At 62.2% G+C, this 44,431-nt stretch carries 44 protein-coding genes (1 of these 44 running past the window's edge); 18 read left to right on the top strand and 26 right to left on the bottom strand.

All coding sequences use genetic code 11. The features are described 5' to 3' along the window. Positions 1 to 742: 742 nt before the first annotated feature. The 3 genes from ACODR6_RS25410 to ACODR6_RS25400 all read right to left on the bottom strand — a co-directional run bounded on the left by ACODR6_RS25410 (position 743) and on the right by ACODR6_RS25400 (position 7,107). Entirely contained in the window at positions 743 to 2,518 is a 1,776-nt protein-coding gene (locus tag ACODR6_RS25410) for an ABC transporter ATP-binding protein (protein ID WP_489025085.1), read from the bottom strand. Positions 2,519 to 2,902: 384 nt separating this feature from the next. Further along, positions 2,903 to 4,927 (bottom strand): methyl-accepting chemotaxis protein, encoded by a 2,025-nt coding sequence (locus ACODR6_RS25405; RefSeq protein ID WP_489025083.1) that lies wholly within the window; start codon positions 4,925 to 4,927, stop codon positions 2,903 to 2,905. Positions 4,928 to 5,202: 275 nt separating this feature from the next. Then, positions 5,203 to 7,107: a glycosyltransferase family 2 protein gene (locus ACODR6_RS25400; RefSeq protein WP_489025081.1), complete on the bottom strand. Its 1,905-nt coding sequence runs from the start codon at positions 7,105 to 7,107 to the stop codon at positions 5,203 to 5,205. 61 nt (positions 7,108 to 7,168) lie between these two features. Between ACODR6_RS25400 and ACODR6_RS25395 the strand changes: the two genes are divergently transcribed. Continuing rightward, positions 7,169 to 8,041 (top strand): transporter substrate-binding domain-containing protein, encoded by an 873-nt coding sequence (locus ACODR6_RS25395; RefSeq protein WP_199626768.1) that lies wholly within the window; start codon positions 7,169 to 7,171, stop codon positions 8,039 to 8,041. Here the strand turns inward: ACODR6_RS25395 and ACODR6_RS25390 are convergent. From ACODR6_RS25390 to ACODR6_RS25370, 5 genes are all read right to left on the bottom strand, one after another. Beyond that, positions 8,038 to 8,451, bottom strand: a complete 414-nt coding sequence (locus tag ACODR6_RS25390) for a tellurite resistance TerB family protein (RefSeq protein WP_112714368.1) — start codon at positions 8,449 to 8,451, stop codon at positions 8,038 to 8,040. The two genes, ACODR6_RS25395 and ACODR6_RS25390, sit on opposite strands and share 4 nt — an antisense overlap. 62 nt (positions 8,452 to 8,513) lie before the next feature. After that, positions 8,514 to 9,248, bottom strand: a complete 735-nt coding sequence (locus ACODR6_RS25385; protein WP_489025079.1) for a thermonuclease family protein — start codon at positions 9,246 to 9,248, stop codon at positions 8,514 to 8,516. A gap of 11 nt (positions 9,249 to 9,259) precedes the next feature. Continuing rightward, entirely contained in the window at positions 9,260 to 9,925 is a 666-nt protein-coding gene (locus tag ACODR6_RS25380) for a S24 family peptidase (protein ID WP_112713502.1), read from the bottom strand. Positions 9,926 to 10,029: 104 nt separating this feature from the next. Then, a complete protein-coding gene (locus ACODR6_RS25375) occupies positions 10,030 to 10,677 on the bottom strand; it encodes a response regulator (RefSeq protein ID WP_203429637.1) in 648 nt (215 codons plus the stop codon). A gap of 90 nt (positions 10,678 to 10,767) precedes the next feature. Then, positions 10,768 to 11,166, bottom strand: coding sequence for a hypothetical protein (locus ACODR6_RS25370; protein ID WP_449098416.1), 399 nt, complete (start codon positions 11,164 to 11,166; stop codon positions 10,768 to 10,770). Between the two features lie 116 nt (positions 11,167 to 11,282). On the opposite strand from ACODR6_RS25370, the gene ACODR6_RS25365 reads away from it, so the two are divergent. Together ACODR6_RS25365 and ACODR6_RS25360 are read left to right on the top strand one after the other, a co-directional pair. Then, positions 11,283 to 11,633, top strand: a complete 351-nt coding sequence (locus ACODR6_RS25365; protein ID WP_489025076.1) for a DUF952 domain-containing protein — start codon at positions 11,283 to 11,285, stop codon at positions 11,631 to 11,633. Then, positions 11,633 to 12,721, top strand: a complete 1,089-nt coding sequence (locus ACODR6_RS25360; protein ID WP_489025074.1) for a quinone-dependent dihydroorotate dehydrogenase — start codon at positions 11,633 to 11,635, stop codon at positions 12,719 to 12,721. The genes ACODR6_RS25365 and ACODR6_RS25360 overlap by 1 nt, the downstream gene beginning before the upstream one ends. Here ACODR6_RS25360 and ACODR6_RS25355 read toward each other — a convergent pair. The 3 genes from ACODR6_RS25355 to ACODR6_RS25345 are packed head-to-tail and all read right to left on the bottom strand — an operon-like array spanning position 12,697 to position 14,840. After that, on the bottom strand, positions 12,697 to 14,043 hold the full coding sequence (locus ACODR6_RS25355; protein WP_489025072.1) for an MATE family efflux transporter: 1,347 nt from the start codon (positions 14,041 to 14,043) through the stop codon (positions 12,697 to 12,699). The genes ACODR6_RS25360 and ACODR6_RS25355 overlap by 25 nt on opposite strands. Before the next feature lie 30 nt (positions 14,044 to 14,073). Then, entirely contained in the window at positions 14,074 to 14,571 is a 498-nt protein-coding gene (locus tag ACODR6_RS25350; RefSeq protein WP_130279118.1) for a CAP domain-containing protein, read from the bottom strand. Between the two features lie 2 nt (positions 14,572 to 14,573). Further along, positions 14,574 to 14,840 (bottom strand): DUF6460 domain-containing protein, encoded by a 267-nt coding sequence (locus tag ACODR6_RS25345; RefSeq protein ID WP_025555281.1) that lies wholly within the window; start codon positions 14,838 to 14,840, stop codon positions 14,574 to 14,576. Between the two features lie 142 nt (positions 14,841 to 14,982). Here ACODR6_RS25345 and ACODR6_RS25340 point away from each other — a divergent pair, with 142 nt between their 5' ends. From ACODR6_RS25340 to ACODR6_RS25330, 3 genes are all read left to right on the top strand, one after another. Further along, positions 14,983 to 15,915, top strand: coding sequence for a class I SAM-dependent DNA methyltransferase (locus ACODR6_RS25340; protein WP_489025070.1), 933 nt, complete (start codon positions 14,983 to 14,985; stop codon positions 15,913 to 15,915). A gap of 205 nt (positions 15,916 to 16,120) precedes the next feature. Then, the gene (locus ACODR6_RS25335; protein ID WP_413710935.1) at positions 16,121 to 16,756 is read left to right on the top strand and encodes a YitT family protein; all 636 of its coding nucleotides are present in this window, start codon (positions 16,121 to 16,123) and stop codon (positions 16,754 to 16,756) included. 82 nt (positions 16,757 to 16,838) lie between these two features. Further along, positions 16,839 to 16,994: a hypothetical protein gene (locus ACODR6_RS25330; protein ID WP_489025068.1), complete on the top strand. Its 156-nt coding sequence runs from the start codon at positions 16,839 to 16,841 to the stop codon at positions 16,992 to 16,994. A 43-nt stretch (positions 16,995 to 17,037) separates the two neighbouring features. Here the strand turns inward: ACODR6_RS25330 and ACODR6_RS25325 are convergent, their stop codons facing one another. From ACODR6_RS25325 to ACODR6_RS25315, 3 genes are all read right to left on the bottom strand, one after another. Further along, entirely contained in the window at positions 17,038 to 17,499 is a 462-nt protein-coding gene (locus tag ACODR6_RS25325) for a carboxymuconolactone decarboxylase family protein (protein WP_025555278.1), read from the bottom strand. Positions 17,500 to 17,524: 25 nt separating this feature from the next. Continuing rightward, on the bottom strand, positions 17,525 to 18,028 hold the full coding sequence (locus ACODR6_RS25320; protein ID WP_112714362.1) for an Rrf2 family transcriptional regulator: 504 nt from the start codon (positions 18,026 to 18,028) through the stop codon (positions 17,525 to 17,527). An 81-nt stretch (positions 18,029 to 18,109) separates the two neighbouring features. After that, positions 18,110 to 19,042: an alpha/beta hydrolase gene (locus ACODR6_RS25315; protein ID WP_489025066.1), complete on the bottom strand. Its 933-nt coding sequence runs from the start codon at positions 19,040 to 19,042 to the stop codon at positions 18,110 to 18,112. Positions 19,043 to 19,203: 161 nt separating this feature from the next. Between ACODR6_RS25315 and ACODR6_RS25310 the strand changes: the two genes are divergently transcribed. Genes ACODR6_RS25310 through pdeM form a run of 3 tightly spaced genes read left to right on the top strand, consistent with a single transcriptional unit; the run spans position 19,204 to position 23,142 of the window. Then, on the top strand, positions 19,204 to 19,839 hold the full coding sequence (locus ACODR6_RS25310; RefSeq protein WP_489025064.1) for a YitT family protein: 636 nt from the start codon (positions 19,204 to 19,206) through the stop codon (positions 19,837 to 19,839). Positions 19,840 to 19,883: 44 nt separating this feature from the next. After that, entirely contained in the window at positions 19,884 to 22,394 is a 2,511-nt protein-coding gene (locus ACODR6_RS25305; RefSeq protein WP_489025063.1) for a ligase-associated DNA damage response DEXH box helicase, read from the top strand. A 22-nt stretch (positions 22,395 to 22,416) separates the two neighbouring features. Further along, the gene (gene pdeM / locus ACODR6_RS25300) at positions 22,417 to 23,142 is read left to right on the top strand and encodes a ligase-associated DNA damage response endonuclease PdeM (protein ID WP_199626138.1); all 726 of its coding nucleotides are present in this window, start codon (positions 22,417 to 22,419) and stop codon (positions 23,140 to 23,142) included. 29 nt (positions 23,143 to 23,171) lie between these two features. Here pdeM and ACODR6_RS25295 read toward each other — a convergent pair whose 3' ends face one another. Beyond that, positions 23,172 to 23,753, bottom strand: coding sequence for a transglycosylase SLT domain-containing protein (locus ACODR6_RS25295; RefSeq protein WP_112713478.1), 582 nt, complete (start codon positions 23,751 to 23,753; stop codon positions 23,172 to 23,174). Between the two features lie 59 nt (positions 23,754 to 23,812). Next, a complete protein-coding gene (locus ACODR6_RS25290; protein ID WP_489025061.1) occupies positions 23,813 to 24,757 on the bottom strand; it encodes an alpha/beta hydrolase family protein in 945 nt (314 codons plus the stop codon). A gap of 87 nt (positions 24,758 to 24,844) precedes the next feature. Here ACODR6_RS25290 and ACODR6_RS25285 point away from each other — a divergent pair, with 87 nt between their 5' ends. Together ACODR6_RS25285 and ACODR6_RS25280 are read left to right on the top strand one after the other, a co-directional pair. Then, positions 24,845 to 25,423, top strand: a complete 579-nt coding sequence (locus ACODR6_RS25285; protein ID WP_489025060.1) for a TetR/AcrR family transcriptional regulator — start codon at positions 24,845 to 24,847, stop codon at positions 25,421 to 25,423. Positions 25,424 to 25,476: 53 nt separating this feature from the next. Then, positions 25,477 to 25,980: a winged helix-turn-helix transcriptional regulator gene (locus tag ACODR6_RS25280; protein WP_203429626.1), complete on the top strand. Its 504-nt coding sequence runs from the start codon at positions 25,477 to 25,479 to the stop codon at positions 25,978 to 25,980. On the opposite strand, the gene ACODR6_RS25275 is transcribed toward ACODR6_RS25280, so the two are convergent. The 6 genes from ACODR6_RS25275 to ACODR6_RS25250 all read right to left on the bottom strand — a co-directional run bounded on the left by ACODR6_RS25275 (position 25,981) and on the right by ACODR6_RS25250 (position 34,244). Beyond that, complete coding sequence (locus ACODR6_RS25275) at positions 25,981 to 26,787, bottom strand: TIGR02186 family protein (protein ID WP_203429625.1); 807 nt, start codon at positions 26,785 to 26,787, stop codon at positions 25,981 to 25,983. It abuts the gene before it with no gap. After that, on the bottom strand, positions 26,787 to 27,707 hold the full coding sequence (locus ACODR6_RS25270) for a sulfite exporter TauE/SafE family protein (RefSeq protein WP_203429624.1): 921 nt from the start codon (positions 27,705 to 27,707) through the stop codon (positions 26,787 to 26,789). The genes ACODR6_RS25275 and ACODR6_RS25270 overlap by 1 nt, the downstream gene beginning before the upstream one ends. A 240-nt stretch (positions 27,708 to 27,947) precedes the next feature. After that, on the bottom strand, positions 27,948 to 29,015 hold the full coding sequence (locus ACODR6_RS25265; RefSeq protein ID WP_489025057.1) for a D-alanine--D-alanine ligase family protein: 1,068 nt from the start codon (positions 29,013 to 29,015) through the stop codon (positions 27,948 to 27,950). Positions 29,016 to 29,051: 36 nt separating this feature from the next. Beyond that, complete coding sequence (locus ACODR6_RS25260; protein ID WP_489025089.1) at positions 29,052 to 29,666, bottom strand: cysteine peptidase family C39 domain-containing protein; 615 nt, start codon at positions 29,664 to 29,666, stop codon at positions 29,052 to 29,054. Between the two features lie 121 nt (positions 29,667 to 29,787). Next, complete coding sequence (locus ACODR6_RS25255; protein WP_489025056.1) at positions 29,788 to 33,528, bottom strand: peptidoglycan-binding protein; 3,741 nt, start codon at positions 33,526 to 33,528, stop codon at positions 29,788 to 29,790. A 257-nt stretch (positions 33,529 to 33,785) separates the two neighbouring features. Beyond that, the gene (locus ACODR6_RS25250) at positions 33,786 to 34,244 is read right to left on the bottom strand and encodes an Lrp/AsnC family transcriptional regulator (protein WP_025555263.1); all 459 of its coding nucleotides are present in this window, start codon (positions 34,242 to 34,244) and stop codon (positions 33,786 to 33,788) included. A gap of 126 nt (positions 34,245 to 34,370) precedes the next feature. On the opposite strand from ACODR6_RS25250, the gene ACODR6_RS25245 reads away from it, so the two are divergent. Next, on the top strand, positions 34,371 to 35,654 hold the full coding sequence (locus tag ACODR6_RS25245; RefSeq protein WP_489025054.1) for a cystathionine gamma-synthase family protein: 1,284 nt from the start codon (positions 34,371 to 34,373) through the stop codon (positions 35,652 to 35,654). Between the two features lie 12 nt (positions 35,655 to 35,666). Here ACODR6_RS25245 and ACODR6_RS25240 read toward each other — a convergent pair whose 3' ends face one another. Both ACODR6_RS25240 and ACODR6_RS25235 read right to left on the bottom strand, forming a co-directional pair. After that, positions 35,667 to 36,029: a hypothetical protein gene (locus ACODR6_RS25240; RefSeq protein ID WP_025555261.1), complete on the bottom strand. Its 363-nt coding sequence runs from the start codon at positions 36,027 to 36,029 to the stop codon at positions 35,667 to 35,669. Between the two features lie 83 nt (positions 36,030 to 36,112). Continuing rightward, positions 36,113 to 36,532 carry a nuclear transport factor 2 family protein gene (locus tag ACODR6_RS25235; protein WP_449098399.1) on the bottom strand — a complete coding sequence of 140 codons (420 nt, stop codon included), beginning with the start codon at positions 36,530 to 36,532 and terminating at the stop codon, positions 36,113 to 36,115. Positions 36,533 to 36,703: 171 nt separating this feature from the next. Between ACODR6_RS25235 and ACODR6_RS25230 the strand changes: the two genes are divergently transcribed. Continuing rightward, positions 36,704 to 37,717 carry a GGDEF domain-containing protein gene (locus tag ACODR6_RS25230; RefSeq protein ID WP_489025051.1) on the top strand — a complete coding sequence of 338 codons (1,014 nt, stop codon included), beginning with the start codon at positions 36,704 to 36,706 and terminating at the stop codon, positions 37,715 to 37,717. Here ACODR6_RS25230 and ACODR6_RS25225 read toward each other — a convergent pair. After that, positions 37,696 to 39,120, bottom strand: a complete 1,425-nt coding sequence (locus tag ACODR6_RS25225; protein WP_199626148.1) for an aminotransferase-like domain-containing protein — start codon at positions 39,118 to 39,120, stop codon at positions 37,696 to 37,698. The two genes, ACODR6_RS25230 and ACODR6_RS25225, sit on opposite strands and share 22 nt — an antisense overlap. 106 nt (positions 39,121 to 39,226) lie before the next feature. On the opposite strand from ACODR6_RS25225, the gene ACODR6_RS25220 reads away from it, so the two are divergent. Next, a complete protein-coding gene (locus ACODR6_RS25220; RefSeq protein WP_489025049.1) occupies positions 39,227 to 40,132 on the top strand; it encodes a DMT family transporter in 906 nt (301 codons plus the stop codon). Here ACODR6_RS25220 and ACODR6_RS25215 read toward each other — a convergent pair. Then, a complete protein-coding gene (locus ACODR6_RS25215; RefSeq protein ID WP_203429618.1) occupies positions 40,122 to 40,598 on the bottom strand; it encodes a VOC family protein in 477 nt (158 codons plus the stop codon). The two genes, ACODR6_RS25220 and ACODR6_RS25215, sit on opposite strands and share 11 nt — an antisense overlap. A gap of 189 nt (positions 40,599 to 40,787) precedes the next feature. On the opposite strand from ACODR6_RS25215, the gene ACODR6_RS25210 reads away from it, so the two are divergent. From ACODR6_RS25210 to ACODR6_RS25195, 4 genes are all read left to right on the top strand, one after another. Further along, positions 40,788 to 40,976 (top strand): hypothetical protein, encoded by a 189-nt coding sequence (locus tag ACODR6_RS25210; protein ID WP_489025047.1) that lies wholly within the window; start codon positions 40,788 to 40,790, stop codon positions 40,974 to 40,976. A gap of 60 nt (positions 40,977 to 41,036) precedes the next feature. Further along, positions 41,037 to 41,339: a hypothetical protein gene (locus ACODR6_RS25205; RefSeq protein WP_112713450.1), complete on the top strand. Its 303-nt coding sequence runs from the start codon at positions 41,037 to 41,039 to the stop codon at positions 41,337 to 41,339. A gap of 155 nt (positions 41,340 to 41,494) precedes the next feature. Continuing rightward, on the top strand, positions 41,495 to 43,291 hold the full coding sequence (locus ACODR6_RS25200; protein ID WP_489025045.1) for an acyl-CoA dehydrogenase C-terminal domain-containing protein: 1,797 nt from the start codon (positions 41,495 to 41,497) through the stop codon (positions 43,289 to 43,291). Positions 43,292 to 43,328: 37 nt separating this feature from the next. Then, on the top strand, positions 43,329 to 44,431 hold the 5' portion of the coding sequence (locus ACODR6_RS25195) for an acetyl-CoA C-acetyltransferase (RefSeq protein WP_489025043.1). Its footprint extends 106 nt past the window's final position; only the first 1,103 of its 1,209 coding nucleotides appear in the window; it begins with the start codon at positions 43,329 to 43,331; the stop codon falls past the right edge of the window.

The raw sequence follows: 44,431 nt of genomic DNA, 5'->3' as shown, positions 1-44,431 counted from the left end.
TCATCAGGGCTAAATCAATCTAGCCGACCTGTCCGGTGAAACGGGGAGCACTCCACCATCCTGCCTTAACAACACGCAGCGAGCTAGGCGGCGTCACGCGTGCGGTCCATGGCTACGAGGGGCAACCATCACTCGTGGCAGCGTTAAGATTCAGGCGCTCTGCTTCGCCCGGCCCGGAGAGACTCGGTCAATGGAGTGGTCTGAACTGGATCTAAAAACGCTATTTGGATCTTACCTGCGGCCAAAGCAAAAATGTGTCGCGAGCATCATGTTCCGCTAGCGCGCCAAGCACTCGAAATTATCGGATACATGAACGAGCTGTTTGGCGGCGGCACATACGTTTTTCCTCGATGATGTCCGGCAAAAAAGCTGCTGTCCGAAAACTCGATGAACTCGGCACTGCGTCGAATGGGAATCGGTGCCGATGAACATGCTGCACGTGGATTTCGATCTTCCGCGAGTGGTATCCTCCGAGGCTATAGAGGCCCAGCTTACCCACCTAGACGGGTCAACTGTTCGCAGAGCTATAGCCGTGCAACTTACTGGGACGAGCGAGTGGCGATGCTGGTGCTCGCCGGCGCATAAATGAAGATGACCTCGTTCAGCAGGCAACCATCCTCAAGCAAATTGTCGTTGTGCCTGAGGCGGCTGATCACACCGTAGAGAAAAGTTCAGCCGCCTGGTTGTCTCGCCTTGATCTATGACTAGTATTCGCGAGCTTCTTGGTGTTCGCACACTACAATTAGTGGGAAAAGCTATGAAGTTCGTGCAATCGAGAATATAAGCCGTTCTCGATTTCTAAGAGTGAGTTGTGATCACCCTCCTCTACTATCCGTCCTTCATTCATCACGATAATCTTGTCGGCATTCATGACGGTAGTAAGTCTGTGGGCAATGACGATCACAGTTCGTCCGCTCATGGCTGCGTCCAACGCCCTCTGAACGGTTGCTTCTGATTGCGTATCAAGCGCCGAAGTGGCTTCGTCTAAAAGCAAGATTGGAGCATTTCGGAGGATCGCTCTTGCGATTGATAGTCGTTGCCGCTGTCCACCTGAAAGGCTCATTCCATTTTCACCCAACGGTGTATTATACCCTAAGGGTAGTTCGGCAATGAAGTCGTGAGCGAAAGCAAGTTTAGCAGCTTCCACAATTTCGGCTTTCGTGGCATCGGGTCGGCCAAGCCGGATATTTTCTCCGATAGTGCCTTCGAAAAGTTGTGGTTGCTGCGACACATAGGCAAAGCTTCGGCGTAACGATTCCTTGGTAATATCAGTAATTTTTTGCTCGTCGATCAGTATATCTCCTTGATTTGCATCGAAGAGCCGAAGGAGCAAAGACGCAATTGTTGATTTTCCCGCTCCAGATGGCCCAACGAGTGCGGTTGTACGACCACCCTCTGCTACAAGCGAGATATTATGAAGCACCGGTGAACTTCCATACCCGAAATCGACGGAACGAAACTCCACCCTGCCATCGCGAATGGCCAAAGCGGTTGCTGTCGGTGCGTCAGGTTGATTGGGAACAGTGTCTAGAAGATCGTAAAGCATCTTAGCATTGTTGGCAGCTCGCTGCATCTGAACCTGTACCTTGGTGAGACGACGAGCAGGATCGTATGCCATCAGCAACGCGGTAATGAATGAGAAAAATGCACCCGGAGGAACATTCAGATAGATTGATCTGTAAGCTGCATATCCAATTACACTTGCAACCGCAGCGCCGGCGAAAGTTTCGACCATCGGTCCATTTCGCTCTGAAAGCCTCACGATCTGGTTTGAGCGCTGCTCGGATGCTACTATTATTTCATCCAGTTTATGGACTAGCTGAGGTTCCATCGTGAACGCTTTCACAATTGCGATGCCCTGCACTGTTTCCTGAAAGGATGCAAAAACCCTGCCTGAAAGCCTTATTCCCTCCGCGTTGGCAATTCTCAACTGACGCGAAATATGACGCAATCCTAAAAGTAATGGGGGTGCAAATATGAGAGCAATAATGCTTAGAAGGTAATCTTGATATATCATAACGCCGATCAGTGAGATCAACGATAAGGCATCTCGAACTAAAGAAGTGATTGTTAAGTTGAGAACGTCGCGTACTCCCGAAATATTTTGATTGATTTGAGCAACTATTTGTGATGAGCGCCTAATGTTGAAATAATCAACTGACAACTTCATTAGATGTTCTGAGACGCGGCTCTGATACGAGGCTATTATGTTATTGCTGATCTTGGATAGCGCAACGGCTTGGCCATAGCTTGCGAAACCTCGAAGTGAAAAGGCTACAAAAATCGATATGCATATTAAGAAGACACTCTTAGCGTCTCGGTCAGTAAACGCTTGATCGATGAATGATTTCATTATGTAAGCGACATAAGCTGTTGTCAGTGCAACGGTTGCGAGGCAAATGCCAGCTGAGATATAGCCTGCTATATGCTGCCGCACGTTTTCCGAAAAAACGCGCCTAAGGACTTGAAAGTTGTCTTCTCGACTCAATCCCATTGCCTTCGTCCGCTTTTTACTCACCTATAACCCTCTGACCAGTGCCAAGAAATCCCTTACGTATTTAACGCCTAAGCTTCGCGATGGCTAGCAAGCGCAGCCAATTCTCCCGCGAGGGCCGCAGAGGCTTTCACCCTTCAAGCCTTACCGACGTCTCGCAATTGTCGGGATATATAAAGCTCATTGCGCAAAGTTTGTCGCCAAAATCCGGTAGCTGAATGCCGCTGATTCAAGGCGCCGATGCCGGACAAGTTCCTCCGGTCGGACAAACCGCGGACACATAATTGCTGGAGCCCTAATTCTTAAACAAATTTTAAGGCGCTTTATTGATTTTTTCATGAGTTTGAAGAACATTCTTAAATGTCTCACCATGAGATAAGTCGTGAGTGCAACTCAGGGCTCAGCCGATCAGAACTCCGTCCAGTCCGCTTCCTTGCTCTCGCTGGCGGTGCTGCCGCCGCTGAAGGCGCTCATCAGCTTTTGGCCGAGCGCGCGGGCAGGCGAGGCGGCCGGTCTTGCGGTGGCAGAGTTGGCGACGCGGATTGAGGCCGGGCGGGGTTTGGCGGCAGGTGTCGCCGGCCGGATCGGCGCGGGGCGCGAGGCGATCGGACGGGTGGTTGCCGATGCCGGGGCTGCCGCGGCGAAGCCGCCGGTGCCGGTCAGGCGGAACTCGGAGAGCAGGTTGTTGAGCGAGGCCGCCTCGGTTGCCAGGCTGTGGCTGGCGGCCGTGCTTTCCTCCACCATGGCGGCATTCTGCTGCGTGCCCTGGTCCATCGTGTTGACGGCCGTATTGATCTCCTGCAGTCCGGTCGACTGTTCGCGGGCGGCTTCGGCGATCGCGTGGACGTGCTGGTTGATCTCCTGCACCTCGTGGACGATCGCATCGAGCGCCTTGCCGGTCTCGCCGACGAGCGCCACGCCCGTCTGCACGTGCGTGCCGGAATTGGTGATCAGCGACTTGATCTCCTTGGCGGCATTGGCCGAGCGCTGGGCGAGCTCACGCACTTCCTGGGCGACGACCGCAAAGCCCTTGCCGGCTTCACCGGCACGTGCGGCTTCGACGCCGGCGTTCAGGGCAAGAAGGTTGGTCTGGAAGGCAATGTCGTCGATGACGCCGATGATGTTGCCGATCTCGACTGACGACTGCTCGATCTGCTGCATTGCATTGACCGCCTTCTGGACGATCTCACCGGACTTTTCGGCCCCGCCCCGCATGCGGGTGACGAGCTGGCTCGCCTCCTGGGCGCGGCGGGCCGCGTCTCTGACCGTCGTGGTGATCTGCTCGAGGGCGGCAGCGGTCTCCTCGACGGAGGCCGCCTGCTGCTCGGTGCGGCGCGACAGCTCGTCGGCCGAAGAGCGGATCTCGTTGGCACCGGCGCCGATCGCGCGGGCATTGGCGCCAACGGCATTCATCGTCTGGTTCAGGCGGCCGACGGAATTGTTGAAGTCGGCGCGCAGACCTTCGAGGTGCTCAGGGAAGGCCTGATCGATCTGCGAGACGAGGTCGCCGGAGGCGAGGCGCTTCAGGCCGTTGGCCAGCTCGTCGACGGTGCGGGCAAGCTCGTTGGCTTCGCGGATCTTTTCCGCTTCGCGCTGGCGGCGTTCGCTGTCGCTGAGATTGCGTTCGCTCTCGGCGCGCGCCTCGATCTGGCGGCGTTCGACGGCGTTGTCGCGGAAGACGGCGACGGCAGCCGCCATCTGGCCGACTTCGTCGCTGCGGTCGAGACCGGGTACATCGGCATCGGTCTGGCCTTCGGCAAGGGAGGTCATCCGTTCGCGCAGCCGCATCATCGGCGCGGTGATGCCGATCTGCGCCATGTACACGCCGAGCGCGATGGCTGCGGCGATCGCAGCGGCGATGATCGCAAGGCAGATATTGATGCGCTGGTTGACGGTGACCGAGAGCGCGTCGCCGCCATCGTTCAGCATCGACATCATCGCATCGTTATTGGCCGTCATCTTCGGCGTCAGCGCGTTGAGCTTTGCGACCATCATGGCGGAGGCCAGCTGTGCGGCACCCATGTCACCGGCCTTGCCCGCCTCGACGACCTTTGCCGAAAGCGCTTCCATCTCGTCGATGCTTTTCAAGAGCTCACCGATCGCTTCCTTGCGAGCGGGAACGAGGTCCGCCGCCTGCTGCAGGCGATCACGCGCCTGCGGGATCTTGCTCGGGGTGGAGAGCGCCGATTTGAAGGCCGGAGTATCGGGCTTCATATTGGCAAGCGTCGAGGTCTGCAGCACGGAGGACACCAGCGAGGCGCTGGCGCGCGAGCCCTGCATGGCGGCGAGTGCTTCATGGTCGATGAAGGCGCTGTAATTGGCGTCCGCCCGACGGAATTCGGTGATGATGTAACCCACGCCGGCAATCGTGATCACCCCGAGAAGCGCGATGACGGAGAGGATTTTTGTCCGGATTTTCAGATGTTTGAGCATGGAAAAAGCCCGTTGCATTCGCTGCGGCTTGTTGCTGGCGCGCGGCGAGAGATTGAAATCAATGTTTGAAACTCAGCTGTAATCTGCTGCGTTCTTGCGGCATTCCGAAATACCCTGAAAAGGTCAGACGAGCGCGCATCATGCAGACGGTGTGGGGGCCGGTGTCGTCGCGGCTGATAAGAATCCAGATTGCTTAATGCGCCCCTAACGGCGCGCGGCAAACCACAGAAAAGAGATGCTTGCCGCTACGAAATCGAAAATCGCATGATTGCCATCTATGCCGGTTTGCGGCTCGGCGCGTGCGGCGTCTTTTCCCAGAAGAAGGGGTTGCTGCGAAGCTGCCAGACGGCGCGCCAGGCGGCCACGGACAGCATCATCCAATAAAGCGGCAAAGCCAGCCAGCGGAGGCGAAGCGCGCGCCTTTCCCACAGCGTCATGCGCTTGCGGCCGAGCAGGATGAAGAGGATATAGCTGGCGATCACGTTGCAGCTGTCGATGACAAGCAACACCACATGCGCGGGATCCGTGACCATATCCTGCTGGACGAGGTCGGTGATCGTACTGCCGATGAAGAGCAGCATCCAGGGGTGAGCGAGCGCAGATAGCAGCATTCCGGCGATCAAAAGCTGGAAGACGACGAAACCTGAGGCCCCCATTTCGCGCAGCAGCTGGGCCGGATCGCGCATCAGCACCAGCCAGGTTTGCAACCAGCCTTTAAACCAGCGGGTCCGCTGATGAATCCAGGTCTTGGCGGTGGATGGCGCATCCTCCAGCGTATGGCTGCTGAGAACGCCGCAACGATAACCGCGGCGATAGAGCCTCATGCCGAGATCTGCGTCCTCGGTGACATTGTGCGGATCCCAGCCCCCAGCCTCTTTCAGAACCGTGGTCTTGAAATGGTTCGAGGTGCCGCCGAGGGGCATCGGCAGCCGCAGCATGGCAAGCACCGGCAGCAACATGCGAAACAGTGCCGAATATTCGAGCGCGAAGGCGGCGGAGATCCAGGAGTCGCGCGCATTGGCGATCACGAGCGGTGCCTGCAGGCAGACGATATCATCGTCCGATTTGAGGAAGGTGGCGTACGCCTCGCGCAGCTGGTCGGGATGCGGCCTGTCCTCTGCGTCGTAGACAGCCAGGTATTTTCCGCGGGCGGACGTCAGAGCGTAGTTCAGTGCCTTCGGCTTGGTGCGCGGACGGGCGGGCGGCACCTCGACGATCTCGAAATGCGGGCCGAGATCCTGGGCCTTGAGAGCTGCGATCGTCTCGCGGTCGTCGGCCTCGCAGACGAGCTTGATATCGAGCTTCGATACCGGCCAATTCAGCCGCTTGAGACAGGCGGCCAGCTGCTCCGCGACCGCAGCCTCCCGGTAGAGGCCGACCATCACGGTGTAGACCGGCAGCGGTCCATTCTCCTCTGCGCGCAAGTTGACCTGCGGCGCCGGCTTTGCCAGCGCCAGAAATCGGATCGCCATGGCCGCGAGATAGAACAGCGACACGACGAGGTGGAGGAGAAGGAGGACATCAGCGCTCGCCAATATGCCGGCTGCAAGTGTGGTCACCGCGACGCCTGCTACAAATCCCTGTTTCCCGAGCAAAACGATGCGCGCACTCATGTCAGGCTCGCGATCGAACAGCGTGTTGACGCTCTGCGCGACGCGCCTTTGGGCGCCGCGCGCCCAGACCGCCCGGCGCACCTCTGAAGGCGTCGTCACCTGCATGTGTGGGCGAAGGTCCGGCCGCGCTGCGAGCCGTGCCTGCAATGCCGGGATCTGCCGCGCCTGCGGCACGATCACGTTCATGCTTTGCGGCATGTGATGGAGCTTGAGCATCTTGGGATCGAGCAGCTGGCTGTCCAGATTGTCGATATCGTAGATGAGATCGGGATCCAGCGTCTCGACGAAGTCCAGGCGGAGCATGCGCGCCAGTCCGGCATAGTAGTTTTCCGGCAGAAGCCAGCCGGATGCCAGCAGCTGTTCCTCGATCGAGGTGCCGTTGGCGCGTGCAAGCGCCACTGCCTCGGCGATCATCGGCTTGCCGATGCCGAGCTCCAGAAGAACGCGCGCTTCCGTGCGGAACAGGTCATCGTCCTCCGCCGCGGCGGAGATAGTCTGGGTATTGCTGCCATGGTTTTCCCGTGCGCCATTGATGGCACCGCCGGGCGCATATTCCACGATACGCATGACTCTGATACACCGTCACCGAAGCGGCGACGCCCTGCCCCTAACCCGAGGCTGGATAGTAATGACACAATCCTCAATTGCATCCCTAGCTTTTAAGGGATTCTTCACCTTTCTGCTGTCGCTGGTTGTGTTTTCGCCGTTGAGTGCCGGTGCACAGCAGCCGTCTGCCGCGTTGCCTCTGCTGTTCGACTCGCGCGAACGCCTTGCCAAGCCGGATCTCTCGGCTCTGGTGCGACTGCGCTTTCTGACCTCGGTCGATTTTCCACCGTTCAACTTTACCGATCAGAACGGCAAGCTTGCCGGCTTCAATGTCGATCTGGCCCGCGAGATCTGCAATGAGCTGGAGATTGCCGCCAAATGCGAGATCCAGGCGCTGCCTTTCGCCGATATGACGGAAGCGTTGGCGGCCTCGCAAGGGGACGCCGTCATTGCCGGGCTCGCTGTCTCGCCGGAGCTGCGCAGCCGGTTTACCTTCTCGCGGCCCTATCTGATGCTTCCCGCCCGTTTCGCCCGCAACGACAAGGCCGATATCAAGGGCAATAGCGCCGCGGCGCTCGCTGGAAAGCAGGTCGGCGTCGTCAAGGGAACGGTGCACGAAGCCATGCTCGCCGCCTACTTCCCAGCGATCAAGTCTGTCCCCTTTGATAACAAGGAAGCGCTGCTGACGGCTCTGAAGGATGGCAAGACCGATGCCGCCTTTGCCGATGCGCTGCAGCTATCCTTCTGGGTATCGTCCCAGGCCTCTGCGAAATGCTGCTCGCTCTTCGACGGACCATACCCGTCGGAACAGTTCCTGGGCGAGGGGATGACCATCATGCTGCGCCGGAACGATGCGATCCTCACGGCGGCGCTCGACCATGCGTTGGCAGCGTTGTCACGCAACGGCCGCCTGCAGGAGATCTACCTGCGCTATTTCCCGAACGGTTTGTATTAGCCCTTGCGGAAGCGGGCGATGGCGCTGCGCTCGATTGCGGCGCAGGTCAGCTTGTCGAGCCCGAGCCGGTCGCGGAGCAGGCTGAGCAGGCGCAGTTCTTCCGCCTTGACCGAAAGATCAGCCGAGGCCACTTCCACGGCGAGCGCATAAGCGGTGTCGTAAAGCTTCGCCGGAAGCGTATCCTTGACGGTCTCCAGCACCACATCGAGCCCTTCCGGCCCGGAGAGCAGCGAGGCGCAATCGCGGGCGATCGGGATCAGTTTCTCGTCGTCGAAATCGCGGAACACAGGCAGGAAGCCGATCAGCTGGCCGATACGCTCCATCTCGCGGTCGTTCATCGTGCTGTCGACGGCCGAGGCCATCACCATCACGTAGATCAGGGCATCGTGGGCGGAAAGCGGCTTGTTCATTTCGGTCATTCCCTCTGTTCTTCCGAAGTTTAGGAATTGCCCTCAGGCATTACAAGGGATTGTCAGATCGGATCGAGAGGATTGTCTGCAGGCGGATCGGGCGGCGGCGCCACGGGCGCGCCCTTGCGCGGGTCGTCGCCGAAGATACCTTTCTTCTCCGTCCTGGCCTTCTCGCCGGCTTCCGCAAGCGCCGATCCGGCAGCCGCCTCCGCCCAGCCGTTTTCGACCAGCCATGCGGAGAGATCCTGCGTGCCGATCTTGCAGCTCGCCGTTGCCGTGCCCGACCAGTTGGCGTCGTCGAGATCGCAGGTGACCGAGCGCAGCCGCAGGAACAGCCGGAAATTCGTCTTGGCCAGCATGCCGCATGGCCATTCGCTGCCATCCGCATCCTTGCAGGTCTTGTCGTTGGGTGTGGCGATGACGCCTGATAGCGCGAGCTTGCGGTCGCCGAAGGCAAGCACGCCCGCATTCTCGGCAACCGGCCGCGGCAGGACGGCATCTTTCTTCGGTTCCGGCTTCGGCTTTTCGGGCTCCGGCGGTGCAACACGCTCCAGCGGCTTGCCTTCCACCTGTGCCGGATAAAACTGGCTTGCATCGTCGACCGGCCGGGCGTTCATGCTGGCCTGCGGATCGGTGGTTGGCGGCGGAGGAGCGTCGGCGCTGCCTGCGTCAGGCGGGGCCGCTTCGCTGGCGACAGCCGATGCATCCGGCCCCGAAAACCGGTCGCGCCCGGCCATCAGCATGCCCATGACGATGGCGATACCCGCAACAGCTGTCAGAAGTGCCGCAGGCTTCATGGAAGATTTTCCTATTGGCTGGCCCAGATGATGCGGGCTATCCAGTCGACATCGGAAAGCTCGATCGTCCGGTTCGGATGCTCGGGATTGAGCGACATCAATTCGATGGAGCGCGGGCTCTGGCGCAACAGCACCTTCGCCATCACCTCGCCCTCGCGTGTCTTGACGACAACGCGGTCGTTGCGGCGCACCTGCGCGCCGGGCTCGACGATCAGCACGTCGCCGTCCCGGTAGAGCGGCATCATGCTGTCCCCCTGGACCTCGAGCGCATAGACGCCGGCCTTTTGCGAGGGGGCGGCGGGAAACTCGACGACATCCCAGCCCTGGCCAGCCGGAAAGCCGCCATCGTCGAAAAAGCCGCCGGCGCCCGCCTGCGCAAAGCCGAGAAGGGGAATGGAGCTGCCCTGCGCCGGGAACGATCCATCCGGAAGTCCGGAGAAGCTCGTCGCCGGGCGCATGAAGGTCAGGAACTGCTCCATTGTCGCGCCGGTCGCATCGAGCACCTTGGCGATCGATTCCGTCGATGGCCAGCGCAGCCTGCCGTCAGCCGAAAGACGTTTGGATTTGTTGAAGGAGGTGGGGTCGAGGCCGGCGCGCCGCGCAAGACCTGACGGCGTCAGGTCGTGCCGCTCGGCAAGCCTGTCGATCGCTCCCCAAATCTGCTCGTGTGACAGCATCGTGCGTGATCCTGCGCGCTGAGCGCTACTCTCCAGTCGGCGCAAAGATTAACGCCAAGCTCACGCATAGTAAAGAGGATAGAGGAATAAAATCCTGTTTTGGGTCAGGCGACCATCGCCATGTTGATCTTGCCGAGCTGGATTACCGCCTGTGTGCGGCTGTCGACATTGAGCTTCAACAGGATGGCCGAAACATGCGCCTTGATCGTCGCTTCGGAGACGCCGAGTTCATAGGCGATCTGCTTGTTGAGCAGCCCCTCGCCAAGCATGGTCAGAACGCGGCTCTGCTGCGGCGTCAGCGTGTGCAGGCGGTGGATAAGGTCGGCAACGTCGGGGTCCTGCTCCTGACCGTCCCGGTAGTTCTCGGGCGTTGCAATATCACCGGCCAGCACCGTCTGGATGCTGCGGCGAATGTCGTCGATCCCCGAGGATTTCGAGATGAAGCCCGAGGCGCCGAGTTCCAGCGCCCGGCGGATGGTCGTCGCGTCGTCGGTGGCGGAGATGATGACGATCGGCAGGCTGGCATATTCCGAGCGCAGCGACATCAGCCCGGAGAAACCGCTGACACCCGGCATGGCGAGGTCGAGCAGCATCAGATCGGCATCGGAATGATCGCTGGCGGCGGCCCGGGCCGCGCTGAAATCACCGGCTTCGATAATGCTCTGTTCGCCTTCCATCCCTGACACGGCCTGGCGAAGCGCATCCCGAAAAAGCGGGTGGTCATCGGCAATGATGATCGTCTGTTCCTGCATCGATCACTCCCTCCCAAGAGCTCGATCCTGTCCTTCCATATGCGGCGGCGCCCGCCACACATGTCTCCATCCTTCTATGACTATATCAAATCAGGTCTTCTGCGGAAGAGGCGCTGTCTTTTCATCCTCCTGGAATTGCTTCACCACGCCCATGAAGCTCTTCATCATCTTCTCCATGATGCTGATCGAGCGGTCGATTTCGGCATCCGAAGGCAGCGCCTTGTTGACGATGCTCTTGTTCTCGAGCGCGCTGACCCGGTCCGAGAGACGGTCGAGTTCGTCCTCGTAGGCGGCGCGCTCATCGGCGGCCATGCGGCAGACCAGCGATCCGTCTTTCTCCTCGCAGAGCGACATGGCGCCGGTCTGCTTGTCGAGGCGCACGAAATGATCGCCGCTGCGTTCGAGCTGGAAACGCGCCGTATCGGGTTCGGCGGCAAGCAGCGTGGCGGGGAAAAGCAGGGTGGCAAGTCCGATTGCGATCGTTTTCATCTGATCATCCTCCGGATTTTCGGTGCGGCTGTCGTTTTTCGCCTGCGGGCCGTGGACATCGCCGTCTCTTTGCGGCAAAGCGCTGGCAACCAGGATCAGCCATTCGTGAGGCCATCATGACCGTGACACCGGCGGTTTACAAGATCGTGACGGAAACCCTCTGGCAGCAGGCACGCCAGAACGGCGTCTTCCGCGGCGCCGGGATCGATCTCAACGACGGCTTCATCCATCTCTCGACCGCAGCCCAGGCGCGCCAGACGGCGGCGCTCTATTTCGCCGGTCAGGCGGGCCTGATGCTGATTGCGGCCGATACGGCAAAGCTCGGCGACAAGCTGATCTTCGAACCCTCGCGTGGTGGCGATCTCTTCCCGCATCTCTATGGCGAGCTGCCGCTTTCGGCCGTCATCTGGGAAAAGCCGCTGCTGCTCGACGAGGCAGGCAATCATATCTTTCCGGAGCTTATCTGATGATGGACCTTTTCAAGCAGGCAACGCGCAAAGGCCTCTTCCTCTTCGATCCGGAAACCGCGCATGGCATGTCGATCGCCGGTCTGAAATCCGGCCTGGCGCCGGCCTGCCGCATCCCTGCCGATCCGCGTCTGGCGCAGACCGTCGCCGGCCTCACCTTCGCCAATCCGCTCGGCATGGCTGCCGGCTACGACAAGAATGCCGAAGTGCCGGAAGCGCTGCTGCGGCTCGGCTTCGGTTTCACCGAAATCGGCACAGTCACCCCCAAGCCGCAATCCGGCAATCCGCGCCCGCGCATCTTCCGGCTCGTCGAGGACAACGCCGTCATCAACCGCCTGGGCTTCAACAACGAGGGCCATGAGGCCGCATTCCAGCGCCTCGCGCCGATCCGCGGCGATGGCATCATCGGCGTCAATATCGGTGCCAACAAGGACAGCGAGGACCGTATCGGCGATTACGTCACCGGCATCCGCCGCTTCTATTCCGTCGCCCGCTATTTCACCGCCAATATCTCCTCGCCGAACACGCCCGGCCTGCGCGATCTGCAGGCGCGCGAAAGCCTCGCCGCATTGCTCTCGGCAGTCCTCGCCGCTCGCGATGAAGAAGCCGCCAAGGCCGGGCGCAAGATCCCGGTCTTCCTGAAGATCGCGCCCGATCTGACGGAAGAGGGCATGGATGATATCGCTGCCGAAGTGCTGTCTCATGCGCTTGACGGCCTGATCGTCTCCAACACCACGCTGGCGCGCGATGGTCTTAAGGATCAGCGTCAGGCGAAGGAAGCGGGCGGCCTTTCCGGCGCGCCGCTCTTTGCCAAGTCGACGGCGGTTCTCGCCCGCATGCGCAAGCGCGTCGGTCCGGCATTGCCGATCATCGGCGTCGGCGGCGTGTCATCGGCCGAAACGGCGCTGGAGAAGATCAAGGCCGGCGCCGATCTCGTGCAGCTTTATTCCTGCATGGTCTATGAAGGACCGGGCCTGCCGGGCGATATCGTCCGCGGCCTGTCGAAGCTCCTCGACCGCGAGAAAGTCTCGTCGATCCGCGAACTCCGCGACACCAGGACGGATTACTGGGCGGCTGCGAAGGTCTGATCGGCCCGCGGCTTCACCAGCATCGCCAGGAAGATGCCGCGGAACAGCAGGAAGGCGTTCATCGCCAGCCACAGGCCGTGATTTCCAAAGAGCGGCACGAAGACCGCGAGCGCCGCCAGATATCCGGCAAAGGACATCAGCATCCGGTTGCGCATGTCTGACGACCACGTGGCGCCAATGAAGACGCCGTCCATCAGGAAGGCGAGCGCCCCGGTCAGGCCGGTGATCGCCGCCCAGGGCATGTAGGTATTGGCGGCGGCGCGAACGTCTTCCGAGGTCGTCAGCACTGAGATCAGCCAGGGACCTGCGGCAAAGAAGAAGGCCGAGACGGCGGCGGCAAGGCCGAAGGACCAGATCGCCGTCAGCTTCAGCCCGCGGTCGAAAGCCGGGCGGTGCGCAGCGCCGATCGCCCGCCCGGTGATCTGCTCGGCAGCATTGGCAAGGCCATCGAGATAGTAGCCGGACAGCAGGAAGAAGTTCATCAGCACCGCATTGGCGGCAAGCGTCACGGCGCCGAAACTGGTGCCGATCCGAGTCATGATCGCAAAGGAGCCGATCAGCACGAAGGTGCGGATCAGGATGTCGCGGTTGAGCGCAAAGAGCTCTGAGAGGCGGTGGCGCGAGAAGATCTCGGCGCGCTGTGGCCGGTCGCCTACCTTGAAGCTGCGCAGCACGATCGCGAGACCGGCCAGCGCACCGACGCTTTCGCCGACCATCGTGCCCCAGGCAACGCCGGCCACGCCCCAGTCGAGCTCCAGGCCAAGATAGATGGCGAGCACGATATTGATGCCATTGATCAGGATCTGCAGCGCCAGACCGATGGTGCCCTGGCCACGGCCCAGCACGAAGCCGAGAATGGCATAGTTGGCAAGGGCTGCGGGCGCTGCGAGAATGCGGATCGAGAAATAGGTGCTGGTCGCCTGCGCCACGCCCGCTTCCGGCCCCATCAGCTTCAGCCCGGCAATGAGAAGCAGCGGCGAAAGACAGAGCAGCGCAAGACCGCAGGCGATCGCCGAGATGAAGGCCCGCCAGAAAACGCCCTGCTGCTCGCGGAGATCGTGGCGCCCGAGCGCCTGCGCCGTCAGGCCGGTTGTCGAGGCGCGGAGAAAGTTGAAGCTGCCGAGGATCAGGTCGAACAGCATGGCGCCGATCGCCAGACCCGCCAGCGCATCCGGCTGGCCCATATGACCGACGACGCCGGTATCGACGAGGCCAAGCAGCGGCGTCGTCATGAAGCCGAGCGTCATCGGAATGGCGATCGACAGCACCAGCCGGTGGGTTACGTCAAATGCCAATAGATTGCGTTCGCTGGTAGCGCTCATGCCTGCCTCGGGTCAGGAGGCAGAATCGCCTCAGTTCGAGAGCACCATGGCCCAATAGGGCCAGTTGTTGGAAGATGGATTATGCGCGACGGCAACGCCGACGCCGCTGTAGCGGCCGAGCATGTTTTCCAGATGATGCGGCGAGTTGATCCAGGCCTGGACGATACCGTCGACCGACTTCTGGCCGACGCCGATATTCTCGGCTGCGGGCAGCTGCACGCCGCTCGCCTTCACGCGGGCGCCAAAGCTGTCTGTCATGCCCATCAGATGCGCCATCTTGCCGGCGCTTGCCATGCGCTTTGCCTGGAAGATCGCAGCCGCGCTCGCTGCCGGATCGATGCTGAGCGGCGGCAGGCCGTTCTTGGCACGCAGCTGGTTGACGAGGGGCAGGGCCGCCGCCGTCTCGTCCTGGCCGTCAGATGGGGTCGACGACATTTTCGGTGTGGTGGTGCAGCTTGCGACGCCCGCGACGAGCGCCAGACCGGAAAGACGCAGCAAGCCGCGCCGGGAAACGATTGTGAAGGTCATGTTCAGCGGCGGTAATTGAAGAGACGGATGATGACGAAGATCGGGATGACGATCGTGGCGCCCAGCAGCAGGTAATCGCCGACGCGGCCGAGAGCCGAGAAGCCGCGGTACCAGATTTCCCGGATGAAATCGCGAATGCCGTAGACGATCTCATAGGGCGTCCAGCCGAAGATCGTCATCACGAAACCGACGATCAGCGAAACCACCAAGAGCTTCACCAATGTGCGGCCGAGCGAGTCGCCGAGAAACTTGTTCACCTGATCGGACATTCACATCTCCTGTTTGCTCTGAGATACGGTCGCGAATCGCTGCCCGCAAGCCTTTTCCAGAGCCGACGGCTCCGCCTCTGAAATAGGACTTGAGTTTTTTTGTGGCCGCAGCCAAATGCGCGGGCATTCAACAGGTCCAACCATGCAGCAGAGCCAGCTCACTTCAGGCGACGTCATCGCCAACCGCCGCGCCGATTACGCTAAGATGCTCGATGAGTGCGGCGAGCCGGATGCGGCTGCCGAGCTGATGGAGCAGGCGTTGGAGCTCACACCCGGCTGGGCCGCCGGCTGGTACCGGCTGGCGACCTACCATGAGAAGGCCGGCCACCGCACTCAGGCTGCCGAAGCCTACCGGAAAACCCTGGCGCTCGACCCCGATGATATCTTCGGTGCAACGCTGAAGCTCGCGCTGCTCGGCGAAACCGAAACCCCGGACCAGCCGCCGAGCCGCTATGTCGAGCGGCTCTTCGATGATTATGCCGGCCGCTTCGAGACCTCGCTGGTCGAGAAGCTCGACTATTCCGTGCCGCAGAAGCTTGCCGCCCTCGTCACTTCCACCGGCAGGCACTATACGCTCGCCGTCGATCTCGGCTGCGGCACCGGCCTGCTCGGGCCTGAGATCAAGGCTCAGGTCGAAAGGCTGGAAGGCTATGACCTGTCGCAGAACATGCTGGCCAAGGCCGAGGAGAAGCACGTCTATGCGCTTCTGGCGCAGGCCGACCTGTCGCTGGAGCCGGAAGCCTCCGGCATCTTTTCGGGCGAACCCGAGAGCCGTGCCGATCTCGTCACTGCTGCCGATGTGCTCATGTATCTCGGCAATCTCGAAAGCGTCTTCCTGATCGCCGACCGACTTGCAGCCTCAGGCGCGGACTTTGCCTTCTCGGTCGAGGATGCCGGCGAGGGCGATGGCTTCCATCTGGCGCCGTCGCTGCGCTACGCCCACTCCGAAGCCTATGTGCGCATTCTCTGCGCCCGCTACGGCTTCGATGTCCTGAAAATCGAGAAAACCACCATTCGCAAAGATGGCGGCAAACCGGTTTCCGGCATTCTTTTCCTTACGCGGCGAAATGGCTGAGCGCATCTTTGTTGCGATTTTGAAATAGGTCAGCATTGCTTACATATTTCGCTTGCTCGCACCTGCGAAAAGCCTGATAATTCAGCCCATAGCCGACAAGCGCCGCGATCAGCAGAAACGCCTCGGCCCTCTCATCATTGAAAATCCGTCGCGCGGGATTGTCTCCGGCGCTCTTGAACTTGTCTGCCGTTTGGAGATTAGCGACATGACCCAGCTCATCAGTGCCCTCGGTTTCTGGAACACCACCGCCACCCGCCATACCCCGGTCGAGGACGTGCAGGGCATCTTCTCTGGTGCGCTCATTTCGGCTCTCGGCCTCTATGTGCTCGCCAGCGCCGGCCTGCTCACCGGCAGCACCGCCGGTATCGCCTTCCTGCTGCATTATGCCTTCGGCATCAATTTCGGCCTGGCCTTCTTCGTCCTGAACCTGCCGTTCTTCTATCTCTCCTGGAAGCGGCTCGGCGTCGCCTTCACGATCAAGACCTTCATCGCCATCGGCCTCACCTCGGCACTGACGAGCCTGCAGCCGAAGGTCATGGCGATTGCCACGATCCATCCGGCCTGGGCCGCTCTTCTCGGTGGTCTGCTGCTCGGCTTCGGTCTTCTGGCGCTCTATCGCCACCGCGCCAGCCTTGGCGGCGTCGGCATTCTCGGCATCTACATGCAGGAGCGCTTCGGCATTCGTGCCGGCCTCGTACAGCTCGCGGTCGATATGTGCGTGCTTGCCGCCGCCTTCTTCGTCACCACGCCGCCGGTTGTTTTTTACTCGGTGCTGGGCGCCGTCGTGCTCAATCTCTTTCTGACGATCAACCATCGCGCCGATCGCTACATCGCGCTGTGAGCGCGCGTGAACAAATCGTAACTTGCCTCATCGATGCTGCAGCGCGAAACTCATCTCGCGCCGGAAATGATGAGGTGACGATATGTCAGAACTGGAAAAGCTTGTCAGACGCCGCATGAAGGAAGAATACGCGAAGGGTGCCTCAGCCGAGGAAATCTCCCAGACCCTCCGCCAGCTCTTCAATGGCGTCGATCCTTCCGCCGAACGGCGGGTCCAGACCGCACCCAAGACGAATTGATGAATGAACCCCTCTCCCCGTTTGGAGAGAGGGGCTCGCAGGCTCAGGCGGCCTTTGCCGGCTGGTCGATCGGGTGCTGTGCCCGGAAGCTCACGGCAAGACGGTTCCAGACGTTGATCGTGCCGATGGCAACCGTGATCTTGGTCATCTCTTCTTCGTTGAAATGCGCCTTCAGCGTTTCGAAATCCGCATCCGGGGCACCCGTCGACGCGATGTTCGTGACCGCATCGACCCAGCCCAGCAGCGCCCGTTCCTTGGCGTCGTAAACCGGCGATTCACGCCAGACGCACATCAGGTTGATCCACTGTTCGGAGAGACCGTCGTGACGCGCTTCCTTCACATGCATGTCGACGCAATAGGCGCAGCCGTTGATCTGCGATGCCCGCAGCTTGATCAGGTGGATGAAGCGGCGCTCAAGGCCCGATGTCTGCACATACTGCTCGAGGGCAACGACGGCCTTGTAGGCATCCTGCGAGGCTTTGGCGAAATTGAAACGGGGTTGCATCGTCATTCTCCTTGGGGGTTGAGGCTCAGCGAGCCGCTGATTTGCGTTCGTGCAATTCCATGAAGGCGCAGCCGCGGGCGGCAATGCCTCCGTCGTCATCGGCGGAAAGGTCCGCCAGAATGTCTGCAATCTTCGTCTTGGCGAGCTCGGCCCTGTAGGCGCGCTCGGCCTTCAGCATCGCCGCCGTCACCTGGCACGGCTTGGTGAAATAGCGCTGCGGCAGCGGGTTCGGCCCGCGCTGGCGGATTTCGCTGCAGCGGAAGGCGGGTGCCGGGCCTTCGACGGCGAGCACGATGTCGAGCAGCGAAATCTCGCCCGGTTCCTTCGCCAGCCGGTACCCGCCCTTTGGCCCGGGCACGGTCTTGACCAGACCGGCGCCCGACAGCGCCTGCATATGCTTCAGCAGATAGCTGGTCGAGACACCGTGAAATTCCGCAAGGGCTGCCGCCGAAAGCACGCCATCGGCGGACAAGCCGGCGAGAACCGCCACGCAGTGAATAGCCTGCTCGACACCGTCGCTGAGTTTCATCGAAACCATCTCCTCAAATCGTGGATAAAAAATATCCATGATTAACGCAGGAGTCAAGCGGCTTTTGAAACGTACCGATTTTCAGCCGGGAGACAGTGGCTGCTTGTCGAGCCAGCTTGCGAAAAAGCCGGGCCATTGCATCGAGGCGGTGCCGGGCTTGCCCATACCGAACCCATGTCCGCCATCGGCCAGCCGGTGCAGCTCGACAGGTACATGCGCGTGATCGCAGGCCGCCTGCATGATCAGCGTGTTCTGCGGATCGGAAACCGGGTCGTCTTCCGCTTGGGCTAGAAACACCGGCGGGCAGCGGGCTTTGACATGGTCTTCGACTGACCATTCGGAACTGAGGGCAGGGCTCGGGTGGCTGCCGATCAGCACTTTGCGCGTCGACGTATGGTCATAGGGCGGCTTCAGGGTGATGACGGGATAGACGAGGGCCGCGAAGGCGGGCCGCGCCGGGAGCGCATCGGCATCGTCGATCGCCGGATAGGACGCGAAGGCCGACCGCGCCGCTGCCATACCGAGGAGATGCCCACCCGCCGAAAAGCCCAGGACGCCCAGCCGCTCGGGATCGATCTTGAACTTTCCGGCATTGGCCTGGATGAGTCGCAACGCCCGCTGCGCATCCTGCAATGGTGCAAGCGGACCGGCCGCCCAGCCCTCATCCGGCAGCCGGTAGGAGAGCACGAAGGCGGTGATGCCGCGCGCATTCAGCCAGCGGGCGGCTGGCAGCGCCTCGTTGCGCATCTCAATGCGCTTGTAGCCGCCACCGGCAGCAATCAGAACCGCCATGCCGTTCGGCGAGGTCGGCTGGTAGATGTCGATCTTGGGCACCGCGATATTGCTGATCGCGCCCTTGGCATTTTCCTCGACATCACCGGAGGGGCCGCCGCCTTCAGGGGGAGTGCCCGGCCAGAGCGCCAGGCTGGCGGCAGCAGCGGGCGCTGCATTCGAGGTCCGGGGAAAAAGGGCGAGGGCGCCCATCGTGGCGAGGATCGCGCGGCGTGTCGGCATCGATGTCTCTCATCTGCGTTGACCGTCAGGCGGCTCCCGGAATGCGGCGAAAATGCAGGCCGCTGGAATGGATAAAAGGCCGCATGTGATCCCACCCCCGAAATCATCTTGCCAAGCAGCGGCGCCAGGATAGAAAGAACGAAAACTCAGAGGGGAAAATAATGGCCGCTCGGACTGCTTTCGCAGGCGCCCTGAACTCTTCGGCGGATCGCCACTCGCTCTTCGATGATGCCCAGGGACTGGTCGCCGGCAGCATGCTGGCGGTGCTCGGCGTCTCGCTGCTCTCGGGCGCCGGCCTTCTGACGGGCGGCACGGCAGGCATGGCATTTCTGTTGCACTACGCCACCGGCTGGAGCTTCGGCCTCTGCTTCTTCGCGGTCAATCTGCCTTTCTACTATCTCGCCTTCCGCCGCCTTGGCCCGGCTTTCACCGTCAAGACTTTTGCCGCCATCGCGCTCACTTCCGCACTGTCGGAAATCGTGCCGCGCTTCATCAGCCTATCGCATGTCGATCCGATCGCCGGTGCGCTGTTTGGCGGGCTGGTCATCGGAGCGGGCATGCTGGCGCTGTTTCGCCATCGCGCCAGCCTTGGCGGTGTCGGCATTCTGGCGCTCTATATCCAGGAGCGCTTTGGCTGGCGGGCCGGTCTGGTGCAGCTCGGCTTCGATGGCGTCATTCTTGCGCTGTCGTTCTTTGTCGCGAGCCCCTTCATCATCGCCTGCTCGGTGCTTGGCGCCGTGGTCCTGAATCTCACGCTCGCCATCAATCACCGCAAGGACCGCTACATCGCCATGTGAGGCGATGCCCTTCTCTTTCGGTCTGATTTCACTACCTTTATGGCGTGGATCACGTCGACGCCGAAACCAGCATCGCCCTGCCTGCCCCCTTCATCCGCTGGTTTGCGGAAAAGGGCTGGCGGCCGCGCGCGCATCAGCTGGAATTGCTGGCCCGCGCCGAGGCCGGCGAAAGCACGCTGCTGATTGCGCCCACTGGTGCCGGCAAGACGCTCGCCGGCTTCCTGCCGGCACTCACCGATCTCACCCGCCGCGGCAAGATCCCGACGGGCTCGGCCTTCACCGGCATCCATACGCTCTACGTCTCACCGCTGAAGGCACTCGCCGTCGATATCGAGCGCAACCTGACCAAGCCCGTAGAAGAGATGGGCCTGCCTGTCACCATCGAGAACCGCACCGGCGACACGCCGAATGCCAAGCGCCAGCGCCAGAAGCTCAATCCGCCCGATATCCTGCTGACGACGCCCGAGCAGGTGGCGCTGCTACTTGCGAATGGCGAGGCCGAACGCTTCTTCAAGGACCTGAAATACGTGGTGCTCGATGAGCTTCACTCGCTCGTCACGTCCAAGCGCGGCCACATGCTGTCGCTCGGCATCGCCCGGCTACGCAGGCTGGCGCCAAACCTGCAGACGATCGGCCTGTCGGCGACCGTCGCCGAGCCGATGGACCTGCAGAAATGGCTGGTCGCGCAGGAAGAGGGACGGGAACATTATGCCGATCTGGTCACTGTCGATGGGGGTGCCAAGCCGGAGATCTCGATCCTGAGGACGGAAGAGCGAATTCCTTGGTCCGGCCATTCCGCCAAATATGCGATCCCCGATGTCTACAGGCAGCTCCTCGACCACCAGACGACGCTGCTCTTCGTCAACACCCGCTCGCAGGCCGAGATGCTCTTCCAGGAGCTCTGGACGATCAACGACGATAACCTGCCGATCGCGCTGCACCACGGTTCGCTCGACGTCAGCCAGCGGCGCAAGGTGGAAGCGGCGATGGCGGCCAACAAGCTGCGCGCCGTCGTCGCCACCTCGACGCTCGATCTCGGCATCGACTGGGGCGACGTCGATCTCGTCATCCATGTCGGTGCCCCCAAAGGCGCCTCGCGTTTGGCGCAGCGCATCGGCCGCGCAAATCACCGTATGGACGAACCCTCCAAGGCGATCCTCGTCCCGGCCAACCGCTTCGAGGTGATGGAGTGTCAGGCAGCACTCGACGCCAATTATATCGGCGCGCAGGATACGCCGCCGGTCGGGCAGGGCGCGCTGGATGTGCTCGCCCAGCATGTGCTCGGGATGGCTTGCGCAGCACCCTTCGACATGCTGCAGCTCTATGACGAGGTCGCCAGCGCCTCTCCCTATGCGTCTCTATCCTGGGAAACCTTCGAACGGATCGTCGATTTCGTCGCCACTGGCGGCTATGCGCTGCGCACCTATGAGCGTTACGCCCGCATTCGCAGAAACAAGGATGGTCTCTGGCGCGTGTCCAATCCGCAGGTCGCCCAGCAATACCGCCTCAATCTCGGCACCATCGTCGAGAGCCCGATGCTGAATCTCAAGATGGTCAAGCGCGGCGAGGGCGGGCGCATCGGCCGCGGCGGCGCGGTGCTCGGCAAGATGGAGGAGTATTTCTTCGAGCAGCTGTCGCCCGGCGATACCTTCATCTTCTCCGGCAAGGTGCTGCGTTTCGAGGGTATCCGCGAGAACGAGGCGCTGGCCTCGCAGGCCTTCTCGCTCGATCCCAAGATCCCCTCTTACGCCGGCGGCAAATTCCCGCTCTCGACCTATCTCGCCGATCAGGTCCGCTCGATGATCGCCGATCCCGATCGCTGGGACGATCTGCCGGATCAGGTGCGTGATTGGCTATCGATCCAGAAGGACAAGTCGATGCTGCCGAAGCGCGACGAACTGCTGATCGAGACCTTCCCGCGCGGCAGCCGCTGCTACATGGTCGCCTATCCCTTCGAGGGCCGGCTGGCACACCAGACACTCGGCATGCTCTTGACCCGGCGCTTGGAGCGCGCAGGCGCCAAACCGCTCGGCTTCGTCTGCACCGATTATTCGCTCGGCATCTGGGGCCTGGAGGATCTGGGCGAGATGATCCGTAGCGGCCGCCTCAGTCTCGCCGACCTTTTCGACGAGGACATGCTCGGCGACGATCTCGAAGCCTGGCTCGACGAATCCTTCCTTTTGAAGCGCACCTTCCGCAATTGCGCCGTGATTGCAGGCCTGATCGAGCGCCGTCATCCGGGCAAGGAAAAGACCGGAAGGCAGGTCACCGTCTCGGCCGATCTGATCTACGACGTGCTGCGCAGCCACGAGCCGGATCACATCCTGCTGCAGGCGACGCGGCAGGATGCGGGCACCGGGCTTTTGGATATTTCACGCCTTGGCGATATGCTGAGACGAATCAAGGGTCACATCACGCATCGTGCGCTGGACCATATTTCGCCGCTCGCCGTGCCTGTCATGCTCGAGATCGGCAAGGAGGCGGTGCCAGGCGAAGCCCATGACGCACTGCTGGCCGAAGCGGCAGACGACCTCATCGCCGAGGCGATGAGCTGAAGATTTAGGATAGAAGACCGCAATGAACCGCCTGGCGCTGGCGCGCGAACTCAACGGACTGGTCCCGATGCCCGGCGTGGAAACGTCGGTCAATGGCGTCGCCGCCGTTTGCGATCCGCTCGGCGCTCTCTACCTGCCCGACACAGGCGCGCTCGTCGTCTCCGATCTCCACCTGGAGAAAGGCGCCGCCTTCGCCCGCCGCGGCATGATGCTGCCGCCCTACGATACGCTGGCGACGCTCACGGTCCTCTCCGCCGTCATCACCCGCTACGACCCGAAGATCGTCGTCTCGCTCGGCGATAATTTCCATGATCGCGTCGGTTCCGAGCACCTGCCGGATATTTTCCGGACGCTGATCGCCGACATGGCGCGTGGCCGCGAATGGATCTGGATCAACGGCAATCATGACCCTGACGGGACCGTGGATCTGCCCGGCATCTGCGCCGACGAGATCCACTATGCCGGCCTCACCTTCCGGCATGAGCCGAAGGGTGGATTGCAGCAGGGCGAAATCGCCGGCCATCTTCATCCGGCCGCCACCGTCCGTCGCCGCGAAAAATCGATCCGCCGCCCCTGCTTCGCCACCGACGGCGCCCGGCTGCTGATGCCCGCCTTCGGCGTCATGAGCGGTGGGCTCGACCTTGGCCACAAGGCGATGAAGGGGCTCTTCGATCACGCATCGCTTGTCGCCCATCTCCTGGGTCGCGACCGCATCTACTCCGTCAGGTTCGGAAACCTGCGCGGGTAACTCCTCTCCCCCGAGGGGAGAAGGAAGTCTCAATTACATCCCTGCAACTGCTGCTGATAGTTCGCCGCCATGGTCGCGAATTTTTGTGCCGTCTTCTGCAGCTGACCGTTCGAGCGCCAGTCGCCGCGGCGGTAGCCGGTCGGGCCGGAATAATAGGCGAGGTAGAGGCTGTAGGCGTCGTTGGGCGCAATGCCGGTCGCCTTGCTGTTTTCGGAGTGATACCAGCCGATGAAGTCGATGGCATCGGCAAAGTTGGTGCGGCGGCTGGCCCAGTTGCCTGTGGCGGACTGGTAGTGATCCCAGGTGCCGTTCAGCGCCTGCGAATAGCCATAGGCGGTCGACTGGCGCGTCCAGGGAATGAAGCCGAAGAGTTTCGTGCGCGGCGGGCGGGCATAGGGCTGGAAGCCGGATTCGACATACATCGTCGCCATCAGGATCGGCACCGGGATACCATACTTGGCTTCAGCCTTCTCGGCGGAACGCTGCCAGCTGGTGAAAATGCCGTCGCGCTGGTCGAAGACCGCGCAGATATTCCGGGTCTGACGGGGTGCCGTTGCGCAGCCGGCAACGAGCGCCAGCAGCACCAGGGCGAGAAGTGTACGGATACGCAAAACAGAACCTCTCGTTTCGAGAGATTACTAACTGGTAAACCTTAAAGACCGGTTTTTATTCAAAGGCGAAGTTGTGTCCCTCCAAAGGCGGGAGCGCGGCAGAGCCGCTGCGGCCAGGGATTGATCCCGTCGCGCAGCCACAGAAGCGTATCCAGCCAGAAGCTGCTCGCATGCCGTTGATGGAACAGGCTGAAATGGCCGACAGCCTCAAGCCCGAGATCGCCCGGCGTGATCGTCACCTGTCTCGCATCCGCATTCCTGTAATAGCTGAGCCCGCGGCTGATCGCGGCCGGCGTGCCGACCGGATCGTCGGACATGCCGATCGCCAGAATGGGTGCTTGTACCGCAGCGAAGCGGGCAATGATCTCCTCCCGCTCAGGGGCCGGATAGCTATGCTCCATCCGCGCCCCGCGAAAACTCCATTCATTGGCGACACCGGCCGGAAGATCCTCCAGCCACCCGATGCGCCTTCCCGGGAAGTAGCCGAATACCGCGGTCAGAGCGGGCATGGTGGCATGCCATTTCCAGAACAGCGAGCGGCGCTGCGATCTGGCGTAATCGCCCCAATAGCCATATTGCGCGCCGACCGTCAGCATGCGGTCAATGCCGGGAGCACTCTCCGCAAATCCCGGCAGGAAGCCGCCGATGCTGTGGCCGACGACAGCGACCGGCAGCAGCGGATCGTGTTCCCGCGCAAAGGTGAGCGCCGCCTCGAAATCGAGAGCTCCCCAATCGCGCCAGCGATAGCCGCAGCCGCGCAGCCGCGCCGGGCGCGACAGACCGATGCCGCGATAGTCATAGGTCAGCGCCTGAAAGCCATGAGCGGAGAGAAATCGCGCATAGCGGTGATAGTAGCTGGCGAGCACGCCGGTCGCCGGGTTGATGATCACGGTGCCATGGCACGGGCCAACCGTATTCCAGAGGTGACCGCCGAGGACAATGCCATCGCGGCATCCGATATCGATACGCTGCCCTGCAATGCCCATCTGGCTCCCGCTATCCATCGCCGCTCGCTCCACCATCTCCGAGGAGCTGATCCATAGGCTCACAGCGCTCTTGGTAACACTCACTAGTCGGTATACTTTGCCTTCATGAAACAGCCGACAGAAAGCACCCGTGACCGTATCGTCAATGCCGCCGCAAAGCTCTTCTACGAGCAGGGCATCCGCGCCGTCAGCGTCGATGCCGTCGCCGAGAAGGCCGGTGCCACAAAACGGACGCTCTATTACCACTTCGACAGCAAGGACGACCTGATCACCGCCTATCTCGAAGGCCGCGATCAGCCGAACCTCGCGCTGTTCCAGAAATGGTATGCTGCGGCAGAGGGCGGCGTTGAGGAGAAGGTCAAGGCGATCTTCGACGAGCTGGCGAAAGCCGCGCGCCATCCGAAATGGAAGGGCTGCGGCTTCCTGCGCACCGCCGCCGAGCTTGCCGATATGCCCGGCCATCCCGCGGTGAAGGCCGGTATCGCCCATAAGCAGCGCGTGGAGGACTGGCTCGCGGAGACCTTCGAAGCCGATGGAGTAAGCGACAGTAGAACCTTGGCGCGGCAGGTCATGCTGCTGCTCGATGGCGGCTTCGCCACCGTGCTTCTGCGCCGCGATCCATCCTATATCGAGACCGCCGGAAAAGCCGCTGCGGCACTGGTCGCCGCTGCCGCTCGCACCTGATTGAACCGCCGGTATTCTGATGGCAAAATGCAAGCGGCTTTTGGAGAATGAGCATGAGTGAAGAGCACCGTTCCGGCTGCCCCATCAACCTGACGCTGGAGGTTCTCGGCGACCGCTGGAGCCTGATCGTCATCCGCGACATCATGTTCGGCAACCGGCGCCATTTCCGCGAACTGCTGCAGGGCTCCAGCGAGGGCATCGCCACCAACATCCTCGCCGACCGCCTGCGCCGCCTTGTCGAGAACGGCTTGCTGACCAAGGAAGACGACCCGAGCCACAAGCAGAAGTCGGTCTATAGCCTGACCGAAATGGCCATCGAGCTCGTGCCGCTTCTCGCGCATATGGGCGCCTGGGGCCGCAAGCATCTGCCGGTTTCCGACGAGCTGGCAATCCGCGCCGAAATCCTGGAGGAGGGCGGCCCACAGCTGTGGTCGGATTTCATGGACGAGCTGCGCGCCAGGCATCTCGGCACGCCATTGCCGACGGATACGCCATCCGTGCTTGCCCGCCTGACGCAGGCCCGCAACGAGGTTGCAGCGCGCGAAAAGAGCGCCTGATCAATCCTTGCGGAACACGATGCTGGCGGCCCAGCCCGTCACCAGCGCCAGGAATACGGCGAATGCACCGTACTCGATCGGCCGCTCATGCGCAGCATCGGTGATCATCTGCTCGATGCCGGTCTTGATGACGCGTAGCGGCACGGATTTCTGGTTCACCAGCTTGCCGCTCTTGAAGAGATAGGCGCGAACGGTATGCACGCCGTTCGGAATATTGGCGGGCAGGCGGAGACTCGCCTTGAACAGGTTGGAGCTGACGAAGCGCACGCCGGATGGATCGCGCTCGTAAAGGCCACCGCTCTGCTGCAGCCGCCGGAACGCTTCGCGGAACTCCCCTAGACTGCTGCCATCGCCGACATAGCCGACAGGTGTCAGCGGAATATGGTCGATGCCGATGCCCTCGTCGGTAAGGTCGAGCGGCGTCGTCACGTCGTCGATCGCCCGTGAGCTCGACATCGAATAGGAGTGCGGCACGGCCTCGAAGGTCATCGAGCTGGTATTGATCCAGATGCCGAAGACCCGCTGCTTCTTGCGCACCGTCGCGTTCTCACGCGGCCCCTCGAGCACCACGACAACGTCATACTGGCCGACGGCGAGCAGCAGCTGGTCGGTTTCGGTCACCGCGCCGAAGATCGTCAGATCGGCGCCCTTGAAGTCGGAGGTGATGGCGATTTCGCTGGTCGAGGTGCCGATCTCCAGTCCCTCGCGCACGCTCTCGGCATTCTGCCCCGGCAGCAGCGTCTGCGCCGCGGCGAGACCCGGCAGGGCAAGGAAGAGCGAAAGGGCGAGGGCCGGAAGGCAACGCATCAATTGCCTCCCATCACGATCGAGTAGATATCGGCCGGCGTTACCACCAGCGAGATCGCCAGACGGATGCCGACGGCGAGAACGAGCAGGCCGAGCAGCGCGCGCAGCTGCTCGCCGCGCAGTTTCTGGCCGACACGCACGCCGTATTGCGCACCGATCACGCCGGCGACCATCAGGATGAAGGCGAGCACGATATCGACGGAAAAGTTGGTCGCCGCCTGCACGATCGTCGTATAGGCGGTCACGAAAATGATCTGAAACAGCGAGGTGCCGACGACGACGTTGGTCGGGATGCGCAGCAGATAGATCATGGCGGGAACCATGATGAAACCGCCGCCGACACCCATGACCGAGGTCAGGATGCCGATCGCAAAGCCGAGCGCGATGACCGGGATGACGCTGAGATAGATCTTCGATTTCTTGAACCGCACCTTGAAGGGCAGGCGGTGGACCCAGTGGTGATGGCCGGGCTTGCGTGGCGTCGGCGGCACGTTCTTGGCTGCGCGGCGCATGGCGTTGACGCTCTCGAGCAACATCAGCCCGCCGACGGTGCCGAGGAAGACGACGTAGAGCAGCGAAATGAAGAGATCGAGCTGGCCGAGGCGGCGCAGCAGCGAGAAGATCCAGATGCCGACTGTGGCGCCCGACAGACCGCCGACCAGCAGCACCGATCCCAGCTTCACATCGAGCGTGCCGCGCCGGAAATGGGTAATCGCGCCCGAGATCGAGGAAGCGACGACCTGGTTGGCGCCGGTGGCGACGGCGACGACGGGCGGGATATTGTAGAAGATCAAGAGCGGGGTGATCAGGAAGCCGCCGCCGACGCCGAACATGCCCGACAGGAAGCCGACAGCGGCGCCCATGCCGAGAATGATGAAGATGTTCACCGACAATTCTGCGATGGGCAGATAGATTGCCACAACCGACCCCGATTACTCACTGCCCCCGCCGGGCAGGCGCGCTTGTCCCGTTCGAATGGCGCATCATAATGGGAAATCGTTGCCAGAGGCTTTCGAGAAACGACATCCAGGCCGCACATTCCGCGAGCGATAACTCCCGAATAATCCGGCTTTTTTCAGGTTTTGTGACAAGGCGGGGCGAAGTCGCGGCGTTTTTCTTCCCGGTGCGTGCCTGCCACACCGGGAAGGGGCATTTTCGGCTCAGAGACCGGCGCGCGCGAGACCATGCTCGACGAGCCGGTCGATGACATCAGGGTAGCTGACGCCGCTTGCCGCCATCGCTTTCGCATACATGCTGATATTGGTGAATCCAGGAATGGTGTTCACCTCGTTGATCAGAAAACTCATGTCCTCGGTCAGGAAGAAGTCGACGCGCGCCATGCCGTCGCAGCCGAGCGCCCGGAAGGCAAGCGCTGCCGTCTCGCGGATCTTCGCCTCGACCTCGGCCGGAAGTTCCGCCGGAACCTTCAGCGCCGCGCCGTCCTCGTCGATATATTTCGCATCGTAGCTGTAGAAGCCGTGGCTTTCCGCCGGGATGATCTCGCCCGGGCGCGAGACGAACAATCCGCCCCTGGTGTCCTCAAGCACGCTGCACTCGATCTCGCGGCCGCGGATGAACTCTTCGGCAAGCAGCTTGCGGTCATGCCTGAAGGCTTCCGCAAGCGCCGGTGCAAATTCCTGGCTGCCGGAAACCTTGCGCACGCCGACCGAAGAGCCCTGCCGCGCCGGCTTGATGAACATCGGCAATCCCAACGCACTCTCAAGCGTATCGAAGGACGGCGCCTGGTCCGCATGCACGGTCACCGCCCGCGCTACCGGCAGCCCCGCAGCTCGCAGAAGCTGCTTGGCTATATCCTTGTCGAGCGCCGTTGCCGAACCCAGGATGCCGCAGCCGACCAGCGGCACGCGGGCCACTTCCGCCATCCCCTGCACCGAGCCGTCCTCGCCGAAAATTCCGTGCAGCACCGGGAAGAGAATATCGATCGTCGCGGCATCGCTCATCCGGCCGCCGTCGATCGCGATCATCCGACCGCACCCGCCGGGCACCAGCGCGATTTCGGTGCCGCTTGCCGGCTTGGCGAGCGTGCCGTTCTCGAAGCGGCTGAGCAGCCATTCGCCCTCCCGCGTCACGAAGATCGGCACCGCCTCGTATTTCGAAGGCTCCAGCGCTCCCATGACATTCGTCGCCGACATGATGGAGACGTCGTGTTCGGCCGAGCGGCCCCCGAAGAGAACGGCGATGCGCAGCTTGCCGCGGGAAGATGTCATAAAAACCTCCAAAATGATCTCGTGTCGAAATAGGTCTCAGACGCCGATCGCGATGCCGCGATTGGCGAAGAAGCGGTCGAAGACGGCAAGCGGCAGCGTCACGTCTGCCTGGCTTGCGGCGTCATGGCCGGATGGATTGTGAAAGCGGATCGTCTCCGGTGTGGCTGCCGTCACCAGCACCAGATGACCGCCTTTCGACGGCGGTATCTTCTCCGGCCAGCGGATGCCGCTATTGACCGAGGCGATGAAGAACGGACGCTCGGCCAGCAGCCCGGGAATGTTCTCTGTCGCGACGCCCGTCATCGTCTCCGCCAAGAGCCCGAAGCGTTCGCGCACATAGGTGACGAAGGGCGCATAGATCAGCCCCTTGATCGAGGCATCGAGCTCGTTGACGACATAGCCGCCATAGGCGGTGCAGGTGCGGGCAAGAGCAAGCGTCGGATGCAGCTCGCCGCGCGCTGCCAGGATCATCTTCAGGCAGGCCATGCCGCAGACATTGACCGCCCAGCGCGCATAGTCCTCGACCGTCTCGGCGCCTGACTGCCGCCAGAGCGGATCCCGCAGCAGCGCCGCCGACCCCTCGGCAAGCACTGATAACGTCATCTCCGGCGTTTCCCACTGGCTGAAATAGGGAACCTTGTCCCGCTGAATGCTCACGAATCCCCCGACCGGCAATCAATCCCGCCGCGAAACTCTGAAAGCAAAACGACCCTTTTGCGGCGAAGGCAAAAGGGTCGTCGTGATTTTTCGAGGCGAGGGCCGGATTGGCGCCTTATGCCTTGGTGGCGTTCTTAGCGTTGCGTTCCAGCAGGGCCTTGACTGTGTCGTCGTTGATCTTGCCGGACGGATCCTGGCCGATGGACTTCTGGAAGCTCTTGATCGCCGAAACGGTCTTGGCGCCCATCTCACCGTCAGGCGTGCCGGCGTCGAAACCGTTATTGTTCAGGATCGCCTGAATGTTGCGGATCGCCTTCTTCATGTCGACGCTTGAGGTGCTGGTGCCCTTGCCGGTCCAGGCGTCGGGCACGTCGATGCCGTTTGCCTTGTTGTCGAGCTGCTGCGGCTTCCAGGCGTCGGTCGCGGCCTTTGCCTTGTCGAGGTCGGCAGGCTTCATCGCCTTGGCGACTTCGTCGCGCTTGGCGCCGGCGTCCTTGTCGCCACCCTTGGCAGCGATCGCAAACCACTTGTAGCTCTCGCCGAGATCCTGCGTCACGCCGTTGCCGCGGGCGCAGAGGATGGCGAGGTTGAACTGGCTGTCAGTGATGCCGAGATTGGCGGCCTTGGTGAACCAATTGGCAGCCGTCGCATAGTCCTGCTGGCCGAGCGCGCCGGAAGCGTAGAGCACTGCGAGATTGTGCATGGCGCTGGCATTGCCCTGATCAGCAGCCTGCTCGTAGTAGCCCTTGGCCTTGTTGATGTCGCGGGCGACGCCTGTACCCTTCTCGTAGATGCTGCCGAGACGGTACTGCGCCGGGGCAAAGCCCTTGTCGGCGGCCATCTGGTACCACTTGACCGCATCGGCTTCGCTGGCGGTGACGCCATTGCGGCCTTCGCTGTAGCGGGCGGCAATTTCGAACAGGGCAAGCGCATCGCCGCCGCGTGCCGCATCGGCAAGTGCCGCCGGCTGGACTACATCGGGAACAGCGATTTCAGGCTGTGCCGGTGCCGCATTGGTGGTGGCCGGAGCATCCTTCGGAGCAAAGGCCGTGGCATCCTGAGCCGGAGCGCCCGGCGTCAGCGTCGCAGCACCTTCGCCATCGAGCGGCGCAGCATCGGTCAGATGATCGGCCGGTGATGCCGGTGCCGGATCGGCAGCGGGGGGAACGGGCTCCGGTGCCGCCGGTGCTTCGAGATTGGCGGTCGCCTGGTTATCGATCTGCGGTACGGCCGCCGTGTCTGCCGTTGCCGGAGCCTGGTTCGCATCGCTCATGACCGCGACTTCGGCGGGCGGTGCGCTCTGGCCTGTGGTCAGCGTGCGGGCAAGCGGGAATGCCATGATCGCCAGAAGCACGGCGCCGGCTGCCAGAAGCAGCGGACGGCGGAAGCGCGAGAAGGCGCTGGCGCCACCGGCAGGCTTCGGAGCCTTGCTCTTCTTGTCGGCCTTCAGCGGCTGGGCCTTCGGGTCGGATTCGATAGCGGCGGCCTGGGCGGCGCGGCGCGCAGCGGCAATATAGTCGGCGCGGTCGTTTTCCGAAGCAGGTTTCGGGTTGGCGCGTGCCGCACTCTGGCTGGCGCGAACCCGCTCCAGGATTTTCTTCACGTCAGGCGCGCCGGAGCCGGGCTCGAGAAGCTCGTTGGCCTCTTCGCCGGGCACGACATCGACAGGGTCGATGGACGGAGCCGGATCGATGATCGTGCGCTCGGCGGCATCGGCCTTCGGCGCCTTCTTGCCGGGCATCAGCTTCTTGCCGATCGCCAGGAACAGGCTCTTGCTCTGCTTGGCTTCGGCCGCATGCTTGGTGGCGGCTTCGATGGCGATGGCGCTGGTTTCGCTCACGGCGGGAGCCGGGGCCGGCTGCGGCGCAACGGCTTCAGCCACGGCGGCGCGCGGTGCCGCCACGCCCTTGGTGCCGAACACGGCAGGCTTTTCCGCCTCTGCGCCGGCAGGGATCAGCGAATAGGGGTCGACTTCGAAATCGACATTGGCGGCCGGCATGCGGGCGGCCGGCCGGTTGCGCGTTTCCATGTCGTCGAGGCGGTCGGCGATATGGACGAGCGTTTCATGCAGCGCCTGGAACGTCTTGTGGGTCCGCTCTTCGCCGCTGCGGCTCAGGTCTTCGAGGTGGCGAAGGTCGGCGGCCAGCGCGTTCAGCGCCGACATGTCGGCGGCCGGAACGCTGCCGGCCTGCAGGCCGCCATTGCGCGAATAGGCTTCGACGACCGCTTCAGCCGCCTGGCGGGCAGCCTCGATGATATATTCGTCGCTGGTCGCCATGTAATCTTCGATGGCGCCCATGCGGCGATCGAGATCGGCAGAGAGGCCGGCATCGGCGCGCGGCTCGTGGAGCAGCGTGGAGAGATTGGCGATCTGATCTTCGAGGCTCTTCAGCGCCCGCGAATCGGTCGCCGGTGCCGCGGTGCTCTCTTCGAGACGGGCGGCGATGTCGCTGAGGCGTCCCTCGATCCGGCGGAAAGCGCTGTCGTCGATGGCAGGCGCCGCCATGACGGGAGCCGGCTGGATTTCCATCTGGTCGATGCGGCGGGCGAGATAGTCGAGCCGCTCGGCAAGAACGTCGTTGACCGCGCCGGTTTCCAGCGCGTCGATCTTGCTGGAGATATCGGCCAGCGTGCGGTTGAGGTCGGGCTGCGGTGCGGCCTTCTGGGCGCGCTCCAGCATGTAGGAGAGCTGCTCCAGCCGCTCGTCGAGATGAGCCGTCGCCTTGGTATTGGCAAGCTCTTCGACGCGGCGCGTCAGCATTTCCAGCCGGTCGGCCAGGCCATCGGCCGGTGCCGTGCGGTTGGCAACGCTGCGGCCCATCAGGTCGATCTGCTCGCCGAGCGCATTGAGACGGCCTTCGAGGCGGTGCATCAGCGCCGGGTCGCCGTTGGAGGCATTGCGGCTGCTGGCGGCAATGGCGCGGCTGATCTCGTCGAGGCGCGTATCCATCGCCGCGAACTGCTCGGACATCGCCCGGTCATGCGGCTGGATCATGCTGCCGAACTGTTCCATCGCGCTGGCAATGGAAATCAGCTTGTCTTCGAGGGCGCGGACAGCCGGGCTCTCGCCCATGCCGCCGATATGGCGCTTGATGTCGTCGAGCCGGTAGGCGAGCGAAACCAGTTCTTCCTGAAGTCCGGCGGTGTCGATCGTGTGCAGCTGATTTTCGAAGCTGTCCCAGCGGCGCTCCATGTGGCGGACGGAATCTTCGCGGGCCAAGCCATCCATCAGCGAGCGGAGTTCGTCGAATTCGCTGCGCAGGCCAGCGGCTTCCGGGCTCGCGGAGCGGTGCGAGAGCTGGTCGATGCTCTGCGCCAGACGGCCCATGTCGGCGCGGATGTCGTCGGCGAACCGGTTGTCCTGAGCGCTCGACTTGATCTCGCGGAGCTCGCCGCGCAGCGCATTCATCTCCCGCGTCACGCCCTCGGAGATGTCGCGTTTCAGGTCCTGGCGCAGATTGACGAGCGCCTGCGCGATTTCGGTCATAGTGTCGTTCGAGGCGCCGTAGACAGGAGCGGCGGCCGGAGCCGGTGCACGCGTCGCAGGAGCGGGTTCGCGGTAGGCGGCACGCTCGGCGGCTGCGCGTTCGCGGCCGGCTTCGAGAATGCGCTGGCGCTGGCGGATTTCGGCGAGCGGGTCGGGACGGGGCTCGGCGGCGGCGTAGGCCGGCCGCGGCTCATAGGAACGTGCGTAGCTATCGCGTTCGGGAGCAGCAGCCCGTGGCGCCGGATCCCGCGGACCGTTGCTGCCCATCAGCCCTTCGATACGCGCCTCGAGCCCTTCGATCGTGCGGTTCAGCGCGTCGAGGGAGGACCTGTCGGCGCTCCGGGGAGAATTTGATCGCGATCCGTTCATCTTCTTGCTCGCTTCGTCTGCCGCGTCCCTCGTCAGGGTTCGGCTATTGGCTTGAGAGACCGTTTCATCCGAGTTTAGTTTTTTAGACTTTCCTCAAACTGGACGGCGTAGCGGCATTCCAACGAAAAACGCGAGACTAGGAAAAGGAATGCGGATCACCACTGCTCACCGCGCACCTTTCATGAAACGTGGTAAACAACCCGTTAATTTGTGTGAGAATTTTTTAACACTTGAGGCTTTGTGGGCATTTTTGATGCTCAGGAGCGCCGCGCCTTGATGGTGTTCATCACGAAGCTGGTCTCGATCGTGTCGACGCATTTCAGCTTGGCGATCTTGTCCTTGATGAACCGCTCGTATTGTTCGAGCCCGGCGCTCATCACCTTCAGCACATAGTCCTTGGAACCTGTGACTAGGTGGCATTCCAGCACTTCGTCCCAGCCGCGCACGGCATCCTCGAACATCCGGATCTCGTCCTCGTGCTGGCGGCTGAGCCGCACCGAGGCGATCGCCGTCATCGTCCAGCCCTCGACGGCCGGGTCGATCATCGCGGTGTAACCCTGGATGACGCCGGTTTCTTCCAGACGCCGTAGCCGCCGCAAACAAGCCGATGCCGAAAGCCCCACACGCTCCGCCAATTCGTTGTTGGTGATGCGCGCGTCGGCCGCCAGTTCCTTGAGGATACGGCGGTCAATGGTATCGGCAATTTTCTGCGTCACTTTTCGCTGATCTCCGCAAGAAGTTGCTTCCAACAATATCAGGCCGCGCCAAATAGCAAGAACCCGCCGCTGCATCTGATATAATTTGCCGGACGAAGTCCGTGACATTGTTTGAGGAGACGTTTCATGACCGCGCCGCACCCGTCGAGAACCCATATCGGTACTCACGCCCTGCATCCGGAAACCCAGATGCTGAACTACGGCTATGATCCGGAATTGTCGGAAGGCGCCGTCAAGCCGCCGGTCTTCCTGACCTCGACCTTCGTCTTCAAGTCCGCCGAGGATGGCCGGGATTTCTTCGACTATGTCTCCGGCCGCAAGGAGCCGCCGGAGGGCAAGGGTGCGGGTCTCGTCTATTCCCGCTTCAACCATCCGAACAGCGAGATCGTCGAAGACCGCCTTGCCGTCTATGAGCGCACCGAAAGCTGCGCGCTCTTCTCGTCCGGCATGTCGGCGATCGCCACCACGCTGCTCGCCTTCGTCCGCCCCGGCGATACCGTCCTGCATTCGCAGCCGCTCTATGGCGGCACGGAAACGCTGCTTGCCAGGACCTTCCTCAATCTCGGCGTCTCCGCCGTCGGCTTTGCCGATGGTGTCAGCGAGAGCTCGGTAAAGGCCGCGGCCGAACAGGCGATGGCCAAGGGCCGCGTCTCCGTCATCCTCATCGAAACGCCGGCCAATCCGACCAACAGCCTCGTCGATGTCGCGATGATCCGCCGTGTCGCCGATGCGATCGGCGAAAAGCAGGGCCATACGCCGATCATCGCCTGCGACAACACGTTGCTCGGCCCGGTCTTCCAGCGGCCGATCGAGCATGGCGCCGATATCTCGCTCTATTCGCTGACCAAATATGTCGGTGGCCATTCGGACCTGATCGCCGGTGCCGCACTCGGCCGCAAGGCCGTGATGAAGCAGGTCAAGGCGCTGCGTGGCGCAATCGGCACGCAGCTCGATCCGCATTCCTGCTGGATGCTTGGCCGTTCGCTGGAAACGCTGCAGATCCGCATGGAGCGCGCCAATAGCAATGCGGAAGCCGTCGCCGGTTTCCTGCGCGAGCATCCGAAAGTCGAGAAGATCCACTATCTGCCCTACAACGACCCGCAGTCGCCGGTCGGCCGCACGTTTACGGCCCAGTGCAGCGGTGCTGGCTCGACCTTCTCCTTCGATATCAGGGGTGGCCAGCCGGCCTCGTTCAAATTCCTGAACGCGCTGAAGATTTTCAAGCTGGCCGTCAGCCTCGGCGGAACGGAATCGCTCGCCTCCCATCCGGCGACGATGACGCATTCGGGCGTGCCGGCAGATGTGCGCCAGCGCATCGGGGTGCTGGAATCAACGATCCGCCTGTCGATCGGGATAGAGCATCCCGACGACCTGATTGCCGATCTCACGCTGGCGCTTGATGAGGCGTAAGGGCGGGCGGCCTCAGGCCGCCGCTGCCTCCCGCACGTCATCCAGCAGGAAATGCACGACGACATATTTCGTCGTGTAGTGCCTGCCGCTGTCCGATGTCTCGTCCGCGGTGCCGCCATCGGCAGGATGCCAGGTATGGTAATGTGGATTATTGGCGATCAGCGTGATCGCCTTGCCGGCGAATTTGCCGTCGAGGCGATAGCGCGCCTCGGCGAGCGGCCAGATGCGCTCGTAATCCTGCTGCGAAATCCGCACCCGCAGTGCCTGGCGATGGGTCGCCTCGCCATGCGAGCCGTCTTCGTGCACGGTCGCCGGAATATCCAGCGTCACTTCCTCCGCGCCGTTCAGGATGAAATTGAACTCCTCAGGCCACATCCGTCTCATGAAGTCGCTCCTCCCAAGCTCGTTCTTCGGTTAGCCAACGAAATGTAACGCACCTGTCGCGGGAAGCAACCGCCTTACGAAAGCCAGTCCGGAAAGCTCTGGCCCGGCGTCATCTTGTCCCATGCCTGCGCGGCGATCTTCCAGCCGCTGCTGTCTTTCACCAGCAGCATCATCTCGACATTGCGGCTGCGCTCGCGATTGTTCTCGACGTTCTCACAGGCAGCAATCGCAACGGCAACATTGCCGAAGATACGGATTTCTCGCGCCGGACAATGTTCGGCAAAGGCGCGTAGCGACGTCTGCGACAGCCCCTCCATGCGCTCCAGGAATTTCCGCGGCGTCTGTGCTCTTGCGGGACGCGCCGAGGCAAACAGCAGGGCATCCGGATGGAAGTCCTCCATGAAGCCCTCGGCGTCGGGCCCAGTGCCATGCGCCCAGCTGAGACTGGCAAACTGCCGCTCGATCAGATCTGAAATGGCTTGACGGTCGTCCATGCGCTCCTCCGGTTGCAAGCCCGAAATCAGTTTACCAGCTTTCCGCGCCAATGTCCGCTGCCAGACATTGCTGCTGGCAACGCCTTGTTAACATTCGTCAAACTTTGCCCTTGCCGTGACAAATCATGACATCATGTTTTAGCAACGGATTGCGAACTGACGGAGGTATGAATGGGACAGGTCGTCCGGCTCCCCGCCAATGAAGCAGAACGGCTGCTGGCGGTCCGCGCCTTGAATGCCGTAAGCCGCAGTTCGACGCCGGAGCTTGCGGCTCTCGCCGAGCTGGCGCGTGGCATCTTCGAAACACCCTTCGCGGCCATCAACATCATCGATGAGGATTGGCAGCGCGTTGCCGGCCAGGCGGGGTGCTCGCGCGATCTCTCCATCTGCACCCGTGTCGTCTACGCCAACGATCTCGTCATCGTTCCCGATCTGCAGCGCCATCCCGAACTGTCGGATATGCCTTATGTGACCGGCGACCCGCATTTTCGCTTCTATGCAGGCGCGCCGATCGAGATGGAGGGCAGCCTGGCCGTCGGCGCCTTCTGCATTCTCGATGTGGAACCGCGGGATCTGTCCGATGCCGAGATCGGCAATCTCAGCCGCTTCGCGCTGGTCGCGGGTGCGTTGCTGCGCCTGCAGAAGGCCAATATGGTCATGGGCCTTGCCGAAACCAGCCTGCGCGCCGCGGCAATGACCGATCCGCTGACCGGCTTCTACAATCGAACGGCGCTTGCGAGCCTTGTCGATGGCGAACTCGAACGGTCGCTTGCGGCGAGCCAGACCTTCGGCGCCCTCTATCTCGACATGGATGGGTTCAAGGGCATCAACGACCGCCTCGGCCATCATGCAGGCGACGAGGTGTTGCGCGAGGCGGCAAACCGTATCCGCGCCGTCATCCGGGCCGGTGATATTGCCGTGCGCATGGGCGGCGACGAGTTCGCCGTCTTCATCCCCAATCCGCCGAATGCCGCCGCATTATCGTCCGTCGCCGAGCGCCTGGTCGCCGCTTTCCGCGAACCTTTCGAGGTCGAAGGCATATCGGTCGGTGCGCGTCTCAGCATCGGCGGAGCGCTGGCGCCACAGGCAGGCAGCAACCGCATCGATCTCCTCAAGGTCGTCGATGCCGCGCTCTATCAGGCAAAGGCCGCAGGCCGTGACCGCTACCTGATCGCCGGCATATGACGCGCCGCCTTCAGGGCTTTCTCAAGCGCGCGATAAATGCGTGGATCGCCGGATTGCGCCGCATTGAAGCGCAGGAACCGGCTCCCCTCCGGCGCCGTGCTGAAGGCATTGCCGGGCGCCAGCACGACATTGTCGGCAAGGCAGGACTGGGCGATATCGCCTGCATTGATACCGTCCGGCAATTGGCACCACAGGAAGATCCCGGATTGCGGCGTGATCCAGGGCGTGATGCCGAGCGGCGCCAGCCGCCCGATCGTCTCGTCCATCGCCTTCGAAAGCCGCACCTTCAGCGTATCGAGATGCTTGCGGTAGCTGCCGTCGGTCAGAAGCAGGAGGATCAGCTCGGCATTCAGCCGGCCGCCGCCGATGCTCGTCACCAGCTTGAGATCGATTAGCGGCTCGACCCATTCCGGCTTTGCCGCGATGAAGCCGCAGCGCACCGAGGTGGAAAGCGTCTTGGAAAAGCTGCCGACATGCACGACCCGCTCCAGCCCGTCGAAGGCGGCAAGGCGCGGGGAGGGCTCGTGCTCCAGATCGGCGAAGATGTCGTCCTCGATGATCGTCAGATTGGCCCGTTCCGCGAGCTTCAGCAGCTTGTGCGCGACGACGGCCGAGCAGGTGGCTCCGGTCGGATTGTGGATGGCGGAATTGGTGATGTAGAGCCGCGGCTTGTGCTGCTCGATCGCCTGCGCAAAGGCCTCGATATCCGGTCCCTGCGGCGTCATCGGCACGGCGATGGCCTTGGCACGATTGGCGCGCAGCAGTGCATGGAAGTTGAAGTAGCAGGGATCGTCGACGATGACGGTATCGCCGGGCTCTATCAGCAACCGGCACACCAGATCGATCGCCTGCGTGCCGGATTCCGTCAGGATGATGTGGTCGGGCGAGGCGGGAATGCCACGCTCGTTCATCCGCCGGGAAAGCAGTTGCCGCAATGGAAGCTGGCCGAGCGGCGTGCCGTAATTGGCAAGAACGGCATCCTCTCCCCGGGCAATGGTGCGCAATGCCTTTCTGATTGCATCGACCGGCATCCAGCTTTCCGGAAGCCACCCGCATCCGGGCTTCAGGAGATCCGGGCTGTCCTCCAGCGATTGACGGTAGACCCAGAGCGGATCGATCGCCCGGTCGAGCTTCGGCCCGATCTCCGACAGCGTCAGCGGCTGCGGCGAGCTCGAGACATAGAAACCGGAGCCTGGGCGCGAGCGGATCAGCCCTTCGGCGGCCAGCCGCTCATAGGCCTCGACGACGGTGGAGGCCGAGACGTGCATGATCTTCGCGAAGGCGCGCACCGAGGGTAGCCGCGACCCCGGTACCAGTTCCCGCCCGGCAATCCGCCGGCGGATTTCCGTCATTACGGCACCGATGCGCTTGCCACTGTCCAGGTTTTTGACCGCTTGATCCATCTGTACTGTATCCGTGTCCATAACAGTTTGCGCAAACTGTACCGTACTGTTGCTGGCAATGCCATGCCTTCGGGTTCATAGCGGGCGAGAACAGGAGCATGTGCGCATGGACAAGACGGCAGCCGGTTGGCTTAGTGGCTTTATGGGGATACTCATCTTCAGCGGTTCGCTTCCCGCGACCCGTGTTGCCGTTGCCGGTTTCGATCCGCTGTTCCTCACCGTCGCGCGGGCGGTGATCGCCGGCATTCTGGCAGGTGGCCTGCTGATACTCTTTCGCGAGAAGCGCCCGCTGCGCAGCGATCTCGTCTCGCTCGCGGTCGTTTCTTTCGGCGTCGTCATCGGCTTTCCGCTGCTGACCGCAATCGCGCTGAAGCATATCACCTCGGCCCATTCGACCGTCTTCATCGGTCTCCTGCCGCTGTCTACGGCGATCTTCGGGGTGCTTCGCGGCGGAGAACGGCCGCAGCCGGTCTTCTGGCTGTTCTCCTGCCTCGGCAGCGCCATCGTCGCCGGCTTCGCGCTGGCGCAGGGCGATGGCGCGACATCGGTCGGCGATCTCCTTATGCTCGCGGCGATCGTCGTCTGCGGCTTGGGCTACGCCGAGGGAGCGCGCCTTTCCCGCAAGCTCGGCGGCTGGCAGGTGATCTCCTGGGCGCTCGTCCTGTCGCTGCCGCTGATGCTGATGCTGGTCCTGTCGGTCGTTGCGATGCCGCAGACCTTGCCTGAAATGAGCAATCCCGCCTGGCTTGGCCTTGGCTATGTGTCGCTGTTCAGCATGCTGATCGGCTTCATCTTCTGGTATCGCGGCCTGGCGCTTGGCGGCATCGCCGGTGTCGGCCAGTTGCAGCTGCTGCAGCCGTTCTTCAGTCTGGTGCTGGCGGCAACACTGCTCAAGGAGAGCGTCAGCTGGAGCATGCTGGCGGCAACGCTGGCCGTGGTTGCCTGCGTCGCCGGCGCGAAGAAATTCGCCAAGGCCGCTCCACCTGTGACTGGCGCCGCACTCAGCCGCTGAAGGCTGCCTGCAGCTCGGCCATGTCGAGCTTCACCATCTGCAGCATCGCTGCCGTCATCCGCCGCGCCTTGGCACGATCCGGATCGGCCATCATCTCGCCGAGCACGCGCGGGGTGATCTGCCAGGAGAGGCCCCAGCGATCTTTCAGCCAGCCGCAGGCTTCCGTCGTTCCGCCATTGCTCAGAAACGCATCCCATATGCGGTCGATCTCGGCCTGGCTGTCGCATTCGACGATGATCGAGAAGGCATGGTTGAAGGCATCGAGCGGTCCTGCCTCAAGCGCCAGATAGTTCTGGTCGCCGAGCCGGAATTCGATCACCTTGCAGCTGCCTTCCGGCCCGCTCGGCGTATCAGCGGGAATGACGGTCGAGCGGATGAAGGTCGAGTCCGGGATTACGGAGACATAGAAATCCACTGCCTGCTGGGCGTCCTTTTCGAACCAGAGATTGTTCGAGATCCGGGTCATGAGAAGTCCTCCTCTGTTGCCTTTTGGGGTTGAACAATCCGAGGACGGTTGAGCGGAGCGCTTCCCGACAATTCCAGCGCGTTTTCCCGCCCTTTGTCTTCTTTCGTACAGAGAGCAAAAAGCCGTGATCGGCAGGAACTGAGGGGTAGTCCTCGGCGTTGATTTGACGCCTTGAAGGAGGGCGGTCCCATGAGCTCGCACATCGACCCCAAAGTCACATCGCTACAGGATTCCAGAAAAGTCTGGAGTGTCAGCGATTTCGCCCGCAAACAAGGCCTGGATCGCAAGCAGGAGCGCGAGCTTGTCCAGCTCTTCGGCCACTTCGCCACCAAACAGGAACTGATGGCAAATTGCCTGCGCCCGAGGCTCACACGATAGCGTTACAAAGCGCAGCTAGAGTGGGCGGCTCACGAGGGCTGATTCTTGCATAGAAATCTGATGTCCGAAATCCGGCATGCGCAGAAGAACATCTCCGGCATGCATCGCTGGCAGCGGCGCTCGCTCATCCGCAAGATTGTCGACGAGCTTCACACACTGCGCGATGACGAGCTTTCCGAGGGCCTCTTCGATCAGAGCGACAATCTAGACAAGCTGATCTTCAATGCCTGCGCCTCGGTTACGGCACTCGCCGAGACCGACGACGCCTATTTCGGCCTCGTCCTCGAGGAGTTTTCCTCACTGTTGAAAACCATGAGCGACGTCGTTCGCAGAAGCGCCGCGCTGTCGGCCGAACTTCACTGACCTCCAGGCGGAAATCTCCGTCGATCCGCTGTCCGTGATCCTCATCACAAATTCGAGCAAATGCAGAATTTGACGTTTACGCAAACGTCAATATTTTGTAAGACACTCCCATGTGCCGGTCTCGGTCCGGTCTGCGAATTGGAGGAATTCGAACGATGCCAGTCTATAAGGCCCCGGTTAATGACACGCTCTTCGTCCTGAACGACGTGCTGGGTCTGGAACGCTACAACAACCTGCCGGGCTTTGCGGACGCCACACCTGACATGATCGAGGCCATCCTCCGCGAGGCCGCCAAGGTGGCCGAAGAGGTGCTTTTCCCGCTCAATTATTCGGGTGATCAGGAGGGCTGCAAGCGCGCCGATGACGGCTCGGTCACCACCCCGAAGGGCTTCAAGGCCGCCTATGATGCCTATTGCCAGGGCGGCTGGACCGGGCTTGCCGTGCCGGAAGAATTCGGCGGCCAGGGCCTTCCCTACACGCTGCACGCTGCCGTCGGCGAATATACCTCTGCCGCCAACATGTCGCTGATGATGTATCCGGGCCTGACGCAGGGCGCGATCGCCGCGATCCTCGTCCACGGTTCCGACGAGCAGAAGCAGACCTACCTGCCGAAGATGGTTTCCGGCGAATGGTCCGGCACCATGAACCTGACCGAGCCACATTGCGGCACCGATCTAGGCCTGCTGCGAACCAAGGCCGTGCCTCAGGGCGATGGCAGCTACAAGATCTCCGGCCAGAAGATCTTCATCTCCGCCGGCGAACACGACATGACCGGCAATATCGTCCATCTGGTGCTCGCCCGCATCGAGGGCGCGCCGGAGGGTACCAAGGGCATCTCTCTCTTCATCGTGCCGAAGTTCATGGTCAAGGAAGACGGCATGCCGGGCGACCGCAATGCCGTCTCCTGCGGCGCGATCGAGCACAAGATGGGCATCCACGGCAACGCCACCTGCGTCATGAATTATGACGAGGCGACCGGTTACCTGATCGGTGCCGAAAACCGCGGCCTCAACGCCATGTTCGTGATGATGAACGAAGCCCGCCTCGGTGTCGGCCTGCAGGGCCTGTCGATCTCCGAGATCGCCTATCAGAACGCCGTCAACTATGCCCGCGAGCGCATCCAGGGCCGTTCTCTCTCCGGCCCGAAGGCGCCGGACAAGAAGGCCGACCCGATCATCGTCCATCCGGATATCCGCCGCTCGCTGATGACCATCCGCGCCTTCAACGAGGCCGGCCGCGCCTTCCTGCTGTGGACCGCGCTGAAATCCGATATCGCCCACCGCTCTGCCGATGACAAGGAACGCCAGACGGCCGACGATATCCTCGGCCTTGTCACCCCGATCCTGAAGGGCGTGATGACCGACAAGGGCTTCGACCACGCCGTCATGGCCCAGCAGGTCTTCGGCGGCCACGGCTATATCGAAGAACACGGCATGAGCCAGTATGTCCGCGATGCCCGTATCGCCATGATCTACGAAGGCGCCAACGGCATCCAGGCACTCGACCTCGTCGGCCGCAAGCTCGGCCTCAACGGCGGCCGCGCCGTCATGGCGCTCTTCAAGGAGATCGGCGATTTCTGCGAGGAAAACCGCAACGACGAAAAGCTCGCCTTCTTCACCAAGCATCTGAAGAAGGGCTTGAACGACGTGCAGGCGGCGACCATGTGGTTCATGCAGAACGCCATGGCCAAGCCCGACAATGCCGGCGCCGGCTCGACCGACTACATGCACCTCTTCGGCCTCGTCGTTCTCGGCTATATGTGGGCGAAGATGGCGAAGGCTGCCGAAGACGCGCTTGCGAATGGCGATAGCGCCCGTGCCGACTACCTCAAGACCAAGCTCGTCACCGGCAAGTTCTACATGGAGCGCATCATGCCGGAGACGGCATTGCGCAAGGCCCGCATCGAAACCGGCGCCGACACGATGATGGAACTGGCCGCCGAAGCATTCTGAGTTGAACGGCGCCATACGCCGCGAGGGAGAAAAGACGATGACCGACGTATTCATTTACGACCACGTGCGCACGCCGCGCGGCCGCGGCAAGAAGGATGGCTCGTTGCATGAAGTGCCGTCCGTGCGCCTTGCCGCCAAGACGCTGGAAGCGATCCGCGATCGCAACGGGCTGGACACCAACACCGTCGATGACATTATCATGGGTTGCGTCGATCCGGTCATGGATGCCGGTGCGGTGATCCCCAAGGCGGCTGCCTTCGAAGCAGGCTATTCTACCCGTGCGCCCGGTATGCAGATCTCCCGTTTCTGCGCTTCGGGCCTCGACGCCGTGAATTTCGCCGCCGGCAAGATCGCCCAGGGTGCAGATGACATCGTGATTGCCGGTGGCGTCGAAAGCATGTCGCGCGTCGGCCTCGGCATGTCCGGCGGCGCCTGGTTCATGGACCCCTCCGTCAACTTCCCGGCCTATTTCATGCCGCAGGGCGTATCGGCCGATCTGATCGCCACGAAATACGGCTTCTCCCGCGACGACGTCGATGCCTATGCCGTCGAAAGCCAGAAGCGCGCCGCCACCGCCTGGGAGAAAGGCTACTTCAAGAACTCCGTCATCCCGGTGAAGGACCAGAATGGCCTCACGATCCTGGCCCACGACGAGCACATGCGCCCCGGCACCGACATGCAGGCGCTGGCTTCGCTGAACCCGTCCTTCCAGATGCCGGGCGAGATGGGCGGCTTCGAAGCTGTCGGCATCCAGGCCCACCCTGAGGTCGAGCGTATCAATTACGTCCACCACGCCGGCAATTCCTCCGGCATCGTCGATGGCGCAGCCGCCGTGCTGCTCGGCTCCAAGGCCGGTGGCGAAAGCCTCGGCAAGAAGCCCCGCGGCCGCATCAAGGCCTTCGCCAATATCGGCTCCGACCCGGCGCTGATGCTGACCGGCCCCGTCGACGTCACCGAAAAGCTCCTGAAGCGCACCGGCATGTCGCTCGCCGATATCGATCTCTTCGAGCTCAACGAGGCCTTCGCCGCCGTCGTGCTGCGCTACATGCAGGCCTTCGACATCGACCACGACAAGATCAACGTCAACGGTGGCGCGATCGCCATGGGTCACCCGCTCGGCGCCACCGGTGCCATGATCCT

Source organism: Rhizobium sp. FG96 (genome assembly GCF_057808655.1).
The sequence above is the reverse complement of the archived record's forward strand: the minus strand, read 5'-3'. Positions and strand labels throughout refer to the sequence as shown.

Coding starts and splice junctions, on each gene's coding strand:
- ACODR6_RS25275 (WP_203429625.1), bottom strand. CDS start 26,787: ATGCGTTGCCTTCCGGCCCTCGCCCTTTCGCTCTTCCTTGCCCTGCCG.
- ACODR6_RS25280 (WP_203429626.1), top strand. CDS start 25,477: ATGAGTGAAGAGCACCGTTCCGGCTGCCCCATCAACCTGACGCTGGAG.
- ACODR6_RS25315 (WP_489025066.1), bottom strand. CDS start 19,042: ATGCCGACACGCCGCGCGATCCTCGCCACGATGGGCGCCCTCGCCCTT.
- ACODR6_RS25370 (WP_449098416.1), bottom strand. CDS start 11,166: ATGAAAACGATCGCAATCGGACTTGCCACCCTGCTTTTCCCCGCCACG.
- ACODR6_RS25355 (WP_489025072.1), bottom strand. CDS start 14,043: ATGAGCGCTACCAGCGAACGCAATCTATTGGCATTTGACGTAACCCAC.
- ACODR6_RS25385 (WP_489025079.1), bottom strand. CDS start 9,248: ATGAAGCCTGCGGCACTTCTGACAGCTGTTGCGGGTATCGCCATCGTC.
- ACODR6_RS25405 (WP_489025083.1), bottom strand. CDS start 4,927: ATGCTCAAACATCTGAAAATCCGGACAAAAATCCTCTCCGTCATCGCG.
- ACODR6_RS25365 (WP_489025076.1), top strand. CDS start 11,283: ATGACCGTGACACCGGCGGTTTACAAGATCGTGACGGAAACCCTCTGG.
- ACODR6_RS25390 (WP_112714368.1), bottom strand. CDS start 8,451: ATGAACAAGCCGCTTTCCGCCCACGATGCCCTGATCTACGTGATGGTG.
- ACODR6_RS25330 (WP_489025068.1), top strand. CDS start 16,839: ATGTCAGAACTGGAAAAGCTTGTCAGACGCCGCATGAAGGAAGAATAC.
- ACODR6_RS25285 (WP_489025060.1), top strand. CDS start 24,845: ATGAAACAGCCGACAGAAAGCACCCGTGACCGTATCGTCAATGCCGCC.
- ACODR6_RS25310 (WP_489025064.1), top strand. CDS start 19,204: ATGGCCGCTCGGACTGCTTTCGCAGGCGCCCTGAACTCTTCGGCGGAT.
- ACODR6_RS25395 (WP_199626768.1), top strand. CDS start 7,169: ATGACACAATCCTCAATTGCATCCCTAGCTTTTAAGGGATTCTTCACC.
- ACODR6_RS25380 (WP_112713502.1), bottom strand. CDS start 9,925: ATGCTGTCACACGAGCAGATTTGGGGAGCGATCGACAGGCTTGCCGAG.
- ACODR6_RS25210 (WP_489025047.1), top strand. CDS start 40,788: ATGAGCTCGCACATCGACCCCAAAGTCACATCGCTACAGGATTCCAGA.
- ACODR6_RS25340 (WP_489025070.1), top strand. CDS start 14,983: ATGCAGCAGAGCCAGCTCACTTCAGGCGACGTCATCGCCAACCGCCGC.
- ACODR6_RS25320 (WP_112714362.1), bottom strand. CDS start 18,028: ATGAAACTCAGCGACGGTGTCGAGCAGGCTATTCACTGCGTGGCGGTT.
- ACODR6_RS25360 (WP_489025074.1), top strand. CDS start 11,633: ATGATGGACCTTTTCAAGCAGGCAACGCGCAAAGGCCTCTTCCTCTTC.
- ACODR6_RS25205 (WP_112713450.1), top strand. CDS start 41,037: ATGTCCGAAATCCGGCATGCGCAGAAGAACATCTCCGGCATGCATCGC.
- ACODR6_RS25375 (WP_203429637.1), bottom strand. CDS start 10,677: ATGCAGGAACAGACGATCATCATTGCCGATGACCACCCGCTTTTTCGG.
- ACODR6_RS25240 (WP_025555261.1), bottom strand. CDS start 36,029: ATGTGGCCTGAGGAGTTCAATTTCATCCTGAACGGCGCGGAGGAAGTG.
- ACODR6_RS25325 (WP_025555278.1), bottom strand. CDS start 17,499: ATGCAACCCCGTTTCAATTTCGCCAAAGCCTCGCAGGATGCCTACAAG.
- ACODR6_RS25200 (WP_489025045.1), top strand. CDS start 41,495: ATGCCAGTCTATAAGGCCCCGGTTAATGACACGCTCTTCGTCCTGAAC.
- ACODR6_RS25335 (WP_413710935.1), top strand. CDS start 16,121: ATGACCCAGCTCATCAGTGCCCTCGGTTTCTGGAACACCACCGCCACC.
- pdeM (WP_199626138.1), top strand. CDS start 22,417: ATGAACCGCCTGGCGCTGGCGCGCGAACTCAACGGACTGGTCCCGATG.
- ACODR6_RS25265 (WP_489025057.1), bottom strand. CDS start 29,015: ATGACATCTTCCCGCGGCAAGCTGCGCATCGCCGTTCTCTTCGGGGGC.
- ACODR6_RS25400 (WP_489025081.1), bottom strand. CDS start 7,107: ATGCGTATCGTGGAATATGCGCCCGGCGGTGCCATCAATGGCGCACGG.
- ACODR6_RS25230 (WP_489025051.1), top strand. CDS start 36,704: ATGGGACAGGTCGTCCGGCTCCCCGCCAATGAAGCAGAACGGCTGCTG.
- ACODR6_RS25220 (WP_489025049.1), top strand. CDS start 39,227: ATGGACAAGACGGCAGCCGGTTGGCTTAGTGGCTTTATGGGGATACTC.
- ACODR6_RS25290 (WP_489025061.1), bottom strand. CDS start 24,757: ATGGATAGCGGGAGCCAGATGGGCATTGCAGGGCAGCGTATCGATATC.
- ACODR6_RS25255 (WP_489025056.1), bottom strand. CDS start 33,528: ATGAACGGATCGCGATCAAATTCTCCCCGGAGCGCCGACAGGTCCTCC.
- ACODR6_RS25235 (WP_449098399.1), bottom strand. CDS start 36,532: ATGGACGACCGTCAAGCCATTTCAGATCTGATCGAGCGGCAGTTTGCC.
- ACODR6_RS25350 (WP_130279118.1), bottom strand. CDS start 14,571: ATGACCTTCACAATCGTTTCCCGGCGCGGCTTGCTGCGTCTTTCCGGT.
- ACODR6_RS25245 (WP_489025054.1), top strand. CDS start 34,371: ATGACCGCGCCGCACCCGTCGAGAACCCATATCGGTACTCACGCCCTG.
- ACODR6_RS25345 (WP_025555281.1), bottom strand. CDS start 14,840: ATGTCCGATCAGGTGAACAAGTTTCTCGGCGACTCGCTCGGCCGCACA.
- ACODR6_RS25215 (WP_203429618.1), bottom strand. CDS start 40,598: ATGACCCGGATCTCGAACAATCTCTGGTTCGAAAAGGACGCCCAGCAG.
- ACODR6_RS25225 (WP_199626148.1), bottom strand. CDS start 39,120: ATGGATCAAGCGGTCAAAAACCTGGACAGTGGCAAGCGCATCGGTGCC.